Annotated in this window: 46 protein-coding genes and 2 pseudogenes (1 of these 48 running past the window's edge); 20 read left to right on the top strand and 28 right to left on the bottom strand. The window is 54.3% G+C overall.

What is annotated here, in order from left to right:
- A protein-coding gene (locus HLAC_RS13845) for a hypothetical protein (RefSeq protein ID WP_009486603.1) crosses the window boundary here: on the bottom strand, positions 1-141 show its start. The gene continues 591 nt to the left of window position 1, outside the view; the window shows 141 of its 732 coding nt (coding positions 1-141); the start codon lies at positions 139-141; the stop codon falls past the left edge of the window.
- 372 nt (positions 142-513) lie between these two features.
- On the opposite strand from HLAC_RS13845, the gene HLAC_RS13840 reads away from it, so the two are divergent.
- From HLAC_RS13840 to HLAC_RS13810, 7 genes are all read left to right on the top strand, one after another.
- The gene (locus HLAC_RS13840) at positions 514-1,440 is read left to right on the top strand and encodes an ADP-ribosylglycohydrolase family protein (RefSeq protein ID WP_012659194.1); all 927 of its coding nucleotides are present in this window, start codon (positions 514-516) and stop codon (positions 1,438-1,440) included.
- A gap of 494 nt (positions 1,441-1,934) precedes the next feature.
- The gene (locus HLAC_RS13835; RefSeq protein ID WP_009486605.1) at positions 1,935-2,606 is read left to right on the top strand and encodes a LuxR C-terminal-related transcriptional regulator; all 672 of its coding nucleotides are present in this window, start codon (positions 1,935-1,937) and stop codon (positions 2,604-2,606) included.
- A gap of 463 nt (positions 2,607-3,069) precedes the next feature.
- Complete coding sequence (locus HLAC_RS13830; protein ID WP_009486606.1) at positions 3,070-5,343, top strand: phospholipase D-like domain-containing protein; 2,274 nt, start codon at positions 3,070-3,072, stop codon at positions 5,341-5,343.
- 374 nt (positions 5,344-5,717) lie between these two features.
- Entirely contained in the window at positions 5,718-6,932 is a 1,215-nt protein-coding gene (locus HLAC_RS13825; RefSeq protein ID WP_012659192.1) for a metallophosphoesterase family protein, read from the top strand.
- Positions 6,933-6,959: 27 nt separating this feature from the next.
- Positions 6,960-9,740, top strand: a complete 2,781-nt coding sequence (locus HLAC_RS13820) for an AAA family ATPase (protein WP_009486609.1) — start codon at positions 6,960-6,962, stop codon at positions 9,738-9,740.
- Between the two features lie 131 nt (positions 9,741-9,871).
- Positions 9,872-11,188, top strand: a complete 1,317-nt coding sequence (locus HLAC_RS13815) for a DNA double-strand break repair nuclease NurA (protein ID WP_009486610.1) — start codon at positions 9,872-9,874, stop codon at positions 11,186-11,188.
- Positions 11,189-11,263: 75 nt separating this feature from the next.
- Positions 11,264-13,138: an ATP-binding protein gene (locus tag HLAC_RS13810; RefSeq protein ID WP_009486612.1), complete on the top strand. Its 1,875-nt coding sequence runs from the start codon at positions 11,264-11,266 to the stop codon at positions 13,136-13,138.
- A 64-nt stretch (positions 13,139-13,202) separates the two neighbouring features.
- Here HLAC_RS13810 and HLAC_RS18840 read toward each other — a convergent pair whose 3' ends face one another.
- Genes HLAC_RS18840 through HLAC_RS17910 form a run of 5 tightly spaced genes read right to left on the bottom strand, consistent with a single transcriptional unit; the run spans position 13,203 to position 18,470 of the window.
- Positions 13,203-13,367 carry a hypothetical protein gene (locus HLAC_RS18840; RefSeq protein ID WP_169304934.1) on the bottom strand — a complete coding sequence of 55 codons (165 nt, stop codon included), beginning with the start codon at positions 13,365-13,367 and terminating at the stop codon, positions 13,203-13,205.
- Positions 13,368-13,392: 25 nt separating this feature from the next.
- Positions 13,393-14,730: an ISH6-like element ISHla10 family transposase gene (locus tag HLAC_RS13805; protein WP_012659191.1), complete on the bottom strand. Its 1,338-nt coding sequence runs from the start codon at positions 14,728-14,730 to the stop codon at positions 13,393-13,395.
- Positions 14,731-14,777: 47 nt separating this feature from the next.
- A complete protein-coding gene (locus HLAC_RS13800) occupies positions 14,778-16,934 on the bottom strand; it encodes a Piwi domain-containing protein (protein WP_012659190.1) in 2,157 nt (718 codons plus the stop codon).
- A complete protein-coding gene (locus tag HLAC_RS18835; protein ID WP_143420283.1) occupies positions 16,862-17,425 on the bottom strand; it encodes a hypothetical protein in 564 nt (187 codons plus the stop codon). Before HLAC_RS18835 ends, HLAC_RS13800 begins: the two co-directional genes overlap by 73 nt.
- Positions 17,400-18,470 (bottom strand): DUF2797 domain-containing protein, encoded by a 1,071-nt coding sequence (locus HLAC_RS17910; RefSeq protein WP_009486614.1) that lies wholly within the window; start codon positions 18,468-18,470, stop codon positions 17,400-17,402. The genes HLAC_RS18835 and HLAC_RS17910 overlap by 26 nt, the downstream gene beginning before the upstream one ends.
- Before the next feature lie 216 nt (positions 18,471-18,686).
- Between HLAC_RS17910 and HLAC_RS17905 the strand changes: the two genes are divergently transcribed.
- Positions 18,687-18,899, top strand: coding sequence for a KTSC domain-containing protein (locus HLAC_RS17905; protein ID WP_009486615.1), 213 nt, complete (start codon positions 18,687-18,689; stop codon positions 18,897-18,899).
- Positions 18,900-18,917: 18 nt separating this feature from the next.
- Positions 18,918-20,240, top strand: a complete 1,323-nt coding sequence (locus HLAC_RS17900; protein WP_012659189.1) for an AAA family ATPase — start codon at positions 18,918-18,920, stop codon at positions 20,238-20,240.
- Between the two features lie 157 nt (positions 20,241-20,397).
- Here HLAC_RS17900 and HLAC_RS13790 read toward each other — a convergent pair whose 3' ends face one another.
- The 7 genes from HLAC_RS13790 to HLAC_RS13770 all read right to left on the bottom strand — a co-directional run bounded on the left by HLAC_RS13790 (position 20,398) and on the right by HLAC_RS13770 (position 25,414).
- On the bottom strand, positions 20,398-21,564 hold the full coding sequence (locus HLAC_RS13790; protein ID WP_009486633.1) for an ISH3-like element ISHla1 family transposase: 1,167 nt from the start codon (positions 21,562-21,564) through the stop codon (positions 20,398-20,400).
- Between the two features lie 67 nt (positions 21,565-21,631).
- Positions 21,632-22,453, bottom strand: a complete 822-nt coding sequence (locus HLAC_RS13785) for an IS5 family transposase (protein ID WP_012659188.1) — start codon at positions 22,451-22,453, stop codon at positions 21,632-21,634.
- 135 nt (positions 22,454-22,588) lie between these two features.
- Positions 22,589-23,017: a universal stress protein gene (locus tag HLAC_RS13780; RefSeq protein WP_012659187.1), complete on the bottom strand. Its 429-nt coding sequence runs from the start codon at positions 23,015-23,017 to the stop codon at positions 22,589-22,591.
- A 130-nt stretch (positions 23,018-23,147) separates the two neighbouring features.
- Complete coding sequence (locus HLAC_RS17890; RefSeq protein ID WP_012659186.1) at positions 23,148-23,354, bottom strand: hypothetical protein; 207 nt, start codon at positions 23,352-23,354, stop codon at positions 23,148-23,150.
- A 163-nt stretch (positions 23,355-23,517) separates the two neighbouring features.
- Positions 23,518-23,652, bottom strand: coding sequence for a glycine zipper domain-containing protein (locus HLAC_RS20105; protein WP_479686829.1), 135 nt, complete (start codon positions 23,650-23,652; stop codon positions 23,518-23,520).
- Positions 23,653-24,286: 634 nt separating this feature from the next.
- Positions 24,287-24,826, bottom strand: coding sequence for a PIN domain-containing protein (locus HLAC_RS13775; RefSeq protein WP_012659184.1), 540 nt, complete (start codon positions 24,824-24,826; stop codon positions 24,287-24,289).
- Between the two features lie 3 nt (positions 24,827-24,829).
- Positions 24,830-25,414 (bottom strand): DUF7437 domain-containing protein, encoded by a 585-nt coding sequence (locus HLAC_RS13770; RefSeq protein WP_014053138.1) that lies wholly within the window; start codon positions 25,412-25,414, stop codon positions 24,830-24,832.
- 462 nt (positions 25,415-25,876) lie between these two features.
- On the opposite strand from HLAC_RS13770, the gene HLAC_RS17885 reads away from it, so the two are divergent.
- Together HLAC_RS17885 and HLAC_RS17880 are read left to right on the top strand one after the other, a co-directional pair.
- On the top strand, positions 25,877-26,275 hold the full coding sequence (locus HLAC_RS17885; protein ID WP_012659181.1) for a hypothetical protein: 399 nt from the start codon (positions 25,877-25,879) through the stop codon (positions 26,273-26,275).
- Positions 26,268-26,936 carry a recombinase family protein gene (locus HLAC_RS17880; protein WP_014053139.1) on the top strand — a complete coding sequence of 223 codons (669 nt, stop codon included), beginning with the start codon at positions 26,268-26,270 and terminating at the stop codon, positions 26,934-26,936. The genes HLAC_RS17885 and HLAC_RS17880 overlap by 8 nt, the downstream gene beginning before the upstream one ends.
- A 136-nt stretch (positions 26,937-27,072) precedes the next feature.
- On the opposite strand, the gene HLAC_RS13760 is transcribed toward HLAC_RS17880, so the two are convergent.
- From HLAC_RS13760 to HLAC_RS17875, 3 genes and pseudogenes are all read right to left on the bottom strand, one after another.
- Positions 27,073-27,354 carry a hypothetical protein gene (locus HLAC_RS13760; RefSeq protein ID WP_012659179.1) on the bottom strand — a complete coding sequence of 94 codons (282 nt, stop codon included), beginning with the start codon at positions 27,352-27,354 and terminating at the stop codon, positions 27,073-27,075.
- A gap of 485 nt (positions 27,355-27,839) precedes the next feature.
- Positions 27,840-28,571, bottom strand: coding sequence for a hypothetical protein (locus HLAC_RS13755; protein ID WP_012659178.1), 732 nt, complete (start codon positions 28,569-28,571; stop codon positions 27,840-27,842).
- Between the two features lie 680 nt (positions 28,572-29,251).
- Positions 29,252-29,768, bottom strand: a pseudogene (locus tag HLAC_RS17875) (transposase); the annotation flags it as partial.
- A 125-nt stretch (positions 29,769-29,893) separates the two neighbouring features.
- Between HLAC_RS17875 and HLAC_RS13750 the strand changes: the two are divergent.
- Genes HLAC_RS13750 through HLAC_RS13740 form a run of 3 tightly spaced genes read left to right on the top strand, consistent with a single transcriptional unit; the run spans position 29,894 to position 35,299 of the window.
- Positions 29,894-31,123, top strand: a complete 1,230-nt coding sequence (locus tag HLAC_RS13750) for an AAA family ATPase (RefSeq protein WP_009486635.1) — start codon at positions 29,894-29,896, stop codon at positions 31,121-31,123.
- Positions 31,123-32,880: a 5-methylcytosine restriction system specificity protein McrC gene (locus tag HLAC_RS13745; RefSeq protein ID WP_009486636.1), complete on the top strand. Its 1,758-nt coding sequence runs from the start codon at positions 31,123-31,125 to the stop codon at positions 32,878-32,880. The genes HLAC_RS13750 and HLAC_RS13745 overlap by 1 nt, the downstream gene beginning before the upstream one ends.
- Before the next feature lie 58 nt (positions 32,881-32,938).
- The gene (locus tag HLAC_RS13740; RefSeq protein WP_009486637.1) at positions 32,939-35,299 is read left to right on the top strand and encodes a hypothetical protein; all 2,361 of its coding nucleotides are present in this window, start codon (positions 32,939-32,941) and stop codon (positions 35,297-35,299) included.
- Positions 35,300-35,371: 72 nt separating this feature from the next.
- Here HLAC_RS13740 and HLAC_RS13735 read toward each other — a convergent pair whose 3' ends face one another.
- From HLAC_RS13735 to HLAC_RS13710, 6 genes are all read right to left on the bottom strand, one after another.
- On the bottom strand, positions 35,372-35,755 hold the full coding sequence (locus tag HLAC_RS13735) for a DUF8076 family protein (RefSeq protein WP_012659176.1): 384 nt from the start codon (positions 35,753-35,755) through the stop codon (positions 35,372-35,374).
- A 69-nt stretch (positions 35,756-35,824) separates the two neighbouring features.
- Entirely contained in the window at positions 35,825-36,268 is a 444-nt protein-coding gene (locus HLAC_RS13730) for a toxin-antitoxin system TumE family protein (protein ID WP_012659175.1), read from the bottom strand.
- Entirely contained in the window at positions 36,265-36,840 is a 576-nt protein-coding gene (locus tag HLAC_RS13725; protein WP_009486638.1) for a DUF7342 family protein, read from the bottom strand. The genes HLAC_RS13730 and HLAC_RS13725 overlap by 4 nt, the downstream gene beginning before the upstream one ends.
- A gap of 87 nt (positions 36,841-36,927) precedes the next feature.
- On the bottom strand, positions 36,928-37,464 hold the full coding sequence (locus tag HLAC_RS13720; RefSeq protein WP_012659174.1) for a hypothetical protein: 537 nt from the start codon (positions 37,462-37,464) through the stop codon (positions 36,928-36,930).
- Between the two features lie 392 nt (positions 37,465-37,856).
- On the bottom strand, positions 37,857-40,535 hold the full coding sequence (locus HLAC_RS13715) for a DUF1156 domain-containing protein (protein WP_012659173.1): 2,679 nt from the start codon (positions 40,533-40,535) through the stop codon (positions 37,857-37,859).
- 121 nt (positions 40,536-40,656) lie between these two features.
- Positions 40,657-40,938, bottom strand: coding sequence for a hypothetical protein (locus HLAC_RS13710; RefSeq protein WP_009486640.1), 282 nt, complete (start codon positions 40,936-40,938; stop codon positions 40,657-40,659).
- A 477-nt stretch (positions 40,939-41,415) separates the two neighbouring features.
- Between HLAC_RS13710 and HLAC_RS13705 the strand changes: the two genes are divergently transcribed.
- Positions 41,416-41,628, top strand: coding sequence for a hypothetical protein (locus HLAC_RS13705; RefSeq protein WP_012659172.1), 213 nt, complete (start codon positions 41,416-41,418; stop codon positions 41,626-41,628).
- Positions 41,629-41,639: 11 nt separating this feature from the next.
- Here HLAC_RS13705 and HLAC_RS13700 read toward each other — a convergent pair whose 3' ends face one another.
- The gene (locus tag HLAC_RS13700; protein WP_012659171.1) at positions 41,640-44,846 is read right to left on the bottom strand and encodes a DUF499 domain-containing protein; all 3,207 of its coding nucleotides are present in this window, start codon (positions 44,844-44,846) and stop codon (positions 41,640-41,642) included.
- 206 nt (positions 44,847-45,052) lie between these two features.
- On the opposite strand from HLAC_RS13700, the gene HLAC_RS19580 reads away from it, so the two are divergent.
- The 3 genes from HLAC_RS19580 to HLAC_RS13685 all read left to right on the top strand — a co-directional run bounded on the left by HLAC_RS19580 (position 45,053) and on the right by HLAC_RS13685 (position 48,581).
- Positions 45,053-45,520: a DUF6141 family protein gene (locus HLAC_RS19580; RefSeq protein WP_014053141.1), complete on the top strand. Its 468-nt coding sequence runs from the start codon at positions 45,053-45,055 to the stop codon at positions 45,518-45,520.
- Between the two features lie 147 nt (positions 45,521-45,667).
- Positions 45,668-47,422: a DEAD/DEAH box helicase gene (locus HLAC_RS13690; RefSeq protein WP_012659169.1), complete on the top strand. Its 1,755-nt coding sequence runs from the start codon at positions 45,668-45,670 to the stop codon at positions 47,420-47,422.
- On the top strand, positions 47,415-48,581 hold the full coding sequence (locus HLAC_RS13685; protein WP_009486643.1) for a hypothetical protein: 1,167 nt from the start codon (positions 47,415-47,417) through the stop codon (positions 48,579-48,581). Before HLAC_RS13690 ends, HLAC_RS13685 begins: the two co-directional genes overlap by 8 nt.
- A gap of 57 nt (positions 48,582-48,638) precedes the next feature.
- Here HLAC_RS13685 and HLAC_RS13680 read toward each other — a convergent pair whose 3' ends face one another.
- The 4 genes from HLAC_RS13680 to HLAC_RS13665 form a co-directional block, all read right to left on the bottom strand.
- Positions 48,639-49,658, bottom strand: coding sequence for a hypothetical protein (locus HLAC_RS13680; RefSeq protein WP_009486644.1), 1,020 nt, complete (start codon positions 49,656-49,658; stop codon positions 48,639-48,641).
- Positions 49,659-50,066: 408 nt separating this feature from the next.
- Complete coding sequence (locus tag HLAC_RS13675) at positions 50,067-50,621, bottom strand: hypothetical protein (protein WP_012659167.1); 555 nt, start codon at positions 50,619-50,621, stop codon at positions 50,067-50,069.
- 23 nt (positions 50,622-50,644) lie between these two features.
- Entirely contained in the window at positions 50,645-51,751 is a 1,107-nt protein-coding gene (locus HLAC_RS13670) for a tyrosine-type recombinase/integrase (protein WP_012659166.1), read from the bottom strand.
- Between the two features lie 664 nt (positions 51,752-52,415).
- A complete protein-coding gene (locus HLAC_RS13665; RefSeq protein WP_154018581.1) occupies positions 52,416-53,621 on the bottom strand; it encodes a hypothetical protein in 1,206 nt (401 codons plus the stop codon).
- Positions 53,622-53,731: 110 nt separating this feature from the next.
- Between HLAC_RS13665 and HLAC_RS13660 the strand changes: the two genes are divergently transcribed.
- Positions 53,732-54,898 carry an ISH3-like element ISHla1 family transposase gene (locus tag HLAC_RS13660; RefSeq protein WP_009486633.1) on the top strand — a complete coding sequence of 389 codons (1,167 nt, stop codon included), beginning with the start codon at positions 53,732-53,734 and terminating at the stop codon, positions 54,896-54,898.
- A 655-nt stretch (positions 54,899-55,553) separates the two neighbouring features.
- Positions 55,554-55,707: pseudogene (locus tag HLAC_RS19575) on the top strand (PadR family transcriptional regulator); the annotation flags it as partial.
- A gap of 410 nt (positions 55,708-56,117) precedes the next feature.
- Here the strand turns inward: HLAC_RS19575 and HLAC_RS13655 are convergent.
- A complete protein-coding gene (locus tag HLAC_RS13655; RefSeq protein ID WP_012659163.1) occupies positions 56,118-57,446 on the bottom strand; it encodes a Cdc6/Cdc18 family protein in 1,329 nt (442 codons plus the stop codon).
- Positions 57,447-57,671: the final 225 nt, after the last annotated feature.

The following is a 57,671-nucleotide window of genomic DNA, read 5'->3' as shown; positions in this document are numbered from 1 at the left end:
CCACTTATCGCCCGGGTCGCGGCTGCGAGATTCGATGACGTGCTCGTTTGTTTCGTCGTCTCGCGTGACGGTGAGCGTTCCGTCGGCGCGGTAATGTCGAACTGTACTGTCGTCGTGTTGTGGGGAGTGTTCGCGGGTCATCGTTGTCACGTGTCGTGGACTGGTGGTGCTGCTGACACGCGACGTCCGATGACGCGCTGGCTCCGCGTCGGAAAGGGGCTATGATACCGGGGATTGTGGTATCGGGTTGTTTTGCCAGAGGGGTCTATGCATCGTCAGCTTGCAGATGCGAGGGGGTTCTCGGGCGTCGCTTGACTGTGAGAATGAATCTCGCTGGTATAAACCCTCGTCCTACACAGTCCCCAGTGATCCGTGACACCCGGAAGGCAGGAATTATCGATCCATGCCGAGAGCGTCGCGGTGACAGGAGTATACTCGGCTAAAAAAGGATTCATCTGGTAGTCCAGGCTCATACGGTTACAAGAGTCCGTCACTCGTAGTCGTTGAAACACTATGGTTACACCGGACGCTGCCACAGGCGTTGTCTTGGGGCTCGCTTGCGGCGATGCCTTGGGTCGCCCCGTGGAGTTTCGCTCTGGCGAGTCGATTGCTGACCAGCATGGAACCGTGACGGAGATGCTCGGCCATGGCACGCACGGCCAACCCGCGGGAACGGTAACTGACGACACTGACCTCGCGCTGTGTATCGCACGGAGCCTCGTCGAGCAAGGAGGCTTCAACGGGACTGATATCGCCGACCGATTCCACGAATGGTACGAGAGCGATCCGTTCGACATCGGGCTGATGACCGCCGATGCCATCCGCGAGTACGCGAATGGAACGTCCTGGCGGGACGCCGGGCGCGAGGTCTGGCAACACCGCGCCGAAGGATCGAACGCCGGCAACGGCAGCGTGATGCGGTGTGCCCCGCACGCGATTGCCTTCGCCGACGACCCCGACACGCTCGCGCAGGTAAGCCGACAGTCCTCGGCGATCACGCACCACGATCCGCGATGCACCTACGGGTGCGCCGTGCTGAATTGCACAATCGCCGGGTACCTCCAGGGCGACGACGACCCGCTTACAGGCGCACTCGACCGCCTCGAACGTGACGCACCGGACGAACTCGTCGAGACGCTCCGACTCGTGCCGGACCACGTCGATGAGAGCCAGTTACCGAACAGCGGCTACGTCGTCCACACGCTACAGACGGCGTTGTACGACGCGCTGACAGCCGACAGTGCGGAGGATGCCATCGTGACCGCAGTCAACCGCGGCGGCGACACAGACACTATCGGAGCCGTCACGGGCGCGCTCGCCAGCGCACGCTTCGGGAGCGACTCGCTTCCAGAACGGTGGCTCACCACCATTGACTATCGGGAGGATCTCGAACTCCTCGCGCAAGCACTGGCAACGACGGATATCGACGAAAGGATGTGATCGGTTCTAGACTGTGTCAAGAACCTAGTTCCACAGGCCGAGTGAATCGGCTCCGTGTACAGAAGAGTGAGTCGCTGCTTGTTGCTAACCCGGGAAGGTGACGGGGGGTGTCCGGAATTATCTGGCTTTTCAGACGCTAACACCAGAATTTCAGGAGGGTGAAGCTAATCATTCACACACCCTCTGTGAGCAGAGCCATCCAGTTTCACAGAAGACCCGCACGGCATGCTCGCAGCGACAGTTCAACCACAATATCCGAGTCACTGACAGGCTCCGCGCCCCGCCCAACAGCCCCTCCCAAAACAAGGTGAAGTAGCGCGAAAAACGCGTATTGTATATTCACAATGATATCTACGGAATTCGGAAATAGCGGACGATTCAAAATCAGCAAAGTCCGGATAGAAGGCCCAAATTATAAGAAATAGGCAGATAAGAAACTCTCTCGCCCAACCATTTAACCCGGAGTGGAGCACATTATATCATAGAAGTTGAACATGACTCGACGCCAAACCGGGTGGCGACACCACGCTACCTACCTGACTAATCACACCCCGCTCTCTGAACGGCAAGCAGAAATACTCGCCCTCAAGAAAACCGGTCACACGACAGAGGAAATCACGGAGATCCTCACTCTCTACCCGGAGACTATCGAGGACCACTGGGACGACGTACTTGAACAGTGGAACCAAGCCCAAGAACTCTGTACAATCATGGGCCCGCATCCCTGGGGCGATGGCGAGACACGTCAGAGCGAGGATGTCGACGATACACCCTGGAACCTGCTGTCATCAGCTGTAATGAACTATTCCGACGAGGAACGCACTCAAATCGAACTTGAACTGTACTACGGTAAGTCATTCCCAATGAGCGATATGTATCTCCTCGTCGAACGAGAAATCGCGGACACCGCTGACCATGCTACCAAGACCACGGAACATCGGAGTGCTCATGATGCGAATGCATTGCGCGGTCACATCTACAGCGACGTAGAATCAATCGACGAATACTATCTGCGGTGGGAGTTGCTCGGAAAAGCTGGCATTGACCCGGGTGCTGACTTCACCCCCTCCGCCGAAAGCCTGCTTGGTCGCCCCATCTCCCAAACTGAAGCAGACGCTGCCCGGGAAAGTGCACAGGACCGTGTCGACATGCACACCGTCGAGTAACTACCACAGCCTCTCCCCACCGGTAGCTAAGATAGTACAGTGCCGTGGCCAACGACTTCACTCGATACTCTGTCTCCTAGTCGATGGATCCGCAGCGAGTTTTCGCCTGGGTGCTTTCGCAGTCCGACGATTCCGTATCGACTTGTACTGAGACACGGGGGGTGTCCGCAATTATCAGATGTATTAGCCCCCACTACCAGCATATTTTGAGGGTAAAGATAATTGATCACATACAACACGATCAGTTCAGGTCCTGCACCCCTGTCGAATCACCCTCACCGAAATCAGCCCCTTCAGATCGCGTCGGCTTACGCTGCCGTCCATCGGAAGCTTCGCGCCATTCCTCAATCACTGGCCGGCTTCCAGCCCGATGAGGCGTGCGTCGGCGTCGAAGTTACGATGACGAATGCTCCACTATCACTCCACGGCACGGTTTTATTCGTTTCAGACTGCTACCGTGTGTATGGACGAACTGACGGCGAATATCTCGTTTGACAGGTTTGCGGATATGCCGGAATTCTACGGATCCGGTGCGGCGGAATACCGCCTGGCGATGGTGAAAGAGCGGAGTGACTTTCTTGATCTGTTCGCAGGCGCTCGTCACGTGGATGCCGTGACGTACGCGGAGACGCCCGACCTGATGGTGAAGATGCTGACCGAGTACGACATTGGCTCACTCGACGTGCTCATCGGGAACGCCGAAGACTACGCCGACCAGGTGAACGAAGTCTCGACGGCGAGGTCGCTCGTCCGACTGCGACAAGACGATCGACTCACGATTCGATTGAAGAACCGGAAGACCGTCCACTCGAAGATTTACCGGATCGTGATGCCGGACGACACGGTGAAGCTCGTCCAAGGGTCAGCGAACCTCTCACGGAACTCTTGGGAGTACCACACGAACCAGATCTCCGTCATTACGACCGATGTCGGGACCGAACTGGACGAGGAGTTCGAGCGGTTCATCGACGAGTACCGCGACGGGTACAGCGACCAGACGCTCCTCGAAGGGCTTGTCGAGGCACTGGAGGATGCCGATTCACCGGAAGAACGGGAGAACCGCATCGAGTACTGGGTTGGTGCCGGCGATCTCGACGTGAGCGATACTGCTGCTCTGAATCAGGACGCCGTTGAGGACCTGAAAGACGTCGCCGATCAGGTCACTGCCGTTGTCGACGACCCGGAGGGGGCCGACGAGACGGTTGCGTTCGTCGAAGAACCTGAGAACGCCGATCGCAACGTCATTGAGCCGGATGAGCCCGCGGACGAGGAAAACTCCACCGACGCTGCGAACGACGACGAGTCACCGGACGTCGGGCTCGTCGAGTCGGATCACGAAACGGGGCTGACGGACGGGCTAGATCGTCCGCGGGTCCGTGCACCCGACGAGAAGATACGGATGGGAACCAGCAAGGTGGACAAAGACACCGCCGACGAGTTTGGGGCCGGGCTCCGTGACCGCGGCGCGACCGTCGAGGATCACAGCATCACCGCGCCGCTGAGCGCGTACAACAACCAGGTCAAGGAATCAACAGCCATCCCAACGATGTCCGTCCTTCCGGAAGCCGAGCAGGTCGTGATCGGTGAGGACGACGAGATGATTCTCGTCGCCACCAACGAGCCGACCCCTGAAGTTCTGGATCACTGCCTCGAAACTATCGAAGACTACATCGAGACCGTCCAGAACCACGGCCACACGCAATCCGAGATCGCAGTGATGGCGCAGATGTACGAGGCATTCCTCTACGGGTTCTGGGCACCGTTCGCCAACCAGTACGCCGAGGCATTATCATCACCGTCACGGACGCTAGACAACGTCCTGCAGCACCTCTACATCGAAGGGAAGAGCGACGCGGGGAAAGACAAGCTCACCGAGTACATCCTGCGACTCGTCTCCGACAACACGGTCATCTCCGGTGTGGACGCAGACGACGTCGGCGTCAAAGAGGTCCGCGGCGTCCGCGAATGGGACACGTGCTTCCCGTACGCCATCATCGACGCCGAAAAAGAGAAGATCCAGCGGTGGAGCCCGATCCGAAACTACTGGGGCGACTGGACACCCACCAGCGTCGATCAGCCGTGCCTCATCTTCACGACCAACGACGCGCTCCCGAAATCCGAGTTCCGGAACCGAATGAAAATCCTGAGCATGGACGTCTCCTTCCCCTCCAACCCGGAAGACCCGGGCTTCCGCGAAGCACAAAAAGACCTCTCAGAGGTTCTGGAACGACAAAACCCGATCTTCAGTTACGTAGCCCGCCGAATGCTCACCGAACAACCATGGACCGACGGGAACGGGACTATCGAAGACGTCCGCCGTATTGTCCGCGAGTTCTACGACGAAGCCGATCGAAAGCAACCCGAGTACTTCCCCGCTGACGAACCAGCCGAGAAGACGTACGACACAGGACGGTTGAAGTGGCAGCGGGATATCCAAGGCGGCCGTGTCACGTTCGAATCTGAGCCGAATGCAATCACCGCCGACTTCGACCGCGACGAGTACGAGGTCTACGACTACGAGAAGCGCCTCCCCAAACGATTCATGTCCGAAAAATCATCCACAAGCGTCTACATCGGTGCACCCGAGGAATTCGCCGAGTGGATCGGATACTCCGTCAACGAGCTCCTGAACGGAGCGGCCGAAACCGGCACGGATACCGTGCAGTCAGCAAGCACAGAAAACGTATCGGATACGGACAACTCCGGCGGATTCTTTTCTCGACTGTTCGGGGACTAATCTCCTCGATTCCCCGTCCAACTTTTGCAGAGTATTACACGAGACCCAGCGGTTGCTCGGTCAATTGGTAGCGATACGCTAGTCGGACAATTTCGTTAAATCGTACGTGTTGCCGCGGAAAATAAACGAATACCGTCTGTTCAAGATCCACGACTGATGCTTCGCTTGATCCAGCCCAGATGACCTACGCGAAGTCGTTGATAACATCTTGTAATATTCGGATAGTCTATATGCACCGTCTGCCTTGGTATGAACTGTCTTAGTCGGGGCTTGCCTTCCAAACCATAGGGATAGCAGACTTACTCCTGTTTGTCATATTTTCCGTGGTTTTATACGCTAACCTATAGTGAATTTCCTAATAGGTAGTTATACTTGTGACACAAATACTCCACGTAAGTGATACTCATCTCGACAAGCGTCAGTACGGACAGGACCTCCGCCGTGCCGACTTCGCAGACGCTTTCGACGCCTCGGTCGACATCGCTATTGACGAGGGCGTGGATGCAGTCATTCATACTGGCGACCTGTTTGACGATCCAACGCCGAGCGTTCCCGCAGTCAATCGTTGCCTCGATACCATCGGTCGGCTGGAAGACGCTGGTATTCCTTTCCTCGCTATCGTGGGAAATCATGAGCGGAAGCGAGAGGAACAGTGGATGGATATCATCAAGCGGTTCGGTAATGCGAAACGGCTCTCGAAATCGCCGACTGTAGTGACAGACGCCAACGGGGACGATCCTGTATCAGTGTACGGAATTGATGCTATACGCTCACCTGAGTGGGACGGATACGACTTCACGCTCGGCGAATCTGAGTCCAACGACCATGTCACTATTCTCTGTATGCACGAGTTGGTTCAGCCGCTTGTCCCCGAACACCGCGGCGACCCGTACGACCTTTCCGAGGATATCCTTGATCGACTGAACTTCCTGCCGACCGCTCTTGCCCTTGGCGACTACCACTCGACGTGTAATGACACTGTCGACGGTGTCAAAGTGTTCTACCCTGGGGCGACCGAACGATGCAAGGTGTCTGAGCGAGGCACACCCAGCGTCTACCTGTTGAATATCCAGGATGGGGAACTCAGCCGTAAAACACGAGCTATCTCCACAGCCGGGCGCGAGAACGTGCCCCGTCCGTTCCTCACAGTAAACATCGATTTCGATGAGACGCACAGCCTTGACCACGCAGCGACCCGCATTGACGAGGATGCCGGCGGAATGAACGACGACATTTCAGACATGGTCGTCGTCGCCCGCCTGACAGGCGCGAACGTGGGCGTTACTGCGAAGGACGTGTACGATTTGATGGCTGAACGCGAAGTGGCGGTTCCCTATGTTGATGACAAACGCCAACCCGATGTGGACTTTGACTTCGATTTTGACGATGAGCAGACGGAGTCTCAGAACCCCGACAAGATGTTAGATGATGCGGTCGGAGGGCTTGAGATATCCACCATCACGACCGAAGCAGATGACCTCGTACGAGACGACACCGTTGATGACGATGACATCCGTCCAGAGATGAACACACACATCCGCACTGAGCAGAAAGAACAGTTCGGTGAGGCGACCCTCGAAGAACGATAATCGATAGTAGATATCACAGACACGACAATGAAATTCAAGACCCTCATTTTAGAGAATATCCGCAGCTACGAGAACGGTCATATCGACTTCGAGGACGGCGAAAATCTCCTCTTCGGGCTGAACGGCGCGGGGAAGTCCACCATCCTGCAAGGGGTGTTCGGTGGGCTGTTCCAGACGAAAATGAAGTACCAGGTCGGCAATGACTTTGATTTACCAGACCTTGTTCGCACGCAGGCTGACGAAGGGCGTATCGAACTTGTCTTCGAGGCAGGCGGAGCCGAGTACACCGTTGAGTGGGTCATCCAGAAAAGCTACGACGACGACGACGAGGTTAACGGGGCCAAGACCAAGCAAGGCTACCCGAAACTCTCCTCGGACGCCCTCTCCGAAGACGTGTCCAGCCTTGGCGACGTGCAGACCGAAATTCAGCGCGTTGTCGGGATGGACGCAGAGTCGTTCGTCAACAGCGTCTACGTCCAGCAAGGCGACATCACGCGCCTCATCCATGCCAGCACTGAAGACCGTCGGAAGATTCTTGACGGCCTCCTTGGTCTGAACCGTCTCGATGAGTACGTCGACCGCATGGAAGACGCTCGCCGTGAGTACAAGAAGGCAAAGCGTGATTCGAACAGTCGCCTTGACGAAACCAAGAAGCGACTTCAAGATCTGCCTGCGGAGGATGAGATCCAATCCCAAATAAACAAGACTGACAAGAAGATCTCGGACATCAAAGGCGACATCGACGATCTCGAATCGAAAATTGATGGTCTTGAGGACGAGCGTGAGACGAAGACGGAGACCCTTGACCGCATCGACGACCTCCAAGTGGAACTCGATGAGACCCGTGACAAGTACGAGGACGCCGAAAGCGACCACGAGACGTACAAGGAAGAACTCCAAGAGGAAAAGGAAGCACAGCGCAAAGCTGAAGATGCGCGTGACGAGGCACAGGAGGATCTTGAAGCCTTAGCCGAGCGGGATGAACTCGCTGACTACGACGTACTGGATGCTGACACCGCCGAGCAGGCGCACCTAACGGCGCAAAAAGAAGCCGAAATGGCTCGCTCAGAACGTCAATCAATCGAGGAAGGGCGACTCAACTCCCTTCAGTCGGACCTTGACCGAGTCGAATCCGACATCGAAGAAACAGTAGACGAAATCGAGTCAAAAGAGAGTGAACTCGACGACGTCCGTGCTGAGGTTGAGTCCGCTGAGTCGCGCAAGTCCGATGCCGAGAAGCGTGTCGAGAGATTCGAAAATGCCCTCGAAAATGACCGAACGACGGTCGCTGATCTTGCGGTGGAACTCGATATCCCCCAAGATGCGTCGGTAGACGACATTGATGAGTCACACATCCCCGAGACAAGGCAAACTATTTCGTCCGAACGAGAGCAAATCGTCGAAAAAAAGAGCCACCTCGGAACTCTACAAGAGCAGGTCGACAATCTCGAATCCGAGGGTGAATGCCCGGTTTGTGGTGCGACAGACGACGCTCATGACATCGACTCGGAGGCGGTTGCTGCAGAGCACAAGGCCAACCTCGAAGCTGCAGAGGAGCGTCTCGCGGAACTCGACGAAGCACAAGAGACGCTTGATGATCTTCGTGAAGCAGTCCGCGACGCGAAATCTACCCGGAACGACCTCGAAGATGCCCGCGGAGAGGTTGAACAGGCCGACTCCGATATTGAAGATGCTGAAGCGCGCGTTGATGAGGTGGAGTCGACGCTGGAGGGACTCCGTGGTGAACTCGAAGAGTACCGTTCAAAGAAGGAGCGACTCAACGACGAAATCGACGACGCGAACGAGGATCTCGAAGACGCTGAAGTCCGAGTCAACAGAGTGGAGACCGTCGAAGAACTGCTCTCAGAAGCAGTCGAACTACACGGACGTATCTCCGAACTGGAATCCGATATCGACCGCCATAAGGAGAACCGCGAGCGCATCGGCGAGCTTCGACGGACGGCGTACGACCGAATGTCCGACCTGAAAGAAGACGTGGAGGAGCTTGAGGCGGAACTTGGTGATCTTGACGCCGAGTCCATCAGAGACGATATCAACGAGATTGACGATTACCTTGACGAATTCCGCGAGACCTTGGATGGAAAAGAGTCCGAAGAGGAGGAGCTTGTCAATAAACTCGCTTCTCTTAACTCGAAGAAGGAGCAGATACAGGAAGAGACCAAGCGCAAGAAAATGCTCGCCAGTCAGCGCGAGTGGGCTAATGAACGCATTGACGAGGCGACAGAGGTCATCAAGAAGTATAAGGAGGTTCGTGGCAAGCTCCGACAGCAGAATATCTACAAGCTGAACGAGTACACTAACGAGGTGTTTTCGGACCTCTACAGGGATCAGTCCTATCGCGGCGTCCACATCGACAAAAAGTACAACATCTACCTCATCGCACAGGACGGTGAGAAACTTAAGCCGCAACTGTCTAGTGGTGGAGAGTCCGGCATACTGAACCTCGCACTTCGGGCGGGCGTCTACAAAATTATCACCGAACGCGACGGCGTCGCCGGTGCGGCGCTCCCGCCATTCATCCTCGACGAGCCGACGACATTCCTTGACTCGGGGCACGTCGGCGAGTTACAGACGATGATACAGACCATCGGCGAGTGGAATGTCCCACAAATTCTGCTCGTCAGCCACGACGAAACCCTCATCGAGAACAGCGATCACGCAATCCTCGTCGAAAAGGATCCTCAGACCGAGACCAGCCGCGTCCGTTCCGGCCATGCGGCGGTCGAGGAAGCAACGAATGACACCGAGACTGAAGCCACCGTGGGCGACACGGCCACCGACGACTGAGCGCCACTCCACTCAGACCGCGTCGCCCTGAGCGGTGAACCCTTATTTGACCCTATCTCTAACTATACAACAGATACGATGGCTGATATCCTTATCAAGCACTTCTATGCGGGTGGTCATGCTTGACCGACATGGACACTTACGGAGCGTTAAATCAGATGTTTCAGGAGTTGGGCCGTGCAGTTGGCGACTTCGACGCCCAACAGACCGTGACAGCTGCAGACGCTATCGCTCACTTCCAGCAGCCGGGTGGGAATGTGAACCTACTCGACGATGACGAATTCCAGATCACCCACAAGCCGATTAGCGAAGTAAAGTCGTGGGACGATCCGTGGCCGACCACGTACGGACTGGATGGTTCCACCACACGGGCACTACAGTTTAACAACGGTCTTCTCGCCGCAGGGAGCGCCGCGAAACTCGGTGTCTCGGGTAAGACAGGCAACGCCGACCTCGCTAACCGAACTACGGCGACACTTGTCGCCCACCACAACGACGACGAGTTTGAGTTACCTGGTGTCGGAGAGACGGGTATTGAACTCCCTAGTGGTACCGACGCCGAAATGCTCCGATTCCCTGCCAGCGACCTCATTAGCCGTCTTGACGACTATCTTGTTGGCGTCTCTCGGACGTATGCCGAGGGAAAACATGCTCGCAAGTACGCTGCCGAACTTGACGGCCCTTTGTTCATTGACGGACCCCTCTACCCGAACCCAGCGTTCAGTTGGATGCTGTTTGAGCAGGCGGGGGAGGGGCCGACGTATATGACCGACAACTGGCCCGAGATAGTAGGAGACATCATGCAGAACTACGTCTCCACAATCGAGATGATGTACGACCGAAACTACCCGCCCATCGGCATCATCAAGACTGGTCGTTCCAGTGCTGCCCTAGATTCACTCCAGACGAAGATTGAAGACAACGACGTGAATATCGAGACACCACTTCCGTGGGGGAGCGACCATCTACTATTCGAGGACGCCTTGTACAACTCTGACGACCGCTACGGTGATAAGGGCCCCATCATCAGCTACACGCCGTGGCTCCTCCAACAGAAGGAGGGAGCGCACGGTGAGTCCGTTGTACCGTTCGAATTCTACGACGGCGTTTCACTGAAGTGGGGCGATGCCAACGAGTATATCCGAGCGTTCTTCTACGTCCGCTGCCCCCAATCCGACTACGTGATGCGTGTGGAGACTCCACACGCCTTCGCCCGGAATGCACGACTTCGAGAGCGTATCACCCGGAAGGCCCTCGTTGAAATCGCCCAACAACAGAAGGAACCTCGTGCAATCACATTCGCCGACCAACGTGCCCGCATCTCTAGAGACGACCGCTTTAACCTTCGAGATGTTATTGAGCAGTTCGCCCAGAACAATCACGGGAATGTTCGCGCTGTTCAAGACTATAATGAAGGGCGCGAGTATGACCGATTTGAAGAGTTTTAGAATAGTGACATGGCTCAGTTGGCAAGACGCGAACCTTCATGTGATATAGTCTCTAATCCGCTTAACAACTAATAAATGACAGAGGATTTCAGTTTGGACGATGCGCGAGCAGAGGACGAGAGGGCTAGCGAAGAAGCAACCGACGAGACTCAACTCAAAGACGCACCCGCTCCCTTCGGTGACCACAATGGCGAGCGCGTTGGTCATATCACAGCGCAAGACAACCCCATCGTCGTTGACCGCGAGGAGTCGGTCATCCGTGCGTTCGTTGACTCCGACTCCCGCGAGGGCGTGCGTCTCGGGAACTATCTTCGAATACCCTATGCGCCGCTTGAAGACGAAGAGTATTCTCGCGCGATGCTCGTCGGAGTGATCAAACGCCTCGAATATGCCACCATTGCCGACATCAATGATAAGCAGGACGGCGGCTACGCAAACCCGCCGGGTGAACATTCCTTCTCCTACGTTGCCCAAATCGAACCTATCAGCATCGTTGAGTTCGATGAGACGGACACGGAGAATCAGTTCACACAGGCGACGGTCGACAAACCACCAAAGCCGGGGGCGAACACGTGTCTGGTCGAGGACCGGGCCTTCCTCCGGTCAGCTCTCCGCCTCCCTGACCGCGGTGTTTTCCTTGGACATATGGCAGTAAGCGGGGACCGGATCCCCACCGAGGAGGAACCGCTTCCGTATTATATGTTCAACCCGAATGCCACTGACGGGAACGAGGACGAGGGCGAGCCCGCCATCTTCCGACACACACAGGTCGCGGGGTCTACTGGGCAGGGGAAGACCCACGGGTCGAAAAACATCCTCCGCAACCTCTCGACAGGCAAAGAGTATTCAATCGAAGTGCCGCCAGAGGAGCAGGATGGGGAAAATGTCGATGTGGTTGAGGATCGACAACGGGCTCTGAACGTCACAGTAATCGACCCCGAGGGCGAGTACGTCGAAATGGGGGATGACCCAGACCCCGAGACTCAAGCAGACTACTATGAGGACGAGTTCCAAGAGATGCTGGAGGAACAGAATATCCTTCACGGGGGACTTGACAGCCCCGACAGCAACGTCGACTTCGGTGTGTACGTCCCGAACATCAACGACACCCACCCCTCTCACCCGAACTGTACGGAGTTCAGTATCCCGTTCGAACTCGTCCGAAGGAATCGCCAACTCCTCTACAAATCCTCGCCCCCAGACCGCACGAAAGATGCCATCAACGATCTCATTACGGAGTACTTCCACAACCACAACGCGCCCTATACCTACGGGGAGTTCTCGAACTTCGCAGATAACATGCTGGACGAGGACGAGGACCGCATCACTGAGAACGGGAGCGTCAAGACAGCCGCCCGCGAACGCCTCGTGGGGCAGTACGAGTTTAACCGAGTTTTCGACAACGGCGACCAGTCGTTGTTCGACCTCACCAGCGAGATGTTTTCTCCGGGGAAGGTCACCATCATACCGACTGATCATCTCCGTGGATCGACCGACCGCTTAGTGGTATCTTGTTTGCTTGCCCATGTCGTCACGAATAAAATCGGCAGCGATGTGGAGTTCCCACATATCAAAGGAACGCCGATGCTCCTCTCGCTGGACGAAGCACACGAGTACCTCACCACACCATCCGACCTCGGATCACGCTCTGGCTACCTCGTCCGGAAGTTCAGACAAGCCGCGAAACGAGGGCGAAAGGACAAGTTCGGGCTCTACATCATCACCCAGACGCCCCAAGACATTGATGAGGACGTTCGAAAGCAAATGAATACCCGCATCTACCTCGGTCTCGAACGCGACGTGGTCGAAAGCCATGACGTGTTCGTCCCGAAGGAGTTCAAAGAGGCCGTCACTCAATTCAACAAGGGCCAGATGGTTGTCAAACAGCCCGACGTACGGGCAGTCGAAATCAAGGGCCTTCCCGCCTGTCTCACTCATCACAGCAACTGAGTCTCAAATCATCATAACAACAGAACATCGATTATCCATCTCTGGGAAAGAACTCCGTGCTTCGTCAGATGAAGCCGATGTTCTGGCGGAGTTTCGAAGTTTCCGGAAGGTACCCCTCGGCTGCGGCCTCGCTCGCACGGTCAGCATAGTAGGTAGTAATGGGTAGACGAGCAGTTGAGTTCATCGCACCGACGTGGGACTGGCTCAGTAGGTAGACTTGCGCAGTCAACGTTTTGGTCGTGTTGCAAAGCGGTCTAGACTTTGCCGCTGGTACTCTCAATTGAGAGGTCACAGTTGATTGCTGTTTTGGTCGAACGTTGGAGCAGTTCGTCGAGGAACGCTTGGTAGTACTCGGGGTCGGCGTACTTCACCAACCGAAGTTGGAGTATCGCTTCCAATCCCTCTGCTGTCCAGCGCATCCACTGGTTCTTGCACCGCTTGCTGACCTCGCCCATCAGTCGTTCGACGGGGTTCGAGGTCCACGGAACCTCGAACCCCTCGACAGCGTGCTCGGCGAACGTCACAATCGACGGCAGCCACCGCCGAAGATACCCTGCAGCCTTTGCTGACCCGAACTGCTCCAGTTGCCACGCTGTCTTCTCTAATCGCTCTCTCGTTCGCGCGATCCGCGAGCGGATCGCCGCGAACTCCTCCGCTGGACGATGCTTCGCCACAGAGTTCTTCAGATGGAACACCTCGTCGATCACCTCCGAAACGATCTCCTTCCGACGGTCCAAGGAGAAGACGCCATCGTCCCAGAGGGTGTAACCCAGCGTTCGGCCGACGTGGACGAGATCGAGCTGGTGGTCACGGTTTTCGTCGGTAAAGGCTGTGACGATGCCGCTATCAGCGTCACTGACGACCGTCGCGTCGTCAGTGACTGCGCCGATATCATCGAGTTCGGCGGCAGTTTCGTCCCAGTCAGCGTTGACCGACAGATCCAGCAGGGAGCGTGACTCTTCGGCGGTGTCTTCGCCGAGCGTTGCTTGGACGGAGTGGGACGAGCGGTCGTCGTCTTGGCTGTGGCACTTTGTCCCGTCAGGAATGACGGCGTCAGCGTCTGTGCCAGCGACACAGTCTGGAAGGAACTGTTTGAGCTTGTGGCCGTATTTCTTGGCACGGCGGTTGATGGTGGTCGGCGACGGCATCGAGACGAAGCTGTCGCCGTGATTGGCAGCGTCTCGATAGCTGAGCGAGGTAGCGAGATCGACGCTTTTGGCGGCGATGTCCTGCTGATAGCGGTTCTGCCCGTCGAAGTCGAGAACGTCTTCGACGGGCCGGAAGTAGCTGGATTCGTCTGGGGAAGCGGCTGTATCTTCGACGTAGTGGAGAGAGAACTCGTGTTCTCCGGCAGTTGTGACAGCTGTGCGGGTGTCGGTGCCGGCGCGTTGGAAGCGCTGGTCACCGTTGCCATGTGCGTGTTTCTCACCACAGAGCGCCTCGACGCTGGCGGCGTCGAGGCTCTCGACCAGCGATTCGAGAAGGACTGCTTCGAGGTTCTGGTCAGTGACGGCCTCGGCAAGCGTGGCGAGCGGTAGCGTTTTGTCGTCGTCGATACTCAGTTCGAACCGCACGTCGATTGTGGCGTGCATGGGGTACCTCGGTTTGGACACCAGAGGCAACCCCGCCTTCACGGGAGTCAGTTACTACTGAACTCTAGAGGACTTTGCGACACGACCAACGTTTTGATGTCAGTGTCGCCAGCCTTGCGCTCGACTTGGATAGGCTGAGGAAGTCCCGTGTTTGAGCTCGTCGCTTGCGACTCGGGGTCACCGAATGTAGCGAGGATAGCTCTATTTTCCTCGCGGTTGAGTGCGGCAATGCCCTTGTCGGGTATCTTGGCGACGCCGTCTGCGAGGTTGAGAACGCGCGCTGGCGATTGCTTGCGAATCTCGACAACATCGTAGTTGATGTCCATCGATTCTAACATCTCCTCTACCTGATCGAGATCCTCGCGCATGAATCCGTCCCGGTGGATGACGATGCGGTCTGGATATTCGCCGTGTTCCTGCTTGTACCCCGCGATCGATTGGCGCGTGAGATTCTTCAGCTCTTTCGGCGGCACCTTTTCACCCGTCTGGGGTTTCGCAGAGGTATACCCGAGGATAGTACCGTCGCCGTAGATACTCGTCGTTGAGGCGGCGATATGGACACGTTCGTCGGTATCTCGCGGGTAGCGATGGGATACGTCAATTCCGATGAACAGATCCGTCTCGCCTGGCATTGCATCCTCGGTTGTAAATGGAATGCCGCCCGCGGCAGCGACCAATCCCAGCGCGACGTTCGGAAGCGCGTAGCTGGTGGCGAGCGTGTCGATATGGGCCATCTGGCTATCAACACGCCTCTGGCGGAGCGCTTTCTTCATCTCGTGATAAATGTCGCTCGCGCTACTCTCACCCATGCTGAAATCCGCCTTCGGCAGGATGACACACGCGGCAGAGTACTCGTGGTCATCGGGTACGTCAACCAGCAGGTCGGTATAGATCTCATCAGCAGTTTTGAACGGGTCGTACTGCACCCGATTAACCGCTTCAGGACCCGCTCCGATGTCCTTGAGTTGCTGATCGAGGTTTTCCCACCGCTCAGCGTGTGGGCCCGCGCTCGGATGGACGAGACACACCGAGAACTCCTCGGGGGCTTCGTACACTTCATTGTGCTTCACCCGTCGCGGATGGTCACCAGTTTGCTCCTCGGCGAACTGGAGGATGTGGGCGTCGGTCTCAAACAACCGCGACATCTCCCAAGTGTCATCGCCATTGACCGGTGTTGCGTCAAACGAGAGAGTCGCCCCTCCTAGCGGAATGACCGGCGGAAGATTTTCGACGAAAGTTGTCGCCCGATTGAGACACCGTTGGGCAGATAGCCGCGTCTTCCCGCGAGTCGCCTCATTAAATCTCGGGGCAAACGCCTTCACGTTCTGCGGGTGACCCTGTAGGGCGAGGAGTCGCTGGGGGTAATACTCGGTGTTGTGCGAACCCTGCTTGGTGACTTTCACTACCCGCCGGTCAGCACGAGCGATTTCTTTCAGAACGCGGTCGGGGATCCGTTCTGCTCCCTCGTGGTACTCAACGACGCTTTGATTACCCATATCATCGATACTCTCGTTGACCGTCTTATCCATTAGCTCGTCAACGAACGCCCCTTTCCCGCTCTGCTTGTACGTTACGTTGACGCGGAGGCCACGATAGAGCTTATCGAGATCGAATTTGTCGAGGGTGTACTCAGAGATGGTCTTGTGCCGGAAGTCAACCGAGAGATAGACGACGCCAGCATTCGTTACCGATAGCGAGAGATTCCATCGTTCGTGCAGGCGGAAGTCTTGTTTCTGGATAACAGGGCGCTTTGAGAGGACCGTGTCGATGCCTCGAACCTCATAGTCACCATCCAGAATGCGACGGAGTGAGGCGTCGATGAGCCCCTTTGTGACAGCCTTGTCACTATAATCGGTGTAGTCCAGTGTGTGTGGCCCGTCGTTGACCATCTCGAAATTCTTCAGCTCTAAATCTTCAACAGGGAGTGGGGACGGAGTAGCGAGCGCGAGGGCATCTCGAACGGCGATAACCGGGGGAGACGAGCTCTCAAACTCTCCCAAGATGTCTCGTCTCGCCTTGTACGTGTCGCGCAGGGCGGCTTGATGATCATCGGGACGGTACCCGTCCTTGGCTTTCAGCGTGTACTCGTGAACCGCAAATTCAGAGAGTGATTTCTCACTTCGGAAGGTCGTCAGCGCGTGTCCCGTCTGCTCGGTCGCTGACTCAGGTACGTCGGCGAACGCATCATCGATTTCTGCCTGCATTTCTTCATCAACCGACGCGGACACGGCTCGGGGCTCCTTTTCCTCGCCTGTCGAGTCGGTGTTATTCCGTTCTGCTTCGCTACTGTCCCCCCCTGCTTCGCCCTCACGTCAACCGACGATGTCTCATCGTCTCCGGATGACGATTCTACATCAGCAGAACTGGTGGTCTCACCTATGTCCGCGTCTCTCGTCGACTGAGTCACTTTAGTATCGGCCGTCGCAGTAAGATTGTAGAAGGTTCGACCACTGGACTCGTTGATAGAGTAGCGAAGGTCTGTCAGCGTGTATGTCTCGCCGGCTTCGAAATCCGTCTCGTACACCTCGTCAGGCGTTGAGTTTACCCAAAGGGTGATGCCTGGCCGTCTACCCGTCTCGTCTACGTACTTGAGAACGCGGTTTCCGGGCCCACGGTTAGGGTGGTGTTGAGCGTCAACGACCTCGAAGGTCGTCGTGTACTTTGCACCCTCATCCAGATCGTTCGCTACGTCCATCTCCTCCAGAGTAATGTGTGCCGTCATTGCTATCTTTCAGTTGTCGTTCTGACTGCAGTTTCTGCGCCACGCCGTCCCACAATCCGCCTACGAATCGTAGCAGACAACAGAGTTTATCCTCCACTTCGACGGCAAGCTCGGCCGTTGTTTCGATGGTCGTTCGATAACCTTGGCGTTTCTTGAGATTAAGTGCAAAGGAGTCCGTGAGGATGACACTCCCCCGAACGCCTAAAATCGTCCCCTCGCCGTTATCGCCGACCTCCAGTTCGGGTCGATTTACACCACGCGCGTGGTCGATGCCGGTCGCACGGTGAGGTATTGATACGACTCGGTCAGCGACAACATCCTCATCAAGATCGTTGAGGGTGAGACACGCGTGTAACCGTGAGTCATCTGGAATGTACTCTGGCACCGTTCGGGTGGCCTCAACAAGATCCTCAACAGGAGACGTCCGCGGTTCGTACCATGAACTACTCGACTGGGTTTCAAAGCGATCACTGAACGCCTCCTCGATGAGCCCCGCCGACTTTCGATTCGGCGTTTCGGCAACGACGATAGCGTGACTCGCGCCCTGCTCGGCCCACCGCTGGAGACGACGGTCGCTCCGGCTGATGCCAACCTTCACATCAGCCTTCGTGACGAGGTAAACGACGTAAGTGTGGGCGCACGCATCGCGCTTGTAGTCGGGGAATGGACAGTCGGCGTTCTTACAGTCAGTACCCGGCGTCTTGATGCACTGCGTAAATGGCGGCCGTTGTTTACAGTCGTAACATACCGAGTATTTCGGCTTCGAGAGCTTCTCGCCGCAGTTACCACAGACGCGTTCCTCATGGAGGGTGACGCGGAGTGACTCACCGACTAAGCTGTCGCAATTTAGTGTAGCATCAGAATCTATAAAAGAGAGCGATGGGGTTCCGCGGTACCACGAGAAATAGCCGATGTGCCCCTCAATCGAGTAATTGTACTCCGGGGGGTCGCTGCTAGATTTGCTCCTGTTTCTACCTTCACCACCGAAATCACCGAGGGCTCTTTGACGTTCAGTCATGGCACGAATGGGGATCCTCGCAACCGAAACGGTTGTTAAGATTTTTCCTTGTTGGAAAAGAGGCTGCCTTTTCTAGCAACTCAATCATGTCCTACATCACTGACACCCACCGATGAGTGAAAAGGATATGCATGCTAGTGGATGGATAAATGTCTGCAGATCTATGAACTTGTGAACAAAGGTAGAACTATATGACTTCCTTTCACATTCAGGCCTATGGACAGGACTTCCGTATCTTCTAGCAACCTAAGAAGTGTCGGCTATAATCAAGACGACCAAATCTTAGAGATCGAATTCAACAGTGGGGGAGTCTACCGTTATTTCAGTGTTCCCGCAAATATTCACACAGACTTGATGAACGCGTCTTCACATGGGAAGTGCTTCCACAGCAACATTAAAAATGTGTACCAGTACGAACAAGTTCGATAGCTCAATGGTGGTATTAAAATGAATCTTGATAGGATAGAAGTCAAAAATCACCGTTCGATAAAGGAACAATGGGGAGATGACGCAATAACATTTGAAGGACTTGACTGTCTCGTAGGAAAAAACAACGTTGGAAAAACCAATATTGTTTCATCTATCAAATACCTGCTTGAGCAAGAGGATAAGACGAAAGATGAGGAACTCTACTGGAACAAGGAGACTTCTCGAACAGTAGAGGTCAGAGGGTATTTTAATGTATTAGAAAAAGACCTACACCGGATACAGGATGAGAGGAAGCGGGAGCAGGTACGAGAACTCCTTCTAAACTGGGAAGACTTCGACAATCATCTTGGAATCTGTCGTATTACCGAATCGGAAGAGAAAGGGGGAAATACATCATTCCAAGTAATCCAACTCAGGCCTATTGATGAGGAACTGAGTGAAGATACTTTTCTGGACTTCCGCGATGATCAGTGGGGAAATATCGATGATAAAGAGGGGTTCACCAACACTGATTATCGGGACGCGATGCGGGAAAAATATCCAGAAGTCGCGGGACATGTCGACGAAGACAGTCTGAAGCAGAAGGGTGCATGGAAGGATGGGTATGAGAGTTACATAGCCTCTCGGCCGGAGGGTCTTGAATTTGAACCGAAGCCTACGAGTTTTCCTTCGGGTACGAAACAGTTGATTAGAGAGGTAGTGCTTCCTGACGTGGTCAAGATACCTGCTATCAAAGAAGTTGAAGATGCGGCCCAGACTTCGGGCGAACTAGGCGAAATGACCGATGCCCTATATAGTGAATTAGAGGAAGATATCAACAAACAACTTGATGAAAATTTAGGCAGTGTATATGATCGACTAGACACCAGTTCAGAAGCCTTTGAGACCCAAATAAGTGATTATCTCAAGCAAGCCTTCAGAGATTATTCTGTGGAGTTGGATTTCCCACGAGTGGAGAGTAGGAGATTATTCCGAGGCGTGGATATTCGGATTGAAGATGATCAACTTGAAGACACCTTGTCACACGAGAATGTTGGTGAAGGTGTGAGGCGGGTACTGGTTTTCAGTATGCTTCGCACTATTGCTGATCTTCGAGATGGTTCGCTCTCTATAGCTAATGAAGATAGTGAAGAAAATGAACAGAGGCAACCCCTCTTGATCCTCTATGAGGAGGCGGAACTGTTTCTGCATCCGAATCTGCAGAAGAACTTACTTCGAGTCTTCAGAAGTCTTTGTAATGGTGATGCGCAAATTATATTCAATACGCACTCCCCCCTTCTGATTCAGAATAAAATACTAGACACGATCAACATCAGTACCTCACAAAGCATCCTCGGCTAGCTGTTTCTGCGGCCTGAGTTCTGTGTCGAAGCGGTTGTACTGACGGTCTCGACGAGAGAATTACGGACGGATCGACGGAGAGCTGTCGCTGTCGGCGGCGGTCAGCCGCCGACGCGACAGCGTCGCCACTCACTCCGCTGGCTTGCTCGGTCGGTGGTTAGCGGTGGAATCGGTCGTCAGGTGGCCGATTCGCGGGGACGGCCCGACGCACCGCGAGGGCCGTCCACGCAGCTCGTCGAATCATATTGACGAACTCCTTGTACGGCCACCACCAGAGGCGACGCCCGCCTCGGCGGGGCGTCGCCACATACTCGTAGTGAAGGTACCGCCAGACGTTCTGTAAGAGGAGACTCACCACCACGTACAGCAGCCGTACCGTTGGATCTCGTGTTGTCGTTGTCGCTATCGCTTGCTCAAACAAGCGATAGCTTGACTCGATACCGAAGCGTTTCGAGTAGTGGTATCGAGCGTCCCGTGGTGAGTCGATGAACGGCGCGTCAGCGGCGTAGCCGTGACGCGCCACACCGTTCTCGTCATACTTCCCATTTAGGTACGTACAGTCGATGTAGACGGGAAAATCGACGGTCCAGCTGTGACCGTCGAGTTTCCCCGTCAGATCATGCTGAATGACGCGACTCCATCCTTCCGAGAGCTCTTGCTGAATCGCCTCACCCCACCGGATGATCGGGATCACGTACGCGTAATTGTGCGCCTGAAGCAGCGTGAGACACTTACTGTCGTAGAATCCGCGATCAAGGTAGACGGCCTTGACCCCGGCGTCAAGGCCGTCGAGGACACCGAAGAACTCAGCGAGGACACTACTTGCGGTATCGCCGTCTTTGAGACGGCGTACCGCCAGCGTGTAGCGTTTGTTCTTCACACGCGCGTAGAGTGTGGCATAGGCGTGGAACGCAGTGGTTCCACGCTTCGCTACCGAGTGATAGAGGCCGTCTGTGTCGTCTTCGTCACCGTAGTAGGGCCGCAGGTGGAGGTCTGCGCAGACCTCCACCTGTTCGGGGAGCAATTCATCGAGATCCTTTCGCAGGAGCGTGTTAGCGACTCGTTCGAGCCGTTCCGGCTCGAACTTCGTCCGAAGATGGTAGAGGACCGTGTTCCCAGCGGGTGAGTTCTGGCTCGACGCACAGAGCGTAGAGACAGAGGTCCCGTCGGCGCAAGCGCCGACGAGGACCTCATAGATGTCTTCAGCAGTGATTTCAGCGTTATTGGCTAACGAGAGCGAAACTTCCTCGTCAAGGCGGTTGACGAGAAAGTTAAGAAGCTGGTCCTCGTGGATCTCACCGTCTGCTTGTTTGGTTTTAGACACACCTTCAGCAAGCAGACGTTCTAACTAAGCGGCTTTGTGAAGTACTGAGTTTGTCTGTCTAGACCGCTCAGAGCGACCGGTCGAGATTATGAACGATACAGGCGATGGTGAGTTCACGGAACTGTTTCCACCATCGTCGTGATCGGACGAACGCACCGTACTTCCGCTTGAGCGTAGAGTTGACGGTCTCGGATTGACTACGCTGTCCGTAAAGATCAGCATCTAAGCGCGTGTTCCATGCCTTATGAATTGGTGTGAACTCACGGTGCTTAATCAGTGGGCGACCCTCGTATTCACGGACGAGTCGCCTGATTTTCTGGTCGTCGTAGCCTTTGTCACCGAGCAGAATATCGATGTCCTCGGGATTGCGCTTAATCAAAGAGGGGGCGATCTGGCTGTCGTGCTTTCGTGTCGTCGTCACATGTAGGTCGATGATCGCGTTCACCTTCGCATCGACCAACAGCGTCACTTTGAGCTGCTGAATCGTGAGTTCGGCGCGTTTCGTGTAGTGTTTCGAGGCGTGACTGCGGTCGAACCCTGACGCATCAACTCCAACGACGCCACTCGTCGGAAGAAGCGCCGTTGAGAGAGTCAGTATGACACGCCACACAGCCATATCAAGCCGATTGAACGCCTTACAGAGCGTTGACGGCGTAGGGAGTTCAGCTAATCCGAGGGCGCGACGAATGCGTGGCATCTCGATCAGTTCATCAAGCAGACCACGATAGGTCGTGTTCTTCCGCACTTTGAAACAGAGCAGAACAACGTGCTGTGGAAGTGTATAGCGGTGTTTGGAAAACTTCGAGGAGTATCGAGAGACTGCTCGGCGGGCCAGATGGATCGCTTTCTCAGTAAAGCGGAGAATCTGTGACTTCGGGAGGGCCTTCATATCGTAGAATTACAGGATGGACGTGTAACTCTCTGAGGATTTCAACAGAGCCGGTATTTTCTGTATCCTCGTCTGACCGCACGCGAGAGCGTATTCTCGGTCTACTTGAGCGACCTCCTGTCTGGTTCGAACCACTCAGCTGATGATCGTCACCGGAATCCGTGCTCGGCGGGTAACTCTCTCAGCGACGCTTCCGAGAATCGCACGGTCGATTCCAGATCGGCCATGACTTCCTACGACGATGTGATCGATGTCGTGGTTGTCAGCATATTCGACGATCTCTCGTGCCGGTTTGCCAACTTCCGTGACAGTCTTGAGGTCGATATCGTGATCCGATGCGAGAGTCGTGGCTGTTGTCTGGATGGCAGTTGCTCGTTCTTGGGCATTGTCGTACCAGTCTTCTGCGACGGGGAGGCCGCCGGCCTCAACATCGATAATCGAGTCGATCGGATTGATGACGTACATCGCGGTAATGCTCGCGTTCGGGTAGTTCTCGACAGCGTGTGTGAGCGCACTCTCGGAGAGTGGCGACCCATCGAACGCGACGAGAACGTTGTCAGGCATATTGACAGAGTACGTGGTGGATTGAAATGAGGGTACTGTTCTACTGTTCTTGACACGGAGGCTCCGTTGAAATTACCTTCTGCAGGCAATGCCGGCGGGAAACAACTGATCGCTGAAGACTACGGGTGAATCATTCGGTTGCTACAGTCTGATAGACAGCAGCCCCGGAAACGAGTGCGATTATCAATCCAGCACCCGCCCCAATCGTGATTCCTATTGAGATATCTCCGTCCATGATCAGCGCCATCACTATCCCCCATCCGGCCCCAATACCGACCCCGATACCGATTCCCGCACCGATCGCCTTCGAGCGAATCGATTCATCTGCTGCACTCATCGTAGAATAACCTACAGTCCCCGCAATTTTGACTGTTCCGCACAGATCACAGTCCGAACTGTGTCTTGCCGACTCTGTTGAAACTCAATTAGTTCTCTACTTCTGGCGCTGAAACAGCCGTTAAGTAGATATGCGAATTCATCAATTAGAGATCATTCCTCCCCTATTCCCGATTACTCAAACCAGCCCCAATTCCGGCACCAAGTGCAACGCCGAGTGCAATCCACAGTCCGAGATTATCCGTAGCAGCACCAATAGCAACGCCGATTGCGATCCCGATCGCCATTCCTGCCCCCATCTCTTTCCCGCTTACTCCGGGCTCACTGTCCTCATTCATCTATCATCGCTTGACTGTTGAAGGCGGTAAGTCCACCGTCTGTATCGGTTTCGCAGTTTCTGTTAGCAGTTTGTATTATCGGTCAGTCGATGAAGTGACAAACTTCCACAGAGATATTTGAAGTTCTACTAAAATAATGTGCCTACAAGATCCTCGGACAATTGTCCACCAACAATCTACGCCACAAGCGCGTTTATTATAAAATGGCTTATGAGAACCCACTCTGTGGGGTTGCCAATTCATCGGAATGGGGTCTATCTCCGTGTTATTGTGGGCCTCAACCTGCAAGCAAATATACGACTATTTATGTGGGTTTCTACACTGTGTTTAGTTGCCGTGGGAACACGGCCCCACGAGAGAGTGTTCCTCAAAAATGCCGGACCATCGTGTGGCGTGGTGGCCACCAAGATGGTCGCACTGGCATTGATTCGACGTCTAATCCTGTCCCAGTAGAATAACTCGCTGTATCGGCTCACATCACCGTCCAGTAGTAGTTTTGGTACAGTACCGCGAACACTACCCAGAGTTCAGGACGAAGGTATCATAGAACGGTTCGCACACTTTCTCCGTACTCCCCGAGGAACGGGACAGTATCTTAGGTGATCTCGTCAATCAGTTCGAATCCAACTTTGAACCGGGCGCGGTCTTCAAATCCATTTGCATCGAGGGCCGCGACAACTCCTTCCCCCGCATCGGTATCCGTCGTTACAACGACGACAAACTCTGCATCCCTGTTGAGCAGGCAGTTGACGGCGACGGCTCCGAGCGCTGCATCGGCTTTCTCAATGTGATCCTCGTTTCGGTTCGACGAGTCAGCGATGTATCTCCGGACGCCGTCCATCACGCGTGACACTGTGCTGTTCGTGTAGTCTGGGTCGTCTGCAACTGTGACCCAGCCGGCGTCGATTGCGCTATTGATTGGTGTCTGTCCAGGTGTGCTCCGGTCGGGGGCACCACCAAGCTCCTCGTAAACGCGCTGTGGAATCACGAACGTGATGTCGTGGCGGCGAGCAAACCGTTCGAGCGCAGTATACTTGTTGTTCTGCTGGCGGCCACACGCGATGAACAAGCCCGAATCACCGACCCACGCGACCGCATCATCGACATCGTTGAGTGGCAACCGTTCCTCATCCATTGCTCAGTCCTCAGAACTTGGACCCTGCTCGCGTGCATCCTGAATGTCCCCGAAGTATGGGTCAACCGACTCCATATTGAGAACGACATCACGGAGTGCCTGTAGCACTGCGATGCCGAATGCGTACTGGAGGTCAAGTTCACGGGCCGCAACTCGCTCGGACATCTCTCCATCCGCGTACGGAACCGCATAGGTGAGCGCGGCAGCCAGTTTCCCGAGGTCGTGTCGCTCAAGGAGCAGATCGAGATCCTGATCGTGGGGGGAACGACCGAACGCGGCGATGAGCGTTGGTGTGACGGTGTACTCGTCGCCGTCAAGCGTCGCGGTGAGGGTAATCGGAATGGCACCGTACGTGTGTGTCTTCTGGTCGTCGTCTCGTGTGAGGGCCCCGAGATCGACGAGAGTCCCGGTATCCGAGTAGGCGGTTGTCCGTGGCATGTCTAACTCGTCAGCGATGTCGTCGATTGTGACCTCCTCGTTACGGAGAACAAACGTGTAGAGGCGTGCCAACCGTGGCTCTTCGAGGAGCCGGGCAACCGACAGCAGGCCGTTGACCGTTCGTTCGGGTCCGCCGGTAGCCTTCGACATACAATACATAATTCGTGTATTGGGTAATAGCGTTTTGGTTGATCAGGGGGATTGGCATGCATGGACCCTTGCTGGGAGTGTTTCAATTCCGGACCTGGTACGTGAACCCCACAACCAGATTGTTTCGCACACATAGTGAATGGGTAGTTCAAAGCGATTGGGTCAGAAAAAACGCTGTGAGAATTGTCCTATGACACACCCTTTGGGAGGGTACAGTCTAACGAATCTACTGCCAACCACACTTGTTCGAGAAACCCCGGTTTCTCGAAAACACGGGTTAGTACTAAATATAGGCCTATCTAAAGGCCTATACAGAGATGCCAAAAACAAGAGTCAGCCAGGGGGCGAATGGACAGTACAAGGTCACTGTTCCGAAGGGTATCGCGGAAGCGATGGCCTTGGATGGCCAACGACTAGAATGGAAAGTCAAGTCGGGGAACACATTGGAGGTGACTGTTGTCAATGAGTGATGTTGACGTCCTTGAATGGGATACCGAATGCTGGAAGTGTGAACGGGAGACACCCGTTGTTTGGCCAGAGGAGGGGCACCTGAATAGTGACGTAGGTGAGAAGCTAGCGGAAGCAGGTGAGTATCCAGTTCAAAAGGTGTACAGTAAGACCCAGGGGAGAGAGGTTTGGGGGAATATCTGTGAACATTGCGACGCCTACCAAGGGAATCACTACATCGAGCAGGAGGCGCTTGAACAGAATCCACCGCTAGTAGAGTGCAACGTCTGTGGAGAGATGCACGAATGGTATCCCGACAGTGGGATGGGCGGGGCATTCGGACAAGGTTGGATTGACTGCCCCGAGTACGGAGCAGTTCCGGTCGGTGATCCCCGAGGTGAAGACGATGGCTGAGGTGATCGGATACACTCGACTCTCACAGGACTCAGATACCTCTATTGAGCGTCAAAAGCGCCACATTCGGGAATACACTGATCAACACGAGATGTCCCTCGAACGGATCTACGACGACGGCGAGCGAACGTCAGGTTGGGATGAGAGCAGAGAGGAGTATCAAAAGGCCCGTAGTCGTGTCCAATCTGGAGAAATTGATGCGGTTGTCATCAACGATAAACGCCGTCTCGCACGCGACTTCGACGAAACGATGAGGCTCATTCTGGATCTCCGTGAATACGGTGTTGAAGCCCATACCTTCGAAGAGGGGGAGCTCGACCTCTCTGACCCGGTCCAGGCTGCCGTCGAAGTCCTCCAAGCAGCCAGCGAACATGAGGCTAAAAAGAAGGAAATTGAGCGCGCACGCGAGGCTGTCCAAGAGCGGGTGGACAAAGGATACGATCACGGTCGCCCTCCAATCGGATTTCGATTCGATAACGAGGGCAAACAATGGGTACCTGATCGGAACGGGCAATTTGAGATCGTACTCGAAGCCATCCATATGGTTGAGGCCGGATCGACTTATCGTGAGGTGGAGGACGAACTGGATATTGCCCCAGCAACGATGTCTAGTATAATGGACAGAAGAGACCAGTATCTCAACGCCAGTAAAAACGGTTAGATGGCCTTGTTGAAACCCTCTGTTGGTGATCGGTTTCAGCGACTGTACTGTAATGAGTGTTTCAACAGAGCCAGATTTTCTAAATTCCGGTTTACCAGTAAGAGTCCAGCGCACGAAGAGTAGTGGGAACGACGGCTTAGTCGTCGCTTGACTGGCTCTCTTGCAGATTTGCGATGAGGTGAGCGGCTTTCGACGCGACGTCATCGTACCCGCCTTCGATAGCGAGACCCGCTGTTTCTCCCATCGCCTTCTCCAGATGCCCTCTGTAGGCGTGCCCGGAATCCACAGTGCCACCAGCACGGAACAACGCACCTCGCGGCCCGCCTAATTCCATTCCTTTCTGTTCTTCTAACTCTGCGATGATTTCTTTTGCTTCATTGAGCTTCTGTACTCGGACGCTTGCGTTTGTCTGTTGCATTGGTTCGACCCGAACAGGTTGAGAATCTACCCACTTTTAAAACTCTGCCTCACAGTCGAGCGAGACCACAGATAGAACACGAACATCTGGCACCAACCAGCCACGACAACAAAAGAAAAGACGTGCAAAATGCCGAATACGCCGGTCAAAGGGCTTGGGTCAGCAGAATAGTTAATTCAATACTTTAGTATCCATATTTGCGTCGGGGGCTCCACAGAGTAGCGTGACCAACAATGGAAATTACAGAATCGCTGTAGAGGCCCCACAAAGGGATGAGTAGCTCGGAAATTCAACATCTGAATTGCCGGCAGGTCCCTCACACGACGTGTCAAGAGTCCAGACACGGAAACTGAATTAGAGAGTGTCTCGAAGCCTGCCAAGTGTAACACGTACTCGGGGGAAAGTCGTGGTTCCAGATTTAGTGCGCGTATCAAACTCGAACCCTCGTGGCGGAGGCCCTACCTCAATTAAAACGCGATCGCGTCTTACCGGACTGTCACCGAGACAAGCGGGGACGGCGGAACGACGTTGAACTCGCTGAGGAGTTCGCGGACGGCCTCCATAACCTCACTATCAGATGAGTACTCTGGGTGACTCACGACTCCCCCCTCGGACCGGAAGGTAACCCGGAATGCGTCAAACTCGGATACCGGGATCGTCTCCAAATCCGTCACGCAGTCTACCGCGTGCATTTCAGCGTCCTTTTCAGCGTCCGCAACGGCTTCTCGCGGGTTGTCACGGATGTACTGGAGGACTTCACGGACGCCGTCGGGGAACTCATCGGCGCAGCCGTTGAGATGGCTGAAAGCATCGTCAAGCGCCTCTTCGTCAACTTCTGCACGAGCATCCCAGGCTATACTCCCGACCGCTTCGACAGTGTGATTCGCGTCAGTGATGTGGCTGTTTTTGTGACATAGCGACACGAGGACCGCGTCGCCGGACTCGGGGATACGGTATATACCTTTATCATGGCCGTACTCAGCTGTGAGCCTGTACACTTTCGTCCAGTTGTCCGGGATGCTCCATAGGGCCTCGCTTACGTCCACGGTAGTCCGGGTTGCCGGGACGCGACGCGTCCACTTGTCACCCTGATCACGGCCGCGGGATTTGATGACATGCTCGTTTGTTTCGTCGTCATGCGTGACGGTGAGGACACCGTCGGCGCGATAATGCCGAACTGTGCTATCGTCGTATTCTGGCGGGATTTCTGACGTCATTGGTATCACGTGCTATCTGCTGATCGTACCGCTAGCACGCGACGTCCGACGACGCGCTGGCCTCGCGTCAGCAAGGATCTATGATACCAGGGATTGCGGTATCGAATTATTTTGCCAGAGAGGGTCTATGCATCGTCAGCTTGTAGATGCGGGGTGATTCTCGGGCGTCGCTTGATTGCTCAAAGGAACCTACCAGTTATAAACCCTCGTCCTGAATCAATCCTGGCTTCTCACTTAGTAAGCTGCACGTGGAACCAAAGAGCGGACTGCTTCTGAGCTCCCGCACTACCTCACCGGTCGTCTCGCAAAACCCACGGCTTCGCAGCCGGGTCGTACTCACTGATCTTCCCGCTGTGACTGTGTGTCTCCGCGGCAAGCGCGCCGATATGCTTGAGCTGCTGCACGAAATTGAACAGAACGTTCGTTCGGATAATGTCCTTCCAGACGGCTTCTCCTCGTAGATTCGGGACGTCTGACCGGCCTCAATCAGTTCCCGGGCTCGCGTTCGCCCGGCCTGCGTGCAGAACGTGTTCAGGAAGACGTTCGGGTACTCGTGGACCAACCGGCGAATCAAGTCAGGGAAGTGAATCCGCGGGCCCTCTTCCGTAACGCGTCGAGCAACAACCGGAATTCGCGGTGTCGTTCGTAGCAGTTTCGGAGCAGAATGGCGAGCGGCTCGTGTTCCGCTTAATCAGCGGCGGAGCGATCTTCGAGTCGTATTTTCTGGTCGTCGTCACGTGCAAATTGAGGATGTCATTCGCTCTCGTCTACACGAGAATTGTGACTTTCAACTGCTGAATCGTCAGCTTCGTTCGCTCCGTATAGTGTTTTCAGGCGTGACTGCAGTCGAACCCGGAGGCATCGATTCCGACGACACCGTTAGTCGGGAGAAGCGTTACTGAGAGATTGAGAAGAACCAGCCATGATAAGATGGTTGAACGCCTTACACGATGTCGAAGGAGACGGGATTTCCTCAAGATCGATTGTACTCCGAACCCGAGACATCTCGATGAGTTCGTCAAGAAGCATCCGGTACGTCGTATTTTTCCGAATCTTGAGACAGAGCTATACGATATGCTGGTGAAGTGTGCGCCGCTTTTTTGAGAACTTCGAAGAGTAGCGGGCAACGACTCGTCGAGCCAAATGAAACGTCTGCTCTACAAACCGAAGTAACCGCGATTTTGAAGGGGCCTGCATTCAGCCAAACTACGCGGCGAACCTGTAACTCTTCGAGGGTTTCAGCCGGGTAGGTTAGATGGATATCGGAATCTGCGTGGCTCTTGAACGGGATTTTATATACTCAGGACTACCTGTATCCGATAATGAGTGACTCGTCGGACGACTATACGCTTGAGGATGCGCAAGACGAAGTCGGAATTCTTCGCCGTGTAACCGACGACGTCGTCGAAGCAATCCAGAACGCGGAGAGCGAAGACGTACTGGAGTTTTTGATTGAGGACGAAAAACTCGACGTGGTCCACGACGGAGAGCGTGGTCTGGGTCAGGTCCGACGGGCCGTACTTGAGTCTCCATTGGCGTCAGATCGGCTCAAGCGTATTGTAAGTCTCCGCGGCGACGAAACGCCCGAAGAGATACTCGTCCCGAACGACGTTGAGCGGAACGCGAAGGTCGCACTGGAAGCGGGCAAGCCAGTCGTCCTGTATGGGCCGACCGGGACAGGGAAGACGACATTTGCTAAGCAACTCGCTCGTGAAACCGGAATCGGATACACCCTCAACACTGCCACTCCCTCGTGGACGCCGTCGGACATCATCGGCGGCATCAGTCCGGACTACACCGGCGACTCACTAAGCTACCGAACGAAACTCGGCTGCGTGTCCGAAGCCGTTCAGCGTGCTCGCCGGTTCGACGTCGAATACGGCGTCATCCTCGATGAGATTACGCGAGCGGACATATCGAAGATATTTGGTCCGCTGTACACTGCAATCGAGAACCCACACCAAACCATCTTTGAGACCGACGAAGGTGAGACTATTGAGCTGGACGAGCGGGTGAACATCATCTGTACGATGAACATGTCCGACCGGACGGTGAACGAACTCGATAACGCCATCACCCGCCGGTTCGCCATGATCGAGTTGGACGAGTACGAGGAGGACAAGCGCCGTCAGCTGTTCAAAGACTGGATCACCACGCACGTCACCGACCACACCGACCTCGGAGAAAGTGAGATTCTCCGGCTGTTCGAACGTGACTACCAGGGTATCAATCACGGCCACGAATCGACGTCGCAAGGGTCGATTATGCGGTTCGGCCCGATGCATTACCGCGACGTCGCCGTCTTCCTCGGCGTCGGCTGTCGGGAAGGCGGAGAGTACGAGTACGACCAGACAGACGCGGTCGGACAGGCATTCCGGACGTACATCGTTCCGCGATTGCTGAACGCCGCCGCGTTCCCGCAGATCGAGCGCATCGCGGAACACTACCGCGCGATGAACGGTGAGTTCGAGGAGTTCGATCTCTCGCCGGCAGCAGAGCTCGCCGAACGGGAACTCGAACAGGAACGACGCCAGATGGGCTCCTACGAGTAATGAGTACGGTTGACGAAGTTTACGAGTACGGGCAGGACACCTTCAATGTCCCCGAGCGCGGGGAGATCCGAATAGAGGGCTGTCCGTCGTCCATCGGGGACCAGCTTCGTCGCGCGTCATTTACACAGGAGAGTCCTGGTGTCTTCACGAAGAGTCAGGCCGCACTCGACTCAGATCAGGAGTACGAGGTCGTGACGGTCACCGTAGACGGCGACGAGAACGAGGTACTCCACGTTGAGGCGACGGACATCATCGGTGTCGTGAGCCTCACGCCGTCGTCGAAGGTGCAGGTCGATCCGAAGATCGACTGGGAACACATCTTCGACATGCTCCTGGCTGTCTACGACCAGAACCGATCTATCGAGTATCACGGAATTCCGCTGCAGGACTTCCTCTCTGACGACATCCATCTTGACGACGTGTTCGTGGTGCTGGCGATCAACTACCTGGATGGCTTGGAGACGATCCACCGGCAGGGGTACATCCGGGATCTGGTCATCAGACGGCTCGACAGTCTCGATGGGCGGGGGGAAATCGACGTCGAACAAACGTTGTTGAACCACGGGCGCGGAACGTTGGAGCCACACTGGATCCGCAACGAGACCGAGTACGACAACGCCGCGAACTCGCTGCTTCACTTCGCTGGAAAGACGCTCCTTCGACTCTTCCGACAGAATTCTCACGAGAACGACCACCCTGCATACGATCGAATCTTCTCCGAAGTACACCGCGAAGTGGAGCGTCTGGAGAGTATGGGTGTCAGCAGCGGGCTGGACCGGATGGACGCGTATCGACGCCTCTCACTGAGCGACCTTCCAAAGCAACGACGGTACTACCAGAAGGCGTTCGACGTCGCCAAGGCAGTGATGTCGTCGTCGCTCGGCCAGCAACTCCGTGATGGCCCACGAGAACTGGTCGTGGACTACGTCCTGAACATGGAGTCGCTGTTCGAGCAGTACTCTCAGGTCGTTATCGAGCGCGAACTCTCGTACATCAAGTCCTACGACCACCTCGGAGACCTCGACGACGTGACACCCGTTCGGTCACCATCGGTGAACCCGTTCGAGGGTGAAGGGCAGATATACCACGAACCAGACCACGCCCTGCAGGAAGGTGACAAGACACTGGCTGTACTGGACTCGAAATACTACGCAGAGGGTCACGATCCCGTGAAGGAATCGCCGTCCAGATCACGGCTCTTCAGTTACGCGTATCTCCTCCACTCAGATCGGCTCGCATTTCTGTGTCCGCTTCTCGAACCGAAGCGACGGCGAGTTACCCAGACAGATGCCGAACTGCAGATCGTTTCGCCCGAGCAGGAGTTTACGTTGGGTGGGTATGGCGACGTCGTCCACGACTATCTGCACGACGTACTTGTCCGCAAGTCTGCTGAACTCGAAGCCTTCCGGGCTGTCGCGGAAAACCGACTGTGCCTTGACGGTGTCGAAGAGACGGATCTGACCGACTCGAAGTCGATGAGAGGTCCGTTCACGTTCAAGGATTCTCGGGATTTCTCCTTACGTGTTCTCAAGGCTGCCGCCGACGAACACTCTTGGGAGGTCCGAAACCGGTACGATCTGGAGCAGGACGGTGACTGGACGCGGGAACAGATCGAAACGCGGTGTGAACAGCGTTACGAGCATACGACGACGTGCGTACCGGTGTTCTGTCGTGAACAGGGGCAAGAATGGATTGACCTATACTTCCTGAACGGCAGTGGTGGAGTCGAGAAAGAGGGTCCTTTGAAACTCCTCTAATTAGTAGTCCTGTCCGACAGTCTCTTTATACTTGGTTTCACATTACTCAGATAACCGAATGAGTAGCGAGATGACATCACATGACCCCCTCTCGAACGATGATGGGTTCTGGGGTCTACTGCTTGGGAAGAAATATGACAAAGTCCCAGAATCAGAACGGACGCTTGAAAATCTCGTCTCGGAATTCTACGTTGGGCGTACGAAACGTATCGACACCCGGTTTGAGTCGATCGACGACCTAATCGCAGGATTAGAAGACCAATCGGCAGATCAGGCTCAACAAACTCTCCTCACAATCTGGGCAGAGGAAAAATGGGCTCAAAAGAGCAGCGGCAGCAACGGCTTCCAGGTGGAATCTAATTTCGAAGATGAGCTTCAACGACTCAAAGAGGAGGGGCTCTTCGTGGAGCAGTTGGCTAACAATTTCACATTGGTATGGCCGAGTAAGGAGGTCCGTGTAACCACTCGGGAAGATGATCGTGTCAGGAGCCGATTGTTTGAGCAAGCCCACCCACTGTTCGTACGGAAAGAGGATGGTAGTGAAGTAGAGGTACGGGGTGCAAAAAATCGAATCAAGAAGTTCTCAAAGACCTTCACAGACAGTGATGGGGTTGATAGAATAGAGAGATCACAAACGACTCAACCCGTTATTGATGGCCTTGCGTCCATCTTCAATGACGAGATTGAAGCGCTCACACTCACAGAGGTGGAGTTCCAACGAACGTATCTCCCTGATGGATCCTCACTTTCCCTCAGCAACCCTGCAGGAGTTCGTAACGACCTCAACTCGGAAGCTGTCTTTCAGGAACTGGTCGATCTACAAAGCCTCTCCGAACTCTCCCATCTCGAATTTAACCACAATAAGACTGGGAAGAAGGTTGAGTTGAAAGTAGAGCGTGAAGAGACTGGATTCTACTTCGAAATCCAAGACCGGTATCTTCCTGAGTCAGAAAAAGAGGCAATCCAATTACTGATCGAGGACAAACTGGGAATCTCGTTCGACAGCATCTATCCTTATGACGTCCAGTTACGTGATTCATACATTTTCCACCAGATTCTCACTGGCGCAGTTGACACTTATATTCGATATTTCGATGACCTGCCAGAGGAAGAACGGTCGCTCCTAAACGAATTTATCGAAGTGTCTGAAATTGATACGTTTGAGTGCTACCGGTGTCACGAAGTATATGAAGGAGAGGAACCGGATGAATGCGAGGAATGTGAAGGGGACAGCTTCAGAGATGAAATTCGACGAGAGGTTAGCGTTGACGATGAGGCAATCCATGAAGCAGCACTTGAGGCACTGAAAGAGACCGGTGACACGCTATCTGATAATGGAATTAATTTCTTAGACGTCACAATCGATGCGTATGAGACAAAAAACAACGACTACATCAGAACCACATTCCAAGAAGTGGCGAGTGCAGGAAAAGAAGCCAACACCCACCGATACGAGTATATCAACTACTGTCTCGGAAATGGTCGTCTTCCTCGACGCATCAATCAATACCTGCTAAACTCAGTTCTCATTGTTTACGGGAAAGCATATCTCAACGGACGAGAGCACTTTGGAACTATCAATCTACATGACCTGTTGATGACCGATTCCCCAGAAGACCTTCTTGTCTCAGCGATTCGTAACAGCAAGTCTCAGTTCAGGAATCGGATTATCGGGCGGGCTGATGATGCGTTTGAGCGTCTCCAAGACCTTCATCAGCGCGGTACAGCAGGCGAATTTGACGACCTATCACAGGAGGAACGGAAGGAACTGAAAGATGACTACGATTACAACGGGTTTGAACGGGACGTATTCTATCTCCTGAAGTTTATGTTCCTCTTCACTGAGCGGTGGGGCCGAGAAGGAGAAACAGAAACAGACGGCTGCCTCGTAATTCCGGAGGAGGATGGATACTTCATCGCAAGTTACGATCCAAAGCTCACCTACACTAAGAAGGGATACGACCTAGATGCCGGAGAGAAGAACAAAGCGGCATGGTACATGGTTACGGAAAACCTCGGCGGCGCTCTCTCAGTTTCGCTTTCAGACGACGAAAATCTGGATGCCCACCTCTTCGTCTCGAATAACTTCCGGGAAGGTCAATTCCCCCATGTCGCCTCTCGTGTTCAGGAGTGGTTCGAACAGAGTGAAGACGTTGAAAAAGGGGGAATCCCGGTTGCATTCCTCCCACTCGAATCCTTGTTGTCACTTTACGAAATCTTCGATCGGCATTACGATCCCATCATCGAATACCCCTCAGTGAAAGCTGCATTCAGAAGAGCGTTCACAGAGAAGGTCAAAAATGGAGAGGATGGATACTCTGTTGTTGATACAGACGCTTGCGACACCGTCGAAGAGCAAGTACTACAGGCATTGAGGGGGACTACCCGGAGTAGAACGCTCAAAGACCACACTGAATAGAGCTTGTTAGTCCCACATACTGTTCGAAACAAACTAATCAGACTGCATGTTGGTGATCTTCGCTGGTGAAGATTAAAACGGTGCGACGAGCCACTCACCGTCTTCCTTTCGTTCAAGCTGCGGTCCGAAAACCTGCTGGAGAGAGTGAAGTTCATCCTCGTACCGTAGATCGTACGTTTTCCCACTTCGATGGAACGAACCTTCGACGACGAACTGTACCGTCGGACTTTGGTACTCTAAATCGTTTGCGCGTCGGTCCATCTCATGAGCCAACTCATTAGCCAGGTCCTCCTCTGCCAAGGCTTCTGAGAGACCAACAACACTCACAAGATCCGGAACGTCGTCTTCTTTGAGTCGCTGTACAAACTCCTCTACAGGAATCTGATGCTCGAAGGTCTCATACGCACCTTCGATAACGAGATTGTAGCGTCCAGGTATCTGTCCGGGGCCTGCCATTACGCAGACAACGTCTCCGAAGGGACAAAAATGGATACGGTAGCGTAGTCACCTATCTCTACGAAAGTCCTACTCCTCCCAGAAGGCACGCTGGCGTTCTTCGATTTCGGAGAGTACCATCGATAGGACATCCCGCCAGTCAATTGGGTGTGGCGAGTCGTCACCTGGCGTCGGCGCATCAGGACCTGGATGGACATGATCACGGGTGTTGTGGCCTGATGGATGTCTATCCCATCGATGATCGAACTCGCTGGTGTCGTGTTCTTCGTGGTAGTGAAGCGAGAAGTCCCCGTTTTCGAACCAGACGACCTCCAAGCGAGCAGCACGAACGCGTTTCGGGTAGAACCGCTGATCGTACACGCACACCAGACGGTCCGGGGCAAATGCCGGCTGATCATCGATTCGGCTGAAACGGTCACCAGCGGCGAATCGATCTCGAATGGCATCGAGTCGGTCGAAATCAATCGGCGCACCGCTAAGCGAGTCAGACGTGTTCTCGTCGCCGCCTCTCATACGGCGGACTGTAGATCAGCGCCGTCACCGGACTCGGTCGTGAGGGCTCGTTCGAGCAGTGCCACCCGACGACGCGCTGTTTGCCACGCGGAGAGACTCTCCCAGACGTCCTCGATAGATCGGTCAGTCTCGCTCGCATAGTCCGAAATCGAGATATCGTCCGGTGATTCGACGTCGAATTCGCTCTCCAGCGTCTCTGCGCGCTCCGACTCTGTTTTTAGAAGGTCAAGAAGTTCTTCAGTGGCGTACTCCTGCCGGAGTTTCTGAACCCGTCGCCAATTCAGGTACTCCTGGTTACGCTCGTAGGTGGCTGGTGATTCCGTGACCTGTGTCACGATTCCCATCCGTTCGAACCAGTCCAAGTACTCACGTGCGGCATCGACACCGTGTCCCGCGAGTTCGGCGACGTCGTTCGCCGTTGCTGGACTATCAAGGGCAAGGACGGCGTCGAAAAAATCGTCCCGCGTTCGGTCGCCGCACACCAACTCCTCTGGAGGAGTCAATGCCTCGAAGTCGGGTGCCTCAGAACGTTCATCGGCGTCGGCTGTTAGCTCCTCGCGCGGTTCCTCCATACACTGTCTCCGCACCAAGGAGGAATAAATCTTTTCCGCACGTAATAATCCGTATCGACTAGCCGTGATCTCCGACCTGACTCACAGTTAGTCTGAGGTGGTGAATTGTAGTAGGGTGGACTGTTGTTCGTTCGTTCCCTGGTGAGTAGAGGTATCCAGACAGTCGATTGTCGTCGAAGGACTGATCGTGGGATCGAGATCCTGCAGAAGATGGTGGCCATCCGACGAATCAATTGTTTCGAGGCACTCGCTACAGGCCAATACGAGATAGTAGTCATGGAAGTCTATCTGCCGGTCGGCAGAATCGCCACACCAGTAACACTGTGGAGTTGCCTCCCGGAACCGCTCCAGGAGGCCTTCCGAGTCCATCACCTGGGTAAGGAGGGTGGACAGATTAGCGTGGTCCGACATATCAAGTCGGAGTATCGAAACGGACTCCTCAATCACGGGCCGCAGATTTTCCAACCACGGTGCTATACTGTCCCTAGTCGGATCTGAACGTTGCTTGTCCATCTCTCTGGTCACATGCCGGAGAAGGGTATCTCGTTCGTCCCGCGAGATCGAGAACGTGCAGTACGGTTGGATCGATCCCACGAGCAGAACCAGATGATCAGTGTCACTCATCGCAACTACCACTCTTTATGCGCGAGAAAACGGCTGATCGAGCGATTCGAGTCAGAAGGGGGACAGAGTCAATTCGTGACCACCTTCGCCGACGACCCGCCGTTTCGAGCTGTTGTTTTGCCCTCATCGTTCGGAATAGGTGAAATAACCAGGTGCGTAAAAAACTCTGCCCTGAGAACACCGTGATATCGTCCCACCAGAGCCTATACGGCCAATATCCATATCGAGGGCCCGGAACGCAGACTCACGGCACGACCATATCGCCGACTCGCCTTAGACAGGCTGTAGGAACAAGGGTGCGGCAAGCAACAGAAACACTCTCAGCGAGAGTCTCGAAATGGATTGTCGAAAATCGCCATCGGGAGTTGTCTTCGCGTCCTATGTCGGGGTTCCTATTCGCCGTAACTCGTGATGTCCCGATCCCCGAGCACGCGCGTATACGCGTCGTCGCCGGTTACGTCGGCGAGCCGACCGGCGAGTTCCCGCAGGTCGTCATCGACGCCCCACTTATCGACGTAGTTCTGAACTGCTTTCCCCTTCTCGTAGCGGTAGCGGAGGAACTGAAGTTTGTCGAGGTCTGAAAGGTGGTCGCCACCTTCGCCGTTGACCCGCTCTTCGATGTACGCCCGACGCTTCTCGTTGTCCCAAGTGCCGAGTTCGAAGCCGTCATCTTGGTTGTACAGGTGGGTCTCCTTGAGGTCCTCTGGGTTGGCATTCGTCCCGCGGCAGAGCTTGTTAACGTCGTCGAAGGAGGGGTTCGATGTATCAAGCAGGTCGATGAACACGTCTTCGACGCCGATGTCGCTGGCCTCCTGAATGATGCCGTAGATCTCCTGAACGACTTCCTTCGCGGACATGATCTCGCCGTCGCGCTGCACCTTCCCGTGGTGTTTGGAGTACTCGTGGAAACACGCGCCCATCTCCATCACGCCGATGTCGCCACGTGAGAGGTCGCGGTTCTCTTCGAGTTGCGTGCGGGTGCGACGGGCTGTTCGGTAGATGTCGCGGCGGAGGGAGTTCCACGAGGCGGGTTCGGTGTCGTCAATGGGTCGAGCGACGACGACGATGTCGAAGGAGACGGCTTCACCAGAGATGAATTTGTGAAGATCTGCGGTAATTGGATACGTAGCTGTGACCTCGAAGCCAACATCACAGAGTGATTCAAGAAGTTCTCCCCAGGATTCGGAATCACTATGATGGTACGTGAATGTTAGAACCCCATCGTCTACGAGGCTCTCGTGAACTACCTCAAACCCTTCTCTAAGTTCCATCTCGAAGTCTTCCACGTCCTTCCCCTCGGAAGGGTTCGAAACAATGCTCTCAGTACGTGGTGTGTATTCAGGTTCGAACCACTCGTACTCGTCTTTTAGGATTAATCGAAGCCAGACGTAGAAGAAGTCAGATACTTCGGAGTAAATGATGTTGTCGTAGTACGGCGGATCCGAGATTACAGCATCGAACTCGTCTTCATAATCAAGTTTGCGCATATCCCCCTGTGAGAGGGTGAAGTTTTCGCCAATTGGTTTGGCGAATTCGGGTGTTTCTTTCTTTTCACCGTCGTCCACCCACCGCTCAGTGGGAGCACTGGCATACTCTACCCCACTAATCACCATATCCCAGATGGACTGGAACGTCCCCATCCCGTATTCAGTCCCCCAGACGTTTGCTTCGGCGGCTGCCTGTGGAACGTCAAACGAATTGGTATTGAAGATATGATTTATATGATTATTTGAGTGCTCATATCCCACTAGCATATTGTTCGTCCGGAGCATGTCGCTAAATGCCATCAAAAGATACTCTCGAACATTCTCATTCTCAACTTCGCTTATCGACTGAAGAAGTTTCGAAAGGCAGAGAAGTTGGCGTGGACTGTACGCGTCAGTCCAGTCCTCCAGCCCATGTTGGAATAGGTCGTTCCCGCTAATAGAGGATGATTCGGTGATTGCTCCGCGTGCGATTTCGCTCTGTGGGACGAACTGAGTGAGTTCGTCTGCTTCTTCCCACTCCTTTCGAGCCTCCTGTGCGAGGTCGCGGTCCACTTTTTCTGCTCGCTTGTAGCCTTTCACTGCGGCACGTTCTTTTCCTTGGTCATCACAGGTGCCGCAATAATACTCAAGCGCGTACAGGCTGAGACCGTAGCCATCTTGTTCTGCAACAGCGTCAGTAACCGAGTATTTTTGTCCACAGTCGGTACAGTGGTAGTTCCCCCTTCCGACGTTCCCGTCCGAAGGGTCGAAGGAATTCCCGCATTCATTACAGGCGCACTCGTTTTGCCAATCGTCAACACTGACGACCGACTCGCAACTCGGACAGAAGACGCTGTACGTTCCTTTGTTGTCCCCATATCGTCCTTTCCCGACTCGGTAGTCTTTGAATAGGGGAACAGTGTGCCCGCAGGAAACGCAGTCGAGTTCTCGAACCCAGAAGTTGTACATAACGTCGGCGTCGTGGTCGCCGTTCGGGCAGGGGGTCTTGTAGTACTGCGTAATCTCGTCGGCGACGTCCTCCTTCACCTGTTCGAAGGCTTCCTCCAGCTCTTCGACGTCGGTCTGGCCCGCTTCCAGTTCCTTCTTCGTGACGAACCACGCGACGGGATTCAGGTCGTTGCCGACGACCTCCGCCCCGAAGCGTGACGCTTCTACGAGCGACGTACCGCCGCCCATGAACGGGTCGAGAATCTTCTTGTCCTCGACACGGACGTCCTTCGGGTAAAGCTCCCAGAGGCTCTCCGGGTCGGTCATGTCCACGCGTTCGAGGAGCGACGCGACGTCGAAGTCCGACTTGCCGTCTGCGTCGTCGCCATAGGACGCCAGCGTGCTGCCCTCGTGGCCGGGCTCGAACACCGAGACCTTCTCCGGATCGTCCAGCATCGTGTACAGAGAGATGGCGCGGAAGACACAACCGAGGCGTCGCGCCCACCACTTGTGCATCGTGTAGATTGGGCGGTAGTACATCTTCGCTCGACCCTCCTTCGCCGCGATCTCGTTCACGCGCTCGATGGGGAACCCGCGTTCTATGGGGAGTTCCGTCCGCTCCTGCCGGCCCTGCGAAGATCCAGATTGTTCAGACATTATTCAGTATGTAGAAGCGATGCGCCACGAGCCACATAAGTGTGCGTTCTTCGCAGTAACGTCTCGGTGAAGCGAGCTTCGTTGGGTGTCTTGAAAGGAAAACAAACGTCGAAGAAGTTGCCTAGTCGTCGTCAGAGACGAGCGTTTCGAGGTCAGTCACGTTCTGGATGGCGTCGGATGCCAAGTCGTCATGACCCGTCTCGATGGCGAAACCGGCTGCCTCAGTCATTGCTTGTACCATCTGTTCCACGAACATCGAGTCATCCGTGACGTACTCTCCAGCCACCTGTAGTGCTCGCCGGCTGTCTGTCAGTGGTATTCCGACCACTTCTTCGATCTTAGCGATTATTTCTAGCGATTCGTCGATCTTCTTCGCACGGTTGATCGTTTTTTCGGTCTGCATAGTGGGTTTGACCCGAACAACTACAGCCGCCAGTCATTTTTAAAGGTAAGCCAGAGGGAGCGGAGGTAATTGAGTTGGTACTCGCTCCCTGAATCGCTACGATTCGAGCGATTCTCCGTTATTGCGTTGTTTTGAGGGGTTAGAGCGAGTATGCGTGTCAGGAGAGGTGGGTGAGAGTGGTCAATGAGTTCCGAAATGGGCCAGATGTCTAACAGCGGCGCGAAGTGGTTCGACACCAGAAACTGATGAGCTCTCAATGAATTGTTTGTGAATACACGACTGATCGGTGGTCTGGGTCAAGACGTACCAACGCGAGGCAGGCCGCGGCTTCATCGGAGAATCACACGATTGCTGAGCGTGGCCCACACCGGGTTCCGAGTACTGGCACAGGTAAAACCGAACCAACACCGTTTCCCGCCGAATATCGAGTTAGGGGGCAATCGAACAGGCTATCCAGCGTGCTGTGGATAGTTCGGTATGACTGATTTCCTGGAAGTGCGAGAAGACGGAGACTCCGTGATTTCTGGAACAGTAAGCCGAGATGAGCTTGAAGCGGAACTGACACCGCTGAACCCACGAAGTTTGTTCGATAGACGACTGAAGACTGTTCTTCGGGATATGCTGGATGAGGCGGACGATGACGAAATCGTCGTCGAAGCCCTCGTCAGAAACGCGGACGCCGACCAGTAGGAGAAGTGGAACTACTTCTGGAAGGTGATCTCGATCTTCAGGCTTGACGCCTCATCGGGCATCCGCTCGAAAAGGTCTTGGACCTTCGTGTAGTCCTGTCCGGACCGTAACGTCAAGCTGACTTGCGTCCGCTCGACGTCGGCGGTCCCCTGAAGAGCGCCGGGAACACCCTCGCGGTCGGGCAACATGAACGTGACGTCGCCGTAATCGACACTTCCGGTCTGGTGGTTGTTCCGCCACTTACTCCGCATCGCGGCGACGTCGTCGCCGTTGTACTCGAAGCGCCACGTGGGGATCTCTGTGTCGGCCTTGCGGAACGGGTACCCCGGAACCCAGTCGGAGGCTTTCTCCGAGCCGGTCGTGTTGACGACGTACTCGGGTTCTTCGTCCTTCCCGATGTTCTCCAGCAGGTACGTCCGCACCATGTACTCGGTAACACTGCTGTCGAACCGGTCGCCGACCTTGTTCACCGTGAACTGGTCGCCCGGTTCTAAGTCCTCGATGTACTCCAGGATCTGGTCGCCGATCCGTTCGGGAACGGTCGGGACGATCTTCACCGTCGTCGGATCGCGGTCGCCGAGCGATCCAAGATACCGACCACCGGCTTCCAAGACGTAGTCGTCTACGAGGAATTCGTTGACTGCCTCGCGGGCGACGGACTCGGTCTCGTCCGGCGGGAGGAACACCGACTCCTCGGCACGGACCTCGCCGATAATTGTGTCGAGGTTCGCGTAGCCGTCGTCGTCGATGTGCGTCTCGATGCGGTCTACGAGGGACGATGCACCAACGACCTCTGCGCCGCCGACGTCGCGGACCGTTGCGTCGGACTGCGGCTTATCGAGGATTTCGTTCCCTTTCACGATGACGTACTGGTCCTCACGAGCGAGCCGACCGATGGCCCGCATCACGACGTCGTGGCTGTCGCCGTCGATCCAGATCTCGCCGTCTTCGACGAGTTCCAGTTCGAAGTCTCCGATATCGAGCGCGGTTGTTCCGCTCCCGAACCGCTGACGCAGTTCCTGTTCGACATCATCGACGCCCCAGACGTCCACATCGTCTTGCTGGACGAGGACGGTGTCCAGCGAGCTTCCGGAGAGGTCATCGCGGAACCCGCCAGTGTCACGGGCGAGTACCGGTTTGTCCGAGAGCGCTTCGACGGTCGCATTCAGCACGTCGTTCGCACTGCCGGGGATCGGAAGCTCCGGATCGCGGAGGAACTGCTCGTAGATATCCTCAACCGAAATCTCACCGCGCCGCTCCAAGAGATCCTCGGCGATGTCCCAGACGTCCGACTGGAGGTCAAACGGATCGGCAGATGCTGAGTCCGCGATGTTCGAGGCGTCCAGCTCGGCCTCGTCGTGAACGTAGACGTCGAGTTCCATCGGCGTCATCTGCCCCCAGTCGTTGAGCAGGTCGTTCCCGTCAAGCACCTCACCGTACAGGAGTTGGAGTTCTTCGCGGAGTTCGTTCTCTTCCTGCTCCCGCATTCCCTGAATCGACGTGCGAATCTCGTCATCGAGGGATTCGTCGGCGAGGACCTGCCGTGCGCCCTCGATGTACCGTGCCTTGTCGATATACCGTGTCCCCGACTCGATGGCCTTGTCGCCCGAGGGCTGGACGAACACGAGCGTGTTACGCCACTCGCGGCCACGTCCGTCGTTCGTGATGACTTTCTCGACCTCCTCGTTCGTCCACTGGTCGTCCTTCACGACGACCTTGACCTCACGGTCGTCCGGGATGTCCCGCATGTCGTTCGTACGGAACCCTACCGGGTGCGCGTTGGATCCGAAGATATCTGTGATGAAGTCCGCGACCTCAGCCTTCGCCGACGTCTCCGAGACGTCTACGGCCGCGTTCCGGATGAGTGCGTTCGGGTTCTGGCGGTCGCGGATTGCGTACTTCCCGTTCAGCTTGTGGAGATGCCACGCGACACCGTGGAGACGTTCGAGATTGAGGACAACGTCAGAGACGAGATCCCCCGTCTGGTAGGCACCCATGACGATCTCCGAAACCTCCGCACCCTCGCCTTCGCTCGGCTTCAGCGAGTACAGGAGAATCGTGTTCAGAATACGTCGGCCGTGGGGAACGTCGTCGTCATCGATTCGACTCTTGATGTCGCCTGTCGCCGCATTCAACCGCTCGTAGTTGATCTTCGCCAACTCGTCCTCGAACTCGATAGCATCGATGTCACCGTGCGTGATTAGATCCGTCTGATCCTGCATCTCCAAGAGAACCTTCGAGAAGAGGTAGATCATCCCTCGCGTGTTCTGGTTATCCTCGTCAGCGTAGTATCGCGTCTCAAGCGCATCCAGAAGCACAGGGTGGAACGGATACAGATCGTGCATCTCCGACAGCAGATCATCGGGAATGGAGACGTGATCAGATTGGTCGTAGGCATCGAAGTACCCGTTGACGATCTCCCGGGCAGCGTTCTCGTTAACCGAATCGATCAGGCGGTGACGCAGAACCTCGCGCTTGTCCACCTGGTTGTTCATGTTGACCTCGACCGCCTGTTCCCGGTTCAGGATGTCGTGGACCTCGGAGCCCTCACGCAGGACGGAGACGATGGTGTATAGTTCGAGATCGGAGAGTGCCGTAGATTCGAGGAGCGACTGGAGGAATGCTTTGTTCGCACTCTTGCGGTCGCCTTGGAGCGTATCGAACCAGTCCTCAAGTTCGTCCACGAAGAACGCGACCGTATCGTCGCCGACTGCTTCCTGAATCGTCTGCATATCGGGATACCCTCCCGAACTGTACGTTCCAGGATCGTAATCGAGTGCCTCGAAAAACGGTTCCCACAGATACTCGTACTGCTCGTTCTGCATGGCGACCGTAATCGGCGTCGCCGATTCAGGGAGTGCTGCGTCGAACCCTTCGACCGAGTCGCTTGCCCAGTGGCCTGCTGCGTCGGGGTCGTCGAAGCAGTGGTACAGCGCGACCATCTGGTGGGACTTCCCACTGCCGTACGGCCCGTATAGGATATGTGTCCCGCGCGGGTCATCGCCTGTGAGCGAATCGCGGAGAATGGAGAGTGCTTCACGGAGCCCCTGGGTCATCAGGGTTCGCTCGAAGAAGAGTTCCGCGTCTGACTCGAACTCGTCATCGTCATCCACGTTGTAGAGCTTTACCTGGCCGTCGATTTGCCCCTCTTCCCGAAGCTCACGGCTGAGTGTTACCGTGTCTTTGAGGGTATCCGACAAGGATCCTGACTGTGCCATCTTGATACTTAAACACACCTCTTGGGCACCCAATAAACACTATGGTCTTTCGAACCCCTCTCTCCCCCCAGAACCATTCAAAGGTAGGGTGTCATCGAAGTCTTCGTGGTTTGTTGCTCACACCTATTTTCACGGTGATCTGAATGCTAAGTAGGTCTGCGAATCTGGGACGTCTCATTGTCCGAAAGGGCCATGATTGAGTAGCGATGATGCCGTACTACTCATTTATGGAGAGTGATCCTCTGTTTCGTGAAGTACAGCGGTTTCGCCAGCCGTGGATCTGGGCGCTTCTCGGTGGTATCGCGCTCCTCATGCTTGTATTAGGCCCTATCTTGTGGGGAGGGCTCGCCATTGTCGTTGGGATCGCTGGGCTAATCTACAGTCTTCGTCTCCAAACCGAGGTTAGAACTGATGGCATCTATTTCAGAATGTGGCCTCTCCACTGGTCATTCCGTCAAATCCCGTGGTCAGAGACTGAACATTACGAGGCCAAACAGTATAGTCCCATTCGAGAGTTCGGTGGCTGGGGAATCCGCTGGGCACCTGGGAAAATCGCATACAATGTCAGTGGCAATCAGGGGGTCTGGATCGAACAGACGAACGGACGTTCAATTCTTCTCGGGTCACAACACGCCGAGGAGTTCAGTAGTGCAATCGATGAGGCAACACAGTAGTTGTCTCCCAACTTGGGTTCGTATCCACTAACGAGAGAGCAGGCAACGTTTCGATCGAAGTGAGTGCTGAATCCGCCGTAATAAATGTGCAGTCCTACGCCTGTCGGTCACAAAACGTATTTGACGCGAACCTGTCTCTACGTGACTATGGGAAGTTACGACCTCGTTGATGTTGAGGTCACACATGAGTCTGCGGACGATCTTTTCGATTCATTGTCTGAGGATGGTGCATACGAGGATCATTTACAGAGCATCCAAGCTGTTCGCCTCCAAGCGGGCCAGCCTGATTCTGAACTCCGGTCGCTCAAAGAGTTGGATGAAAACTCCGTCAAGCTACTCGAACATCAGGTGGATGCTGCCTATCGGGCCCTTTTCGAGATGGATGGGAAAGCCCTTCTCGCGGACGAAGTTGGGCTTGGAAAGACCATCGAGGTCGGGATGATTCTCAAGGAGATGCATTTCCGGGAGACAGATGAATCCGTCCTCATCCTCACGCCTGCACAACTGGCCAAACAGTGGCAAGCGGAACTCCGTGAGAAGTTCGGACTCGACTTCGTTTGCAACTACGACGACGAATTCGAGGACTTCGACGCCCACGACTACATCATTGCGAGCATCGACACCGCGAAGAGTGAGCGACATCGTCAGACGGTTCTCGACCGCGACTGGGACGTTCTGGTCCTCGACGAGGCACACTACGTCAAGAACGAAGAGACGGACCGCTACGACCTGATCGACCGGCTCTCGTATAACTACGCGTTCTTCCTGACGGCGACGCCGATTCAGAACGAACTAACTGACCTGTACAACGTCGTCTCACTTCTCCGTCCCGGACTGTTCGGCACACGCGACGTCTTCCACCAGTACTTCGTGAACAGCAATCAGGAGACACTCGTCAACCGAGACGAACTACAGGATCGGTTGAACAAAGTGATGATTCGGAACCGACGGGAAGAGACGGATATCGACTTCACGGACCGGACTATCGACACACGGACGTTCGATCCGACTCCAAAGGAACGTGAGCTCTACCAGGCAGTCTCTGACTACGTCAAGGGTGCTTACAGCCAAGATCAGGGCCAGAAGCTCGTGCTAATGCTCCTTCAGAAGGAGGTTGTTAGCAGTCCTGTAGCGCTCAAGGAAACGATCGAGAAACGACTCTATGAGCAGTCTGAACTCACCCATGCGGACGAACTGGAGTCCATTTTGGACCTGATCGAAGACATTGATACAGTAACGAAACAGGAGCGCCTTCTGGATATCGTCGAAGAAGCACGTGAAACCGTCGAAATGGGGCGTGTGATCGTCTTCACCCAGTTTCGTGCGACGCAACGTCAAGTGCTTGATCGACTCGCCTCAGAAGGGTATACCGTCCACGCGTTCCACGGTGGGCACTCCAGTAGTGAGAAAGAACAGATCGTCGAGGACTTCGAAGAAGAAGGCGGAATCCTTGTTTCAACAGATGCAATGAGTGAAGGCCGAAATCTCCAGTTTTGTAATTTACTTGTCAATTTGGGTCTCAGCTGGAATCCTATGCGTATGGAGCAGCGTATCGGGAGAGTTCACCGAATTGGCCAGAAGCGAGATGTATTCGTTTTCAATATGGCGTTGAAAGGTACGGTCGAGGAGTACGTACTGGAGCGCCTTTACCACAAAATCGACCTGTTCCAACAAAGCGTGGGCGAGCTAAGTTCCATATTGAGTCGGTTAGAAGAGTCGGGAACAAGCTTCGAGGACCAGATTTTCGACCGACTCGTCAATGCTGATTCAGAGGTCGATCTGGAGAATGACTTCGATGCGATGGCCGTCGATCTGCAGGAACAACGAGAGCTCGCTGACAAACTGGAGGAGTTCAACAACGGCGTCTTCGAAGGATTCGACTTGGGGGAAAGCGATGACTGACGAAGCACTCGCGGTCACGCAGTCCGTCGTTGAGGACTTCTCCGAACGCTACCTAGAGTCACTCGGCGGCACCATTGAGACACGAGGAGACACCTGGGAAGTTGCGATTCCAGACAATGAGGATACAGAATTGCCGGCAGGCACCCTCTCGTTGCTTTGTGGTACGAACAGAGACGAAGATAGTACTGGAGAGCATCTCCATCCAGAAAGTGAGTTTTTTCAGCGGATCCTCAGAGAGGCAGCTGAGCGTCGCCCCACAGGGAAAATATCGATAGAAGCCGGTCGGGATGACGTAGTGATCCCACAGTGGATTAAAGAAGGCGACGTCGAAGTGAGGGAAATCCAGTTCACGCCGTACTACGACCGTACCGCGATTGTGGTTCTTTTTGAGGTGAGTATCGAGACAGTCAGTGAATACCAACAGGAGCTCCTTCGCGCCATCGCCATCGACCACCGCTCGGAACAGAGACTTCCGGCGTTGGAGGAGACGTTTCTTCAAATGACGGCGATACCCACGAACGGCTCTCCCACTACCGCGAAATCCTCATTATCGGAATCAGACGCACGATCACATCTCAGCACAGCTCAAGATCAGCTGATGCGGAGCATCCAGAACGAAATTGATGAGGTCCATAATGAAGCATCCAGAGCAGCGGACGCAGAGGTCGAAGAATACCGGCAGCTCCAACAACAACGGATCCAAGAGCTGGAAGAGGAACGATCCAAACTATCCTCGAAGATCGATGAGCTGAGTGAAACGATCAACGGCAGTGATCAGGACGATCGCGTGGAGGCACTGAAGAAACGGAAAGAGGCAAAAGCTGAGTATGAAGAGGTGGATGCGGAACTAAGTACTCTGCAGGAACAGCGCGACCAAGGATTTCCACAGAAACAGGAAGAGATTCGAAAGCGGCATGCGCTGGATATTCGAGTGACTCCCCTGACGGTAACACAGGTAGAGTACGAACGGGGAGAGATCGATGTCGAACTGGCTGAGCAAGGAGTTTCCCGAACGGTGACGCTCGGATATGGAAGCGGGATCGGAACTACGGAGACCGTCCAGTGTTCATCATGCGATCGTGTGTTGAGCGTAGAGAACCCTCTGAATACGATCAAAGGTTCTCTTCGATGTAGAGTCTGCAGTTCTTCTAACGACTAGAGAAGCTGCAGCAAGAGTTATCGAATGCACCGACGAACGGAGGCCTCTCAGCGAACCTCAATCATCGTCTCCCATGATGAATAACTCATCATGCTCGATCCGCATCAGATCTTCATTCTCCCTATTGTGACGCCTCACGTTCTTTATATTGATTCCCAGCTTTTCCCGATCTTGGTTGTATTTGTAGCCTGGTGAGGATTCAGCGACCTCTCGCATCAATCGCCTGACCGTACTTTTCCGTATTTGACCTTTGAACAGGTCAACTACATCGGTTATACTGAATGTCGCTTTTATACTATCGCCACCATCAGAACGGTACGCAGCGACCTTGATTGCCAGCCGCTTATCCTCCCTGTCCATAAGCATCAACGGTTTTTTAGTCGGATCTCGTGGATTCGTGAGTTCTAAACTCTCAGAATCAACGTACAACTCTGGGTTATTCGGATGCCATGTGAAATCCAATTCATCGAGCACTCTGGGTAGATACTGCTTCCGGGTGTAGTCGCTCACACCGATTCCTTGTGCTGCCTTGATTGCGTTATCGAACTCAGTGAGACTGAATCCGACCGCTCCAGATTGACTGAGTTCGTGAGCGATCGTCTTGGTACGACGCTCCTTCGCCCCCATCGAATCATCGACATCCGGCTGAGGCTCCTCTGAGATTCTCTGAAGCTTCTGTGTTACCCGTTCGATTACGCTACCATCAGTGATGTATCCGTACATGATCGCCTCTGCGAGTTCACCGGCAGAACGATAATCGTCTTGAGAAGCCGATATCAAGGCTGTACGAACGTTTTCAGCGATTCGGTGAGAAGCAACGACTGTCTCACCTCGGTCAACCTCACGAGTTTTTTCTTTGCTTTCTGAACCACCTAAGGTGTCCGTGAGGTCATCAACTACATCTTGCAGGTCTGCGAGTTCTCCCTGATTGAGGAAGTATCGGAATTCCCGTTCCAACTCGATGCCCGCATATGGCCGGCACTTTCCGAACTTGGCCTTGATTTCGTTGTTGAAATTCCGTTTCACATCTTCGTCGATGCGCAGATTCAATCTCACGCGATTGGTCTCACCGCTCACACAGACCACCCCGCATCGAACTGCGGGAACCAAGTGCTGATGGTCTGATAGAGGTGATGATGATGTATGCAATTGGTTACAGACAGTAGTAGTATCTGTAGTACCTCGGCACCGTGGTCGGTCAGTGGCTCTAGTAAATCGGCGTCATGAGCGGTTTTAGCGGCCCGACGCCCCTGCTGAATGCTGCCCCCCTGTAGAGGGATTCCTGATTGGCGCAAAAAAGAAATTCTGAGAGCGGCTTCGACAAGCCTCTCTTCGAGAATGAGCTGTTCTAATTCGATACCTCTCCGGTCGTGTCTTCTAACTGGTGTCATGGAGGAAAGCCTCCACCCGCCCCTGTCTGGGCGAACCCCTGCGGCCGGAGTTTGGAATTGAGGCTGTCAAGACGGAACGTAGCCTAAATATGATTTATTCCCCCATCTCTCGGTAGAGCTGATTGAGCGCTGGATTCTGACCCGATCCAAGAGCCTGGATTGCGTCCCGTGTTTGTTGTTTCACAGTATGTAGGAGCTCCCCCTTCTTTTTCGGGAGGCGACTGTGATCCCCGTCCTGATATCCTTCATCGGCAGCAAGGAACAGGGCGATCCGTGATCGTAACAGACTGCGACTATCTTCCTCACCAGCGATCAGGACGTGGGTTGCGATATACAGCGAAGCATCCATCTTATACGGTACTAGAGTTGCAGCGTTCTTGCGGAACCATTGATACACGTCGTACATCAGGTCATCTACTTCTTCCGGTGAATCTGGGAAGTCCCCTTCTGCGAGGATGAGACTCGCCTCTTCGGAGCAATCCTCTGATTGGCATTCTAAGAAGACTTCGTACGCCGTCAGGCCATCGATGCATAGGAGTTGTCGTCGATCCACCTCCTGATGCTCATGGGAGTGGATATCTGGGTCGGACGGGAGGATATGCGTATCACTATCGGTGCCGATGCTATCTGCGTCATGGAACTCTGTCATGTCTATGAATTCGAAAACCGAGGTTAGTTAGCGAGCTGCTCTGCAATTGCCTGACTTCGGGCTTCCATGCGTTCGGACTCACCACGGCCATCGTAGTGCGTCCGAATCACGGATGGACTGACATCACAACGATCGGAGACGTAGTCGATTGGGACGTCTTCTCGGAGGAGATACGTGATCACACCCGAGCGAACCATGTGCGGACAGGCGTTGTTTGCACATCGCCACGCGTCAGACGATGTCATCGAATCATCGTGATCGCACTCATCTCCGAGCGCCTGTGGGCAACTCCACCGATAGACTGACTTCCGGATCGTTGATCTGGCAACTCTTCCGTTGCGGGTCGTGAGCAAGGGCTCACGACCGTACTCATCAGAGACTGAGACACGCTGATCGTCGATGTACGCTTGAAGTGCTTCGACCGTCCCGTCTCGGATCAAGCCAACAAGCCGCTCGCTCCCACGGTCGTTCTTGAGCGATGTCTCTGATTCTGGCCGATATCGGAGTCGAAGCGTCCGATTGTCTGGATCGAAGTCCTGAACGTCCAATGAGTGGAGAGCACCAATCCGGAATCCTGATTCGGCGAGCAGCGTCCAGATGATGTGATCCCTGGATGCGTAGTGATACGTCTCCAAGTAATTGTGGATCTCCGAGATCCGCTCCATCTCCAGCATCTCGTCGCGGACTTCGTCAGCTTCCTTGACGCGGAACGGAAGGATCTGCTCATGGAGCCCGACCCTGACGGCATCGATTGTTTCGCAGTGCTCAACGAATTTCCGAGTAATGTCGATTTGCGTCTTCTCTGACTTGGGAGCTAAGTGATCAACACTCGTTGGAGCTTCTTCGGCACGCCAAGTGAGGTAGCGCTGGATCGCACGACCATCTAGCTCGTTGAGGTTTTCGATGCCGACCTGCTCTGTCCACTTCGTGAAATGGCGGAGACTGGAACGATGTGTCTTCAATGACGAAGAGGCGAGTTCATTACGACGTCGGTGAAGATACCATTCAACGGCCTCTGCTGGCGAGATCGGCTTCAAATTGGTTGATCTGGGATCTCCACGAGTACTGTTCGACCTGTTGGGATCCGAACCGACTCGTCGATCATTTGGATCGTCATCCTTGCTGCTCATCGCTTATCACCTCGCTGGCTACGGTCTCTCTCGATCACTCGGTGAGAACACTGCTGAGGGTGAGCGGGGAGATATCTGGTTCGAGGATTGTGCTGTTCTTCAAAGGCGATTCCTTCGTGGATTTGATTTCCTGTTCTGGGCATTGTGTTGCCCTCATGCGCACCTACGGGCAACACGCAGAGCGGCCAGGCATTCCGTAGATCCGTTCAACAACGGCCTGAACAGCCGCTACACTCTCAACCGGTATGGTGATCGACGATTGGGCGGCCAGCGCAATCAGCGCGGGCCGCCCATACGGTGACGGAGCTGGCGGAGCGTGAGTTGATCACTCCCTGGCTGTGGATTCCGTAACACGGAGATGCTCCTTCCGATGGATCTGAATGCCAATTCCAATCGAAGCTAGAGGCAGAGTGTTCTTCCGATCAAGAAGCCAGGCTGTCAGATGTGGAGAGCTCGTCCCTCTAACTAATAATCATAGACATAGGTTGTCTTATCGATGGTAGTAGGCCAAATGTATGCTGGATCGGAAGAGTTAGCACGGTAGGCCTTACCAATTGACTAGCCCCGGGATCGCCCAATGCAGAGGGTTGGATAACGGATTTTACTTACGGATCTGCGCCAGAATTCCTAGTAGGGGATAGGCTGACCCATTCCCGGCGTGGAATCACCACTCTCCCCCTAACTGGAGTACGTGAATGTCGTCTTGAACGTGAAGTAGCGTCGTGCCATCTTTTGCTCGGAGGATTTCACCGTCACCATCCCATCGGTATAGATCAGCGGAGTATTTTCCACGGTCAGGTTCGGTAGTCACGTAGTCCTTCTCTACAACTCTTTTAATCGCGTCCCGAACGCCTTTCTTGCTAGGATCTGCCTTTAATCGGTCATCTTCATTGACCAGTTCGTGGATTTTCGTGATTGACCGTAGCGCTCGGTCTGGCTTATCCTCCTGCTGAAATATCTCGAATAGTTTTGCGAGAACTGCGCCTTCCAGTTCTCTGGACTGAACGTTGAACTCGGCTTCTATCTCAAACCAGTCTGGAAGCGCGTAGGTGCTAATATAGACTGTTGCACCGCCGTTTTCGAATACGGTTTCATCCCGGCCAAACCTGAGAACCGCCTGTACGACCTGATCATGGGCGAAATACTGGTAGATCTTATCGCCAAGGTCGCCGAATGACTTCTCAACGTCCACATCGTCGCTACGCGTGATTTCGACTGGTTCCCCGCATAACCCCGCCCAGAGACGGACAAGATCGTCCCCTGGATGAGGCATGCCCGCGACGACGCCCAAAGACTCTGTTTCGAAGTCATTTGAGCTTTTGACCGTTGCGTAATGCAGCGCCTGATGCGCATCTGATACTCGGTTATCGTCAGTCTCTTGCTCAGAGTTAGTTCGTTTGACGAACGTGTCCAGTAGCCCCCAATTCTGATATCTCTCTAGCGCTTGCTTTGTCGAAATTAGTGCGAAGGGGTCTTCTTCAAGTGCTTGAACAGCAGCAAACCGGTCTGAGTCTGAGTTACTGATGTTCCCCGCCGCATATGGATGCCATCCGTCACCGATCTGAATGAGCGACATATTCATCGAGGAACGGAGATACGTTGGGAAATCCTCTCGGTCAATTACCTGCTGATGATCGAACCCACTCTCTGGTGCAAAGAGGAGGTTCCACAGTTCAATTGTTGGTGTCCCATCGAGGCCGATGATCTGCGCTGCATCAGAAAGATCTGGAGGGGTCAGCGCATACATCTCCCCCGTATTTCGATCTCGAAGGCATTTCGTCGCGGGTCCAAGATCTGCGCTTTTCCATATGTCGTCAAGTGAACCATCAGGTGGAGGAGCGAGATCAATTCCTGGACCGATTCGTTCCATACAGAGCAAACTAAAGGTGAGAAATGGCGCATAAGCGTGAACATCATCATACTTCTCAAGTGTCAGTACTTCACAAAGCCGCTTAGTTAGAACGTCTGCTTGCTGAAGGTGTGTCTAAAACCAAACAAGCAGACGGTGAGATCCACGAGGACCAGCTTCTTAACTTTCTCGTCAACCGCCTTGACGAGGAAGTTTCGCTCTCGTTAGCCAATAACGCTGAAATCACTGCTGAAGACATCTATGAGGTCCTCGTCGGCGCTTGCGCCGACGGGACCTCTGTCTCTACGCTCTGTGCGTCGAGCCAGAACTCACCCGCTGGGAACACGGTCCTCTACCATCTTCGGACGAAGTTCGAGCCGGAACGGCTCGAACGAGTCGCTAACACGCTCCTGCGAAAGGATCTCGATGAATTGCTCCCCGAACAGGTGGAGGTCTGCGCAGACCTCCACCTGCGGCCCTACTACGGTGACGAAGACGACACAGACGGCCTCTATCACTCGGTAGCGAAGCGTGGAACCACTGCGTTCCACGCCTATGCCACACTCTACGCGCGTGTGAAGAACAAACGCTACACGCTGGCGGTACGCCGTCTCAAAGACGGCGATACCGCAAGTAGTGTCCTCGCTGAGTTCTTCGGTGTCCTCGACGGCCTTGACGCCGGGGTCAAGGCCGTCTACCTTGATCGCGGATTCTACGACAGTAAGTGTCTCACGCTGCTTCAGGCGCACAATTACGCGTACGTGATCCCGATCATCCGGTGGGGTGAGGCGATTCAGCAAGAGCTCTCGGAAGGATGGAGTCGCGTCATTCAGCATGATCTGACGGGGAAACTCGACGGTCACAGCTGGACCGTCGATTTTCCCGTCTACATCGACTGTACGTACCTAAATGGGAAGTATGACGAGAACGGTGTGGCGCGTCACGGCTACGCCGCTGACGCGCCGTTCATCGACTCACCACGGGACGCTCGATACCACTACTCGAAACGCTTCGGTATCGAGTCAAGCTATCGCTTGTTTGAGCAAGCGATAGCGACAACGACAACACGAGATCCAACGGTACGGCTGCTGTACGTGGTGGTGAGTCTCCTCTTACAGAACGTCTGGCGGTACCTTCACTACGAGTATGTGGCGACGCCCCGCCGAGGCGGGCGTCGCCTCTGGTGGTGGCCGTACAAGGAGTTCGTCAATATGATTCGACGAGCTGCGTGGACGGCCCTCGCGGTGCGTCGGGCCGTCCCCGCGAATCGGCCACCTGACGACCGATTCCACCGCTAACCACCGACCGAGCAAGCCAGCGGAGTGAGTGGCGACGCTGTCGCGTCGGCGGCTGACCGCCGCCGACAGCGACAGCTCTCCGTCGATCCGTCCGTAATTCTCTCGTCGAGACCGTCAGTACAACCGCTTCGACACAGAACTCAGGCCGCAGAAACAGCTAGCCGAGGATGCTTTGTGAGGTACTGATCATTCCAGCTCCGCCAATCGCCATAAGCAGTATTGGGATGCTGTGGTCTCCGGCAATGAGCGAGCGTGTTGCTGGCCCTCCCAGTGAAGCCCCAATTACGGCGAACGTGCCGGTGTATATGTATAGCCGTTCGATAAATGATATAATAACACGCTGCTACTTGTAATTTCAATTAATGATTGTCTTTGTTGTGTTCGAAGTCCTAATCAGCTGGCTGTTTCAGGCGAGAATATAGCTGAAGAATAGGATTTCAGCAGAGCCAGCGAATACTAATATTGGCTCAGTAGTATCGGTGCGGTCAATTATGGAGCAGTTGCGTTTAGTCGCTGTGCTGTTAGTCGACAAAAAGGGATGAGTGGCTACGCTTCGAACCGACTCCACTCGCCTGTTTCGAGGTCGACTCGAAGAGTCCGGAAACAACACCAAAAAAAGCGGGCGCTGTCGGATACGTCGACAGGGCTCTCTTAGAAGTTCTACGGTCTCACTGAGTAAAGCCACGAGTTCCTCGAAAGCACAACCTGTTCACCGTTGAGGAGACGCTCCAGCAGATCTACGAGACCATCTCTGACAAGCCCGAGAAGATGGTCTGTACGAGAATATATCGCGTCCTGACGATAGATAGGCTCAGCTGGAAGTTTACACATCGATAGAGGGGTGTTTTACGTGTAGCTCTAAGCATCGACCTGCTAGCTCAAATCGAGAGACATAGAAAGCCCATCACTCATAAGACAAAACTTGAACCTACACTAAGTGAACTACCTCACCCCGATCGACCTTACGGCCTCACAGAGGACGGGGCTTCCTGTTTCCAAGACGCGCTTTGTAGGAACCGAATCGGTTCCCGTAGAGAGCGCAGTCTCCGTAGGCATTGAATGGGAGTGAATCACTCCTACTTGATCAAGTCCACGTGAAAGAATATTGTACGCGGCGTATTTGACCACACCACCCTGCAAGTGTTTTCAACACCACACCAAGCTGCAAGTGTTCTAGACGACACACCACCCTGCAAGTGTTATACTGATAGAGCTCCGCTCATGTGAATTTCCAGAGGTTTCGTTGCTGAGGATCCGATGTATCTGGTGGTTGAAATTCTGATGCCTCATCTTCGAGATGTGATTTCAACACACGTTTAGCATTGCTCGGTACGGCATTTTTATAACTTGACTTGAGTGCAGCGTTAAGAATATCTCTTGGGTCGTCAGTTACGTCGTAAATAAATTTGCGGCCACCTTTGATACCAAGATTCTGTTCGGCAGAGCGGACCAGTCCCTGCATCGAGAGTTGGTCAAGGAACTCGTACAGCTTGCGTTCTGATTTAACAGGTCTATTGCTTGATTCTGCGATTGAGGAGTACAAATTATACACTCGCTTTGTAGTCGCCTCATGCCCAGGTTCGATGATCGCGAGCGTTGTTGCAAGATACGTAAGTGCTTGCTGCGAGCTTAAATCGTCCTCAAAATAATCTAGCAATTCATCCGTTTCGATTGTCTCAGTTGCCTGACGGACATGCTCTTCGGTGACCACATTTCCATCACTCATACGGGCGTACTCACCTGCTTTTTCGAGAATACGGAGCCCCTGACGAACATCTCCACGCTCCTGAGCTGAGAATGCTGCTGCAAGCGGTACCACTTCATCTTGAAGTACACCGTCTCTGAATGCCATGTCGGCGTAGTAGCCAAGGATATCACGAAGTTCGTTAGCGTTGTATGGTCCAAACTTAATCTCACGTTCACCAAGTGTAGATTTAACCTTTGGTTCAAGCACGTCGACAAACTTCAAATCATTCGAGATACCAATCAATCCAATTTTTGCGGTCTCAATTGGAGTATTCTCGTTTGCCTCAGCACGTGGGAGGTCGTATAAAAAATCATTACGAGCGTCTGGAGGTATATTATCAATCTCATCGAGAATGATCAACACATTTCCCCCGACTGCTTCGATTTCTTCATGCAAAAACTCAAAGACATTGTCGGTACTGTAGCCGCTCTCGGGAAGTTTGTTATCGGGTTCGCGGAACTCGTTGACAAGCGAGGTCACCAGTGAGTAAGCTGATCGGTAGTTTCGACAGTTGATTGGTCCAATAACGTGGAGTGGAACACCTTCCTCAGCCGCTTTCTCTTGGAGTTTATCACGAACCCACTTCGTCACGGCAGTCTTTCCAACGCCTGTTGGCCCAAAAACGAAGATATTGTTTGGATCGTGGCCAACAACAACATCTTGAAGCGCGTTGATATACAAACTAATTTCTTCGTCCCGGTGAAAGATGGTTTCAGGGCTGAAGGTGTCCTTTTTAAGCGGTTGCTTCCACTCAAAGATCGCATCAGTTGTATCAAACGGATTGTCACCCAAGTCGACCATTTGTTAACTATGATAGACTGTACCGTTATAAACGCTTCTACCACCCTGCAAGTGTTACAAGTGTTCTCGGAAGTAGCCCCTCACACACCACCCTGCAAGTGTTTTCTTCCAGCCGAAGGTGAGGGGTTACTCCCAATAACTGGACGTAAGTAACCTGCTAAACATACATTAGAACGGCTGAGTCGATAGAATTTCAGGTAGAAACATCGTTACTACTTACTGTTT

This window comes from Halorubrum lacusprofundi ATCC 49239 (assembly GCF_000022205.1).
Taxonomy (GTDB): domain Archaea; phylum Halobacteriota; class Halobacteria; order Halobacteriales; family Haloferacaceae; genus Halorubrum; species Halorubrum lacusprofundi.
This window is presented reverse-complemented; position numbering and strand designations above follow the sequence as displayed.

Bases quoted from the DNA above. Each gene is read 5' to 3' on its own strand.
- HLAC_RS13810 (WP_009486612.1), top strand. From the start codon at position 11,264: ATGACAGAGGATTTCAGTTTGGACGATGCGCGAGCAGAGGACGAGAGG.
- HLAC_RS13750 (WP_009486635.1), top strand. From the start codon at position 29,894: ATGAGTGACTCGTCGGACGACTATACGCTTGAGGATGCGCAAGACGAA.
- HLAC_RS13705 (WP_012659172.1), top strand. From the start codon at position 41,416: ATGACTGATTTCCTGGAAGTGCGAGAAGACGGAGACTCCGTGATTTCT.
- HLAC_RS13665 (WP_154018581.1), bottom strand. From the start codon at position 53,621: ATGGAACGAATCGGTCCAGGAATTGATCTCGCTCCTCCACCTGATGGT.
- HLAC_RS13770 (WP_014053138.1), bottom strand. From the start codon at position 25,414: ATGTCGAAGGCTACCGGCGGACCCGAACGAACGGTCAACGGCCTGCTG.
- HLAC_RS13840 (WP_012659194.1), top strand. From the start codon at position 514: ATGGTTACACCGGACGCTGCCACAGGCGTTGTCTTGGGGCTCGCTTGC.
- HLAC_RS13740 (WP_009486637.1), top strand. From the start codon at position 32,939: ATGAGTAGCGAGATGACATCACATGACCCCCTCTCGAACGATGATGGG.
- HLAC_RS13775 (WP_012659184.1), bottom strand. From the start codon at position 24,826: ATGGATGAGGAACGGTTGCCACTCAACGATGTCGATGATGCGGTCGCG.
- HLAC_RS13715 (WP_012659173.1), bottom strand. From the start codon at position 40,535: ATGTCTGAACAATCTGGATCTTCGCAGGGCCGGCAGGAGCGGACGGAA.
- HLAC_RS13835 (WP_009486605.1), top strand. From the start codon at position 1,935: ATGACTCGACGCCAAACCGGGTGGCGACACCACGCTACCTACCTGACT.
- HLAC_RS17905 (WP_009486615.1), top strand. From the start codon at position 18,687: ATGGACAGGACTTCCGTATCTTCTAGCAACCTAAGAAGTGTCGGCTAT.
- HLAC_RS13830 (WP_009486606.1), top strand. From the start codon at position 3,070: ATGGACGAACTGACGGCGAATATCTCGTTTGACAGGTTTGCGGATATG.
- HLAC_RS13690 (WP_012659169.1), top strand. From the start codon at position 45,668: ATGGGAAGTTACGACCTCGTTGATGTTGAGGTCACACATGAGTCTGCG.
- HLAC_RS17900 (WP_012659189.1), top strand. From the start codon at position 18,918: ATGAATCTTGATAGGATAGAAGTCAAAAATCACCGTTCGATAAAGGAA.
- HLAC_RS13655 (WP_012659163.1), bottom strand. From the start codon at position 57,446: ATGGTCGACTTGGGTGACAATCCGTTTGATACAACTGATGCGATCTTT.
- HLAC_RS13805 (WP_012659191.1), bottom strand. From the start codon at position 14,730: ATGCACGCCACAATCGACGTGCGGTTCGAACTGAGTATCGACGACGAC.
- HLAC_RS13760 (WP_012659179.1), bottom strand. From the start codon at position 27,354: ATGCAACAGACAAACGCAAGCGTCCGAGTACAGAAGCTCAATGAAGCA.
- HLAC_RS13745 (WP_009486636.1), top strand. From the start codon at position 31,123: ATGAGTACGGTTGACGAAGTTTACGAGTACGGGCAGGACACCTTCAAT.
- HLAC_RS13720 (WP_012659174.1), bottom strand. From the start codon at position 37,464: ATGAGTGACACTGATCATCTGGTTCTGCTCGTGGGATCGATCCAACCG.
- HLAC_RS13700 (WP_012659171.1), bottom strand. From the start codon at position 44,846: ATGGCACAGTCAGGATCCTTGTCGGATACCCTCAAAGACACGGTAACA.
- HLAC_RS17890 (WP_012659186.1), bottom strand. From the start codon at position 23,354: ATGAGTGCAGCAGATGAATCGATTCGCTCGAAGGCGATCGGTGCGGGA.
- HLAC_RS13725 (WP_009486638.1), bottom strand. From the start codon at position 36,840: ATGGAGGAACCGCGCGAGGAGCTAACAGCCGACGCCGATGAACGTTCT.
- HLAC_RS13815 (WP_009486610.1), top strand. From the start codon at position 9,872: ATGGACACTTACGGAGCGTTAAATCAGATGTTTCAGGAGTTGGGCCGT.
- HLAC_RS13675 (WP_012659167.1), bottom strand. From the start codon at position 50,621: ATGACAGAGTTCCATGACGCAGATAGCATCGGCACCGATAGTGATACG.
- HLAC_RS19580 (WP_014053141.1), top strand. From the start codon at position 45,053: ATGATGCCGTACTACTCATTTATGGAGAGTGATCCTCTGTTTCGTGAA.
- HLAC_RS13710 (WP_009486640.1), bottom strand. From the start codon at position 40,938: ATGCAGACCGAAAAAACGATCAACCGTGCGAAGAAGATCGACGAATCG.
- HLAC_RS13685 (WP_009486643.1), top strand. From the start codon at position 47,415: ATGACTGACGAAGCACTCGCGGTCACGCAGTCCGTCGTTGAGGACTTC.
- HLAC_RS13755 (WP_012659178.1), bottom strand. From the start codon at position 28,571: ATGACGTCAGAAATCCCGCCAGAATACGACGATAGCACAGTTCGGCAT.
- HLAC_RS13670 (WP_012659166.1), bottom strand. From the start codon at position 51,751: ATGAGCAGCAAGGATGACGATCCAAATGATCGACGAGTCGGTTCGGAT.
- HLAC_RS17885 (WP_012659181.1), top strand. From the start codon at position 25,877: ATGAGTGATGTTGACGTCCTTGAATGGGATACCGAATGCTGGAAGTGT.
- HLAC_RS20105 (WP_479686829.1), bottom strand. From the start codon at position 23,652: ATGGGGGCAGGAATGGCGATCGGGATCGCAATCGGCGTTGCTATTGGT.
- HLAC_RS13800 (WP_012659190.1), bottom strand. From the start codon at position 16,934: ATGCAGGCAGAAATCGATGATGCGTTCGCCGACGTACCTGAGTCAGCG.
- HLAC_RS17880 (WP_014053139.1), top strand. From the start codon at position 26,268: ATGGCTGAGGTGATCGGATACACTCGACTCTCACAGGACTCAGATACC.
- HLAC_RS13730 (WP_012659175.1), bottom strand. From the start codon at position 36,268: ATGAGAGGCGGCGACGAGAACACGTCTGACTCGCTTAGCGGTGCGCCG.
- HLAC_RS13735 (WP_012659176.1), bottom strand. From the start codon at position 35,755: ATGGCAGGCCCCGGACAGATACCTGGACGCTACAATCTCGTTATCGAA.
- HLAC_RS13780 (WP_012659187.1), bottom strand. From the start codon at position 23,017: ATGCCTGACAACGTTCTCGTCGCGTTCGATGGGTCGCCACTCTCCGAG.
- HLAC_RS13820 (WP_009486609.1), top strand. From the start codon at position 6,960: ATGAAATTCAAGACCCTCATTTTAGAGAATATCCGCAGCTACGAGAAC.
- HLAC_RS13785 (WP_012659188.1), bottom strand. From the start codon at position 22,453: ATGAAGGCCCTCCCGAAGTCACAGATTCTCCGCTTTACTGAGAAAGCG.
- HLAC_RS17910 (WP_009486614.1), bottom strand. From the start codon at position 18,470: ATGACTGAACGTCAAAGAGCCCTCGGTGATTTCGGTGGTGAAGGTAGA.
- HLAC_RS18835 (WP_143420283.1), bottom strand. From the start codon at position 17,425: ATGGACGTAGCGAACGATCTGGATGAGGGTGCAAAGTACACGACGACC.